This is a genomic window from Paenibacillus azoreducens (assembly GCF_021654775.1).
Classification (GTDB): Bacteria; Bacillota; Bacilli; order Paenibacillales; family Paenibacillaceae; genus Paenibacillus_AQ; species Paenibacillus_AQ azoreducens.
Window position 1 is genome coordinate 4167803 of sequence record NZ_AP025343.1, and the last position, 57671, is coordinate 4225473.

The 57671-nt window shown below is 48.4% G+C and carries 47 protein-coding genes, 2 pseudogenes and 1 other annotated feature (1 of these 50 cut by a window edge); of the genes and pseudogenes, 2 read left to right on the top strand and 47 right to left on the bottom strand.

Annotated elements, in window-relative coordinates; all coding sequences use genetic code 11:
- The 12 genes and pseudogenes from L6442_RS18375 to L6442_RS18430 all read right to left on the bottom strand — a co-directional run.
- A protein-coding gene (locus L6442_RS18375; RefSeq protein WP_212976545.1) for a nicotinate phosphoribosyltransferase crosses the window boundary here: on the bottom strand, positions 1-75 show its start. 1416 nt of this gene lie to the left of the window's left edge; the window shows 75 of its 1491 coding nt (coding positions 1-75); its start codon is at positions 73-75; its stop codon lies beyond the left edge, outside the window.
- Positions 76-108: 33 nt separating this feature from the next.
- Entirely contained in the window at positions 109-669 is a 561-nt protein-coding gene (locus L6442_RS18380) for a cysteine hydrolase family protein (protein ID WP_212976546.1), read from the bottom strand.
- A 13-nt stretch (positions 670-682) separates the two neighbouring features.
- Positions 683-1462, bottom strand: coding sequence for an NUDIX hydrolase (locus L6442_RS18385; protein WP_212976547.1), 780 nt, complete (start codon positions 1460-1462; stop codon positions 683-685).
- Between the two features lie 508 nt (positions 1463-1970).
- Complete coding sequence (locus L6442_RS18390; RefSeq protein ID WP_212976548.1) at positions 1971-3047, bottom strand: RNA-guided endonuclease InsQ/TnpB family protein; 1077 nt, start codon at positions 3045-3047, stop codon at positions 1971-1973.
- Positions 3048-3053: 6 nt separating this feature from the next.
- Positions 3054-3452 (bottom strand): IS200/IS605 family transposase, encoded by a 399-nt coding sequence (gene tnpA / locus L6442_RS18395; protein WP_212976849.1) that lies wholly within the window; start codon positions 3450-3452, stop codon positions 3054-3056.
- A gap of 68 nt (positions 3453-3520) precedes the next feature.
- Positions 3521-4690, bottom strand: a complete 1170-nt coding sequence (locus tag L6442_RS18400; protein WP_212976549.1) for an alpha/beta hydrolase family protein — start codon at positions 4688-4690, stop codon at positions 3521-3523.
- Between the two features lie 112 nt (positions 4691-4802).
- Positions 4803-5243 (bottom strand): helix-turn-helix transcriptional regulator, encoded by a 441-nt coding sequence (locus L6442_RS18405; RefSeq protein ID WP_212976550.1) that lies wholly within the window; start codon positions 5241-5243, stop codon positions 4803-4805.
- A 321-nt stretch (positions 5244-5564) separates the two neighbouring features.
- Positions 5565-7130, bottom strand: a pseudogene (locus L6442_RS18410) (DHA2 family efflux MFS transporter permease subunit); the annotation flags it as partial.
- A gap of 17 nt (positions 7131-7147) precedes the next feature.
- On the bottom strand, positions 7148-7588 hold the full coding sequence (locus L6442_RS18415) for a MarR family winged helix-turn-helix transcriptional regulator (RefSeq protein WP_194233399.1): 441 nt from the start codon (positions 7586-7588) through the stop codon (positions 7148-7150).
- Between the two features lie 692 nt (positions 7589-8280).
- Positions 8281-10032 (bottom strand): ABC transporter ATP-binding protein, encoded by a 1752-nt coding sequence (locus tag L6442_RS18420; RefSeq protein ID WP_212976552.1) that lies wholly within the window; start codon positions 10030-10032, stop codon positions 8281-8283.
- Complete coding sequence (locus L6442_RS18425; RefSeq protein WP_212976553.1) at positions 10020-11789, bottom strand: ABC transporter ATP-binding protein; 1770 nt, start codon at positions 11787-11789, stop codon at positions 10020-10022. The genes L6442_RS18420 and L6442_RS18425 overlap by 13 nt, the downstream gene beginning before the upstream one ends.
- Positions 11790-12116: 327 nt before the next feature.
- Positions 12117-13109: a helix-turn-helix domain-containing protein gene (locus L6442_RS18430; RefSeq protein WP_212976554.1), complete on the bottom strand. Its 993-nt coding sequence runs from the start codon at positions 13107-13109 to the stop codon at positions 12117-12119.
- Positions 13110-13350: 241 nt separating this feature from the next.
- Between L6442_RS18430 and L6442_RS18435 the strand changes: the two genes are divergently transcribed.
- A complete protein-coding gene (locus L6442_RS18435; RefSeq protein ID WP_212976555.1) occupies positions 13351-14211 on the top strand; it encodes a pentapeptide repeat-containing protein in 861 nt (286 codons plus the stop codon).
- A 323-nt stretch (positions 14212-14534) separates the two neighbouring features.
- Here L6442_RS18435 and L6442_RS18440 read toward each other — a convergent pair whose 3' ends face one another.
- The 18 genes from L6442_RS18440 to L6442_RS18525 form a co-directional block, all read right to left on the bottom strand.
- Entirely contained in the window at positions 14535-16514 is a 1980-nt protein-coding gene (locus L6442_RS18440) for an elongation factor G (RefSeq protein WP_237099978.1), read from the bottom strand.
- A gap of 85 nt (positions 16515-16599) precedes the next feature.
- The gene (locus L6442_RS18445; RefSeq protein WP_212976556.1) at positions 16600-18279 is read right to left on the bottom strand and encodes a glutamine--tRNA ligase/YqeY domain fusion protein; all 1680 of its coding nucleotides are present in this window, start codon (positions 18277-18279) and stop codon (positions 16600-16602) included.
- A gap of 69 nt (positions 18280-18348) precedes the next feature.
- Positions 18349-18670 (bottom strand) — a binding site (T-box leader).
- A gap of 91 nt (positions 18671-18761) precedes the next feature.
- On the bottom strand, positions 18762-20765 hold the full coding sequence (locus L6442_RS18450) for a Na+/H+ antiporter (RefSeq protein ID WP_212976557.1): 2004 nt from the start codon (positions 20763-20765) through the stop codon (positions 18762-18764).
- Positions 20766-21043: 278 nt separating this feature from the next.
- The gene (locus L6442_RS18455; RefSeq protein WP_194233415.1) at positions 21044-21307 is read right to left on the bottom strand and encodes a hypothetical protein; all 264 of its coding nucleotides are present in this window, start codon (positions 21305-21307) and stop codon (positions 21044-21046) included.
- A 223-nt stretch (positions 21308-21530) separates the two neighbouring features.
- Complete coding sequence (locus tag L6442_RS18460; RefSeq protein WP_212976558.1) at positions 21531-22634, bottom strand: GerAB/ArcD/ProY family transporter; 1104 nt, start codon at positions 22632-22634, stop codon at positions 21531-21533.
- Between the two features lie 25 nt (positions 22635-22659).
- Positions 22660-23769, bottom strand: a complete 1110-nt coding sequence (locus L6442_RS18465; RefSeq protein WP_212976559.1) for a GerAB/ArcD/ProY family transporter — start codon at positions 23767-23769, stop codon at positions 22660-22662.
- 21 nt (positions 23770-23790) lie between these two features.
- Complete coding sequence (locus L6442_RS18470; protein WP_212976560.1) at positions 23791-24024, bottom strand: hypothetical protein; 234 nt, start codon at positions 24022-24024, stop codon at positions 23791-23793.
- A gap of 5 nt (positions 24025-24029) precedes the next feature.
- Positions 24030-25244: a Ger(x)C family spore germination protein gene (locus L6442_RS18475; RefSeq protein ID WP_212976561.1), complete on the bottom strand. Its 1215-nt coding sequence runs from the start codon at positions 25242-25244 to the stop codon at positions 24030-24032.
- Positions 25241-26782, bottom strand: coding sequence for a spore germination protein (locus L6442_RS18480; protein WP_373871776.1), 1542 nt, complete (start codon positions 26780-26782; stop codon positions 25241-25243). Before L6442_RS18480 ends, L6442_RS18475 begins: the two co-directional genes overlap by 4 nt.
- Before the next feature lie 221 nt (positions 26783-27003).
- Positions 27004-27396 (bottom strand): LSM domain-containing protein, encoded by a 393-nt coding sequence (locus L6442_RS18485; RefSeq protein WP_212976563.1) that lies wholly within the window; start codon positions 27394-27396, stop codon positions 27004-27006.
- Between the two features lie 188 nt (positions 27397-27584).
- Positions 27585-28688 carry a Gfo/Idh/MocA family protein gene (locus L6442_RS18490; RefSeq protein ID WP_212976564.1) on the bottom strand — a complete coding sequence of 368 codons (1104 nt, stop codon included), beginning with the start codon at positions 28686-28688 and terminating at the stop codon, positions 27585-27587.
- A 28-nt stretch (positions 28689-28716) separates the two neighbouring features.
- Entirely contained in the window at positions 28717-29436 is a 720-nt protein-coding gene (locus L6442_RS18495) for a ThuA domain-containing protein (protein ID WP_212976565.1), read from the bottom strand.
- Between the two features lie 31 nt (positions 29437-29467).
- A complete protein-coding gene (locus L6442_RS18500) occupies positions 29468-30628 on the bottom strand; it encodes a Gfo/Idh/MocA family protein (RefSeq protein ID WP_212976566.1) in 1161 nt (386 codons plus the stop codon).
- Positions 30629-30665: 37 nt separating this feature from the next.
- A complete protein-coding gene (locus L6442_RS18505) occupies positions 30666-31718 on the bottom strand; it encodes a LacI family DNA-binding transcriptional regulator (RefSeq protein WP_212976567.1) in 1053 nt (350 codons plus the stop codon).
- Positions 31719-31930: 212 nt separating this feature from the next.
- On the bottom strand, positions 31931-33637 hold the full coding sequence (locus L6442_RS18510) for an alpha-keto acid decarboxylase family protein (protein WP_212976568.1): 1707 nt from the start codon (positions 33635-33637) through the stop codon (positions 31931-31933).
- Positions 33638-33768: 131 nt separating this feature from the next.
- The gene (locus tag L6442_RS18515) at positions 33769-34251 is read right to left on the bottom strand and encodes a DMT family transporter (protein WP_212976569.1); all 483 of its coding nucleotides are present in this window, start codon (positions 34249-34251) and stop codon (positions 33769-33771) included.
- A gap of 36 nt (positions 34252-34287) precedes the next feature.
- The gene (locus tag L6442_RS18520; RefSeq protein WP_212976570.1) at positions 34288-34977 is read right to left on the bottom strand and encodes a cyclic nucleotide-binding domain-containing protein; all 690 of its coding nucleotides are present in this window, start codon (positions 34975-34977) and stop codon (positions 34288-34290) included.
- Between the two features lie 49 nt (positions 34978-35026).
- Complete coding sequence (locus L6442_RS18525) at positions 35027-35452, bottom strand: DMT family transporter (RefSeq protein WP_194233428.1); 426 nt, start codon at positions 35450-35452, stop codon at positions 35027-35029.
- A 291-nt stretch (positions 35453-35743) separates the two neighbouring features.
- Between L6442_RS18525 and L6442_RS18530 the strand changes: the two genes are divergently transcribed.
- Complete coding sequence (locus tag L6442_RS18530; RefSeq protein ID WP_212976571.1) at positions 35744-36931, top strand: chromate transporter; 1188 nt, start codon at positions 35744-35746, stop codon at positions 36929-36931.
- A 751-nt stretch (positions 36932-37682) separates the two neighbouring features.
- On the opposite strand, the gene L6442_RS18535 is transcribed toward L6442_RS18530, so the two are convergent.
- The 17 genes and pseudogenes from L6442_RS18535 to L6442_RS18615 form a co-directional block, all read right to left on the bottom strand.
- Complete coding sequence (locus L6442_RS18535) at positions 37683-38147, bottom strand: DUF1259 domain-containing protein (protein ID WP_212976572.1); 465 nt, start codon at positions 38145-38147, stop codon at positions 37683-37685.
- Between the two features lie 164 nt (positions 38148-38311).
- A complete protein-coding gene (gene thrS, locus L6442_RS18540; RefSeq protein WP_212976851.1) occupies positions 38312-40225 on the bottom strand; it encodes a threonine--tRNA ligase in 1914 nt (637 codons plus the stop codon).
- A 488-nt stretch (positions 40226-40713) separates the two neighbouring features.
- Positions 40714-41055, bottom strand: a complete 342-nt coding sequence (locus tag L6442_RS18545) for a DUF1801 domain-containing protein (RefSeq protein ID WP_212976573.1) — start codon at positions 41053-41055, stop codon at positions 40714-40716.
- A 376-nt stretch (positions 41056-41431) separates the two neighbouring features.
- Entirely contained in the window at positions 41432-42682 is a 1251-nt protein-coding gene (locus tag L6442_RS18550; RefSeq protein ID WP_212976574.1) for an RNA polymerase sigma factor, read from the bottom strand.
- Positions 42679-43092 (bottom strand): YciI family protein, encoded by a 414-nt coding sequence (locus tag L6442_RS18555; RefSeq protein ID WP_212976575.1) that lies wholly within the window; start codon positions 43090-43092, stop codon positions 42679-42681. The genes L6442_RS18550 and L6442_RS18555 overlap by 4 nt, the downstream gene beginning before the upstream one ends.
- A gap of 401 nt (positions 43093-43493) precedes the next feature.
- Positions 43494-44468, bottom strand: a complete 975-nt coding sequence (gene glpX, locus L6442_RS18560) for a class II fructose-bisphosphatase (protein ID WP_212976576.1) — start codon at positions 44466-44468, stop codon at positions 43494-43496.
- A gap of 67 nt (positions 44469-44535) precedes the next feature.
- Entirely contained in the window at positions 44536-45339 is an 804-nt protein-coding gene (locus L6442_RS18565; RefSeq protein WP_194233435.1) for a pyruvate, water dikinase regulatory protein, read from the bottom strand.
- 19 nt (positions 45340-45358) lie between these two features.
- Positions 45359-45976: a helix-turn-helix transcriptional regulator gene (locus L6442_RS18570; protein ID WP_194233436.1), complete on the bottom strand. Its 618-nt coding sequence runs from the start codon at positions 45974-45976 to the stop codon at positions 45359-45361.
- A gap of 214 nt (positions 45977-46190) precedes the next feature.
- Positions 46191-48878: a pyruvate, phosphate dikinase gene (gene ppdK, locus L6442_RS18575; RefSeq protein WP_212976577.1), complete on the bottom strand. Its 2688-nt coding sequence runs from the start codon at positions 48876-48878 to the stop codon at positions 46191-46193.
- A complete protein-coding gene (locus L6442_RS18580) occupies positions 48875-49054 on the bottom strand; it encodes a hypothetical protein (RefSeq protein WP_212976578.1) in 180 nt (59 codons plus the stop codon). Before L6442_RS18580 ends, ppdK begins: the two co-directional genes overlap by 4 nt.
- The gene (gene gap, locus L6442_RS18585) at positions 49033-50073 is read right to left on the bottom strand and encodes a type I glyceraldehyde-3-phosphate dehydrogenase (protein WP_212976579.1); all 1041 of its coding nucleotides are present in this window, start codon (positions 50071-50073) and stop codon (positions 49033-49035) included. Before gap ends, L6442_RS18580 begins: the two co-directional genes overlap by 22 nt.
- 382 nt (positions 50074-50455) lie before the next feature.
- Positions 50456-51583, bottom strand: coding sequence for a glycoside hydrolase family 88 protein (locus L6442_RS18590; protein ID WP_212976852.1), 1128 nt, complete (start codon positions 51581-51583; stop codon positions 50456-50458).
- Between the two features lie 58 nt (positions 51584-51641).
- Complete coding sequence (locus L6442_RS18595) at positions 51642-53528, bottom strand: DUF2264 domain-containing protein (protein WP_212976580.1); 1887 nt, start codon at positions 53526-53528, stop codon at positions 51642-51644.
- A gap of 27 nt (positions 53529-53555) precedes the next feature.
- Positions 53556-53732, bottom strand: a pseudogene (locus tag L6442_RS18600) (helix-turn-helix domain-containing protein); the annotation flags it as partial.
- A gap of 253 nt (positions 53733-53985) precedes the next feature.
- The gene (locus tag L6442_RS18605) at positions 53986-54873 is read right to left on the bottom strand and encodes a carbohydrate ABC transporter permease (RefSeq protein WP_194233442.1); all 888 of its coding nucleotides are present in this window, start codon (positions 54871-54873) and stop codon (positions 53986-53988) included.
- A gap of 15 nt (positions 54874-54888) precedes the next feature.
- Entirely contained in the window at positions 54889-55779 is an 891-nt protein-coding gene (locus L6442_RS18610; protein ID WP_194233443.1) for an ABC transporter permease, read from the bottom strand.
- 79 nt (positions 55780-55858) lie between these two features.
- Positions 55859-57580, bottom strand: a complete 1722-nt coding sequence (locus tag L6442_RS18615) for an extracellular solute-binding protein (protein WP_212976581.1) — start codon at positions 57578-57580, stop codon at positions 55859-55861.
- Positions 57581-57671 lie beyond the last annotated feature (91 nt).

Below are 57671 nucleotides of genomic sequence, written 5' to 3' on the forward strand. Positions count from 1 at the left end.
ATATTTATCTGTATGAAGTCCAAGACTGTCGTCGGCATAAGGAGCCTCGGGAATACTCGCCGATGGATGTGTCATATCAGAATGCCTCCCTTTCAAATCCGATTTTGCTTATTGAACTCTGGCGCCAAGCGAACCCTTGAAATGCCGCAAAGCCCATTCATGGCCTTCCGGATCAAAACTCGCTACCGCTTCCTGATGTATCACCAGTTCAAATCCTTTGTTGTATGCATCAACGGCGGTATGCAGCACGCAAATATCCGTACAGACGCCTACGAGATGCAGCTCGGTAATGCCTCTCGCCCGCAACCGAAGCTCAAGATCCGTTCCGGCAAAAGCGCTGTATCTTGTTTTATCCATCCAGTAGACGTTATCTTTCGTTTTATGGTTTTGGTACGCGTCCTCCAACGCTCCAAACAGCTTGCGCCCTTTGCTGCCTTCAAGGTTATGCGGCGGAAACAGTTTGGTTTCGGGATGAAGAGTATCCCCTTCCTGATGCAGATCAATGGCAAACACCACATAATCGCCACCAGCAATAAATTCATTCGTAAGTTCTACAATCCGTTGTTCAATGGCCTGCCCGGGCTTGCCGCAGGTTAATGCTCCATCATTTGCCACAAAATCATTCGTGTAATCAATATTGATCAAAGCGCGTTTGTTTGTACGGTCCATTCTTGTTTCCTCCTTACTGCTTCTTGGTATGATAGATCGAGTTATTCACTTCAATTTCAATAAATCGGTACAGTTGCGTCGGTTTTTTGGATGTGCGGGTTGTTTTCTTTCCCTCCACCTCTTGGATGAATGGCAGGGATTTGATTTTTCTGGCAAAAGCGGCGTCCAAAGCAATCGCGGAGTCGTTCGTTACCGTGAGCAGCACCGCCTGCAGCTCGGAATACGTAAACTCCTTGGGCAAAAATTCTTTGGCTGCCGTCGTCTCCAACAGCTTCTGCTTAATAACTTCGATGGCATCGCGGATGATTTGCGCATGGTCGAATGCCAAATCAAGCTCTAGAACATCCTTCACGGAAAACAATTCTACCTCGCTGGCATCATCATTGGCCTCACGGCTTGCGAGATGATGTTCGGGAACAATGGCGTAATGCGCGTTGGAAATAATCCAGCCTCTTGGATCGCGTCCCGGAGTATCATATACCCCGAAATGCTCCAGATGAATTTGCGACACGCCTGTTTCTTCACGAAGCTCCCTTTGCGCGGATTGAAAAGCGCTCTCCTCCGGAGCAACAAAACCTCCCGGCAGCGCCCATTTCCCTGCTTCGATATTGGGGCGTCCCTCGCTGTCTGTCATACTCCGTTTGATCAGCATGATGTGAAGATCCATAACAGGGGGTTTGAACGGTTCTGCCTTCTCCGACAGAATGGTAAATACGGCTATATCCGAGGTGTATCCGTCCGGTGTCCTATATTTTTTTGCATCGTATTGCTTCAGCGCTTGTTCATTTGACATATACGCCTCACCACTTCTCTATGATTTCAATTAACATTTAACGTTTTGTTAATTGTATTATATGCACAAATTATGCCGCTGTCAACCATTATGTTCCATCATTTATTTTAATTAAGCCAGCCCAGGTATGTCTAAAGAAGTATTAGCTGTTAAAACACAAATAGACTCTGGCCGGAAGACCAGAGCTGACGGGATATTTTAGGGAGGCTTAGTAACTCTACTCTATAGGGGGAAGTATATTCTAAGCTCATGGAAGATTCCATCAAACCGATACGAAGGTGATCACTTCAACCACTGATCGAACCAGGAAAATGCGTCTTCTTGCATGTCCACATTAAACTCATGCGGATTGTTTTGACACTCCCACGCCTAAAGGCGCAAGCCTCATTCCTACTGGCATGAGGTGGGATTCTTAGGTACTAAACTGTACGCAGTCCATTTCTGTTTTGTACTAGCCCTAAGCTAAGGGTATGCCATTACCCCATCCTAGACCAGACCGTATAGGTGTCTAGGCTGATTGACTGTTACCATCAATCACAGGTGCAAAAATAATATTCCATGCACCGACTAAATCGCGGTGTTCTCTAGCACCGCAGTTCGAACAAGTATACCTACGATCTAACGCATGATTGTGGTGCCCGCATTGAGGGCATCGTTGACTCGTGTATGCTGGGCTTACATTTTCTACTTTGATACCCGCTACATTTGCTTTGTACTTGATGTATTGTGCTAAACGGTAGAAAGACCAGTTACTTAGAGAATGATTGTTTTTACGACTTTTTCTTGTCTGTTGCCGAATGCCCGACAACTGTTCAAGTCGGATCACACCGACATTGTGTTTCATTGCGAAATCAATGATTTCACGGCTGATTTTATGGTCTTGGTCTTTCATCCATCGTTGCTCTTTATCATGAGACTTTTTAATCGCATTTTGCTTTTTGGCTTTACCTAACTCTTTGCGACGAGCATTATGGTATCGGCGAACGTACTTGTTCATGCGTCCATTTCCGACAAATTTCACTTCATGCTCATCGGTGACACAGACAGCAGGCACTTTGATACCTAAGTCTACACCCATGACTTTCGTTGAAGGGGTAAGTTCGGTTGGAACTTCCAGCGCAATTTGAGCTATCCATTTGTTGCCTTTGCATGTGATTCTCAGCGTACCGACTTTAGTTGCGATGGCTAACAGATTAAGGTCTCGTTGTTCAATGAGTGCTTTCATACTTAACTTCTTCGAGCGTCCGTCAATCACAAAAGGCATACAGATACTTGTTGGCGTGACCGTGAAATTTTGGTTATTCCAAATGATCACTGGCTTTTTCAAGACGGGTACGATTTGAAATTTTGTTTTCTTTGCTCTTTTGAACACACTCTTGGCATCACGGATCGCTTGATTCTTCACCGCACTATTCAGTGAAACTGCAACGTCTTTAGACGTTTTCTTGGTTGTCTTTTGTTCGGCAACCATTTCAGAAACGAGAAAATTCACGGTTTCAATGTAGCGCAATGACGAACTTTTCAAAAGCTCAGTTTCTTTCTTTGTCGGAAGTAGCTTAATCTTGATTGTCAAGGATTGCGCCATGAGTTCTCACCTCGTTCTCTGATTTTCAACATATCGTTTTATGGTTTGTAAAGATACATCTCCAGCGGTGGATACGAAATAACTACGAGTCCATAAACTTGGTAAAGCGCTTAGAAAGTCGAACTCATCACGTAGTATTCTTGACGTGCCTCCTTTCACTTTCGCCATGATGTCCGCAGGACTGTAGGTTGGAGGGACATTTAGGAATAAGTAGCAGTGGTCTTTGTCCGTTTCCATTGCAACAATCTTAAAGTCGTGTTCCTTACAGATTTGACGGACTAGCTCTTTAAAGCGTTCGTCAACGGCTTGATTGCGGAATATCTTCCTACGGTATCTAGGACAAAACACAAAATGATAGTTGAGTAGACTTACGGTTGTTTTGGTTCTTCTATATTCTTCCATGATTTCAGTATAACACATTTATTGTATGTATGGTATTTAAACATACGCAAACAAACAAAAAAGAAAAGGAGCTAGATAGAGTCGTACATGTACGTACCTAAAGGTACGCCCCAGTCCGAAGTCGCTATCATCCCACCCCTTAAGGAGTGGGCTTTCTCGCTCCTGAAATCTGTAAAATTTACTTTAAATTTTTCCGAATGTCCTAATATAGGATAAACTTTTTCGAGCTGGGAGTTGGCCTTATACATTCCATCCGGATGAAATAAGTGGTCTTGGGAGCACTGCTGAATAAATAAAGGATTGGGTGCGGTAAGGCTTACTACGTCCGGCAAATCCAAGAAGGAGGTTAAATTGGGAATATAAATCATATAAGTATGGTCCCTTAAGCGATTCCACTGCAAGGAATCATAGGAGGTCATCCAGCCAGCAACCACCGTACAGCTTATTCTTGAATCAAGCGCCGCCCTGAAACCTCCGATGGAAAGACCGCAGCAGCCGATTCTTTCGATGTCTACTTCTTTTCTGGTGTATAAATAATCGACGCATGCTCTGTCATCATCAAACAATATTCCTGGCCATGTTGTTCCGGAAATAAAGATATGTTTTACGAGCAGAGATTCGAAGTAACCGCAAATTCTATTGTACGCATGAATATATTCTTCCGTGCCCGGCGTCAAGCCACTCAACTTGTATGGGCAACTTTCCAGCGTTTCATCCGTTAAATGATTGATGTCAAGTTTTCTCGATCCAAAGTAGAAGGCATCGATACTGAGTACAATATAACCTTTTTTGACCATTTCATTTGCCCAAGAACGACCGCCGTAATATGTTTTTTTAAAGTTTTTCAATAGATCTGACTCTTCTTCTTGAGCAATTATTTTTTCTTTTCCCAGGTAATAAAATCCCCCATGGTCATGGATTCCGATAATTGCCGGGAATGTCTTTCCGTTCGCTTTAGGAATTAGCAGGGTTCCTTTCACCCTTACGTTTTTTGCCGTATTGAATTCAATCTCTTCCTGGAAGAAATCATTTTTTTCAATTACGCCCAATACTTTGGCGTCCAATGGCGCCGGCTCGGGATCATAATTCAGAAGCTCAAATATTTGCGCTTTGGCCGTCGTTTTCCATTGTTCGAAGTCAGCCCGTGAATTGGCCAACCAAGAAAGTTTCTTTATCTTCTTTTCGCTGTATGTTGTCAGAAACGCATAAAAATTGCTTATATCATTTTTCAATTCATCCATTATTTTCGTTAGCTCCTTCGTCGCCCGATACCCGCTTAATCTGACAAAAGGACAATTAGCTGGATTGCTTCAATCGAAAAAGAGGACCGGATGATCTGCTGATGCTCCTTACCTAGCCTAGGAATTTCTTCCGGTACTCCTGCGGCACCATGCCGACGATCTTCTTGAACGACTGCGTAAAATAAGAGAAATTCGCATAGCCGACGGCCTCCGAAACATTCACGATTTTCAGCTGCGTCTCTACCAGAAGTTTCTTAGCCTTATTCATGCGCTCCGCCGCAATGTAATCCGATAGTGTTATGCCCGTCTCCTTTTTGAAAAGGCGTGACAGATAGGCTGGGTTGAGGTACATGAACGCGGCGATGTCCTCTCGAGTACAGGGACCGTCCAAATGCTCCCGGACATACGCTTTGATCTTTCGGATCAACGCGGAGGAAGAGGCGCCGTACCGCTCCAGATAATCGATGCCTTCACCCGCCACGCGCAGCGCCCAGCCCTTCCATTGCTGTCTCCCTGCCGGAGGCCGCATCCCGGATCCGAACACATCGGACATGGCCAGACCCTTGCGGTGGAAGAGGGAATGAAAGCGCTCTATTAATAAAAGAGACCCGATTGTTGAAATAGTGACTTGTTCAGTCAGCTTCGCAAATGAAAAATCTTCATAAAACAAAGCCCCAAGCAGCAGCGCTGCCCAGGGCTTTGTTCACATATCAGAAAGTATAAACTTCCGGGGTCCCCGCAAAGTAATCGGAATAAGCTTCAAAGGCTACACGTCACTTTGTGGGGTTATTTCAAACACTATTCGGTTATTTTACTCGGCGGTCAGGGTCTTGCCATGGCGCATGTCGGTTTTGTCATTAGTAGCGCCGGCTTCCGGAGCCTGATTCGAGGAACGAAGCGGCAGTTCCTTAAGGAAGAATACCAATACCAGCGCCACAACAAGTACCAGCGTGCCTGTCAGGAACACCGTTGAGAGCGTAGACCCAAGCGCGTCGCGGATACTGTCGATCATCTGCATGAACAAAGTTTTCGCCTCCGGCGGCAGGCTTTCTGCGGTCTTGTCGACCAGCGGCTTGTTCATAAGTGCCTGCGGATTGGCAAACGAAAGCATGTTTTGCGCCATCTTCGGGTCCAGCTTACTGAAATCCGGAGCGCCGGATGACTGCAAAGCTTCTTTCAGGTTTTTGGTCAGGCTGTTGGACATGACCGTGCCCATGACCGCAATTCCGATCGTGCCTCCAAGGTTGCGGAACAACTGCGAGGATGCCGTCACGACGCCAAGCTCTTTATGCGAAACCGCATTTTGCGTTGCCAGGGAAAATACAGGCATCCCGAGACCGAGTCCAAGGCCAAACACAATTAGACTGATAATGGTTAATGTCAGGTTGTTCATGAAGATCATGATCGTCATTCCGATAATCATCACCGGCATCCCGATGAGGGCATAACGTTTGTATTTGCCTGTTTTGGCGATCCATTGTCCGGTAATCGCGCTCATGATCACCATGCATATGGACATTGGCAGGGTCACATACCCCGCATAGGTCGGGGAAATCGCGAGCACGCCTTGAACATAAAACGAAATGTAAATCATGGCTCCCATCAAGCCAAAGTTCATAATAAAACCGATGATATTCGAAATGGTCACGACGCTATTTTTAAATAAATGCAGCGGCAGCACCGGTTCTTTCACTTGCGTTTCGACAAAAATAAAGATGAGTGCCGATACGATGGAAGCCGCGATCAAACCAAGAATTTGCCACGATCCCCATGGATATTCCGTTCCTGCCCAAGAGAAGGCAAGCAGCAGCGGAACGATCGTCGTCGTCAGGAAAAGCGAACCCAAGTAATCGATGCTTTGCCCTTTCTTACGGTCCACTTTTGGAAATAACATCATGATCATGATAAAAGCAACGATACCCAAAGGAAGGAAAATCCAGAACAGCCAATGCCAATCTATGTGGTCGACCAAATATCCGCCAAGTGTCGGCCCAAGAATGCTGGAAAATCCGAACACGGCTGTCATAAGGCCCATCCATTTGCCCCGTTCACGCGGAGGGAACAAGTCGCCAACGGCCGTGAAAGCAGTCGATTGGATAATCCCCGCGCCGATCCCTTGAATCCCGCGGTAAAAAATAAACTGATAAACATCTGTAGATGTACCCGTTAAAAAAGCTCCCAGCATGAAAACTAATATACCTACAAGCAAAAAAGGTTTGCGGCCAAACATGTCTGACAGCTTGCCGACCAATATGGTTGCAATGGTGGATGTCAGCAAATAAATGTTGATCGTCCAGGTATAATAATCCATACCATCAAGGATCGCAATAATACGCGGCATCGCCGTGCTGGTAATTGTCTGGTTGATCGCGGCAAAAAACATCGCCGCCATGACTGCGATCATGATCGTTATTTTGCGCTTAAGCGTTAAATGCTCCATCTTCTATCCCTTCACCTCTAACATTCAGTATGATCTATATTTAAAAGCATCGAAGAGAAAATTCTTCTCAGATGCTGTATATCTTCTTCCGACAATCCTCCGAGAAACAATTGAATGACTTCCTTCTGGTCTTCGGTCATTTTGTCAATGATATCAAGGCCCTTTTCAGTGAGCTTGGTATAAACCACCCTGCGGTCCGTTTCCGCCCGTTCGCGCTGCACATAACCTAAATCAATCAATTTATCCGTAAGAATGGTAATGGCCGGGGATGTTAAAGAAAGGGCTTCGGCAAGATCCGAAACTTTCTGGGGACCTTGCTTTTTCAGAATAAAAAGCACCTGAAACTGCGGAAACGTGAGATCGTATCCCTTTGTGATCTTATTCCATTCCTGCGACATGTTTTTCAATATTGAACGGAACATGGCTGTTACCTCAAACAGCTGTTCACTTTTACGCAAAATAAAAACCCCCTTGAATTGATCCTATTGATTATTATATTGCAAAATAAATTAATTATTATTTAATTGATAAGTTCATAATATATAAGTACTTAATCATTAAACACTTAAGTAATTTTAATCTGTTTTTTTGCTTAATGTCAAACGGATAATTTTCTGAATCCTCGCCTTTTTGCAAAAGAAAAAACCTTGAGGGTTCCCACAAGGCAAACGAAGGCGCTTTCGGTTTTCTTTCCAAACATGTCCCAATCGGTTCGATTTTCTGCAGATTGGTTTTCAAGCGTTAAGCATATTAAGCCTCCAGACTCAAAAAAATGCCGGCAGCATCCTAATCAAGCAGGTTTGCTACCGACATTTTCGTATGTCAGGATTCTTTCAAAAATTCGATTCCAGACGCTCACGGGACATAATATAACGGACACAGCGGCAGAGGGTAATTTCAACGATTTTCAATTCTAACAGACACAGCTGCTACTATTTTAGTGAAAATATCCCTTTTGCCGACTGTCCGCAGCAATTAAGCGCTGTAGCGACCGTTAGAATTTGAATAAGGCTGTTTTTACGAATTAGCGTCCATGGCGTCCGTTAAGTGTGGCTAATTGGCGCAAAGGGTTGCTCGGTATTGGGTCGGTGACATTAGAAATGGATTCTTGAAAGTCGCTTATTGGATTTTTGCAGAAGAGGATAACTTCTTATGCGCTGCTCCCGGTTTCGATACCACTCTTAATCTTCCAGCCGCCGATTTTTTGCTGTTCTTGCCACAATGTATGATATAGACCTCTCTGAGCCATAAGGTCGTCGTGTTTGCCTGCTTCAGAAATTCCCCCTTGATCCACGACCAGAATTTGATCCGCTCCCTGGATCGTTTTCAGACGGTGGGCAATGATGATGACCGTTTTGCTGCACGCCAGCTTGCTGATTGCCCGCTGCAGATACACTTCGTTTTCCGGATCAAGCGAAGCGGTCGCCTCATCAAGAATAATAACCGGAGCATCCTTAAGGATCGCGCGCGCAATGGAAATCCGTTGTTTTTCACCTCCCGAAAGCGCGGCTCCTCCCTCTCCTGCGATCGTGTCGTAACCTTGCGGCAAGTTGGCGATAAAATCGTGGCAATGCGCCGCTTTGGCTGCTTCGATCACCTCTTCCATCGAGGCTTCCGGTTTTCCCTTGCGTATATTCGCCGCGATGGATTCATTAAACAGATACGGCTGCTGCTGCACCGTACTGATCATCCCCAGCAGTTCATCGCTGCGCATATCCCTCACATCGACGCCGCCGATTTTCACTGTCCCGGCCGATACGTCCCAGAACCGCGAGATCAACCCGGCGATCGTTGACTTGCCTGCTCCCGAGGGTCCCACCAATGCGACCAAATGATGCTCCGGAACGCGAAAAGATACATCATGCAGGATTCTTTTATCGCCATAGGAAAATTGAACGCCCTCCAGTTCGATGTCAAAGGCGGCAGGCAGACGCGGATGCTCGGGTTCCGGCAGTTCCGGTTCGGCGAACAACTCGCGGATACGTTCTCCTGCGGAAGCCATGTACCGCATCTGTGTCAAAGCCGTGCCCGCCGACCGCAAAGGCTGGTAAAACTTCATGCTTACGACAAGAAAAATCAGAAATACGGACGTGTCGATAACCGCCCCTTCGACAAGATAAACGCCGATCAACAGCAAAAGTACGAACCCCAGCTCCAGAATCATCGAGAAAATCATAACGACGGGTGAAGTAACCACTTCAACGCGAATGCTGTCATCCCTGAGACGCGCCATGGCCTCATCCAACCGGGTAAACCGTTGGCCTGTCTGATTATGTGCCTTGATGAGCCGGATCGTCTGCACATACTCCAGCAGCCGCGAATTGACGGCGGCCGCGGCTTCCTGGCGCTTTCCGCTCTGTTTTCGCATCAGGTTTTGCGACCAGTACAAAACGGGAACCGCTAGCGGCACGGATACAAGGACGGCCAGAGTCAGCCTCCAGTCAACAAACAACAAAAACACCGCGCTGACGACCGGCAGGATGACCGAGCCGAGCACTTGATTGAAGAGATGGGTCAAGATCATTTCTGCTTCATCCACATTAGCCAATAGCGTATGGCTGATGTCTCCTTGATCACGCCGCGAAAAATAACCCATAGGCAGCTTTCGCAAATGTTCTCCAAGACGAAGCCGGACATCCTTCATGATGGAAGCGCCCGTGCTTTGGGCCTCGATCTGTCCCCGGCTGGCAAACAGCGCCTGCAATGCGAACAGCGCGATCAAGCATGCCGACCATATCAATATATCCCTGCCCGTCACTTCGCGATGAAATAATGAAGCCAAAACAAAAAATAAAAGGCCCGCAGGCGCGGCATTTGCGATCATTTCCAAAACGGTATACCATGCAGCCCGTGACAACAGCCTGCCAGACTGACCTGTAATCATCTGGATCATGTTAAACATACCTTGCCTCCTTCCCCGGTCAACGACCATTCGCCTGCTTCCCGATGAGCCTGCCACATGTTTGAATAAAGCGAACAATGCTCGAGCAGCTCCGCATGGGTTCCCGCTCCGACGATATGCCCGTTGTCGAACACAACGATATGATCCGCGTCGGCAATGGTCGAGAGCCGGTGAGCGATAACCACGACGGTTTTTCCTTGCAGCAGACGGCTTAAGGCTTCCTGGATCTTCGATTCATTCTCCGCATCGGCAAACGCAAACGCTTCGTCGAGAATAAGCACCGGAGCATTCTTCAAAATGGCGCGGGCAATGGCCAGCCGCTGCCGTTCCCCGCCGCTTAATGAGATGCCTCCCTCTCCGATCAGCGTATCATAGCCGTCCGGGAGCGTGCTGATGAACTCATGGGCCTGAGCGGCTTTTGCAGCGTGGATCAGCTCGCCAAGCTCCGCGTCGGGTTTACCCATACGCAGATTTGCAAAAACCGTGTCGCTGATGACAGGTACATCCTGAAATACAAAAGACACCATATCCATCAGACGCTCCGGTGCATAAGAACGAATATCCTTTCCCCCAAGCCTGATCTCTCCATGGGATGGATCATAGAAACGCGCGATCAATTGAGCGGCAGTCGATTTGCCTGCGCCCGAAGGTCCAACAAAAGCCGTAACCTTTCCATGTTCGGCCTTAACCTGGACGCCTTTCAGCACTTCGCGGCTGCCATAGGAAAAACGAACCTGCCGAAAGTCGATGTCATACCGCTCCGGACGCCGAAAACCAGCTTCATCAGCCTTCTGTTCTTCCTCTGCCAGCACAGCCTCGATGCGGCGAACACTTTCCAGGTTGTTCTGCATCATGTGGCTGAGGGTGGAAATCTGGCGGAGCGGCGTCGTCAGACCCACACCCAGCAGGAGAAAGAGCAGCAGAACGGGAAGCGTCACCGCCTGACGTTCGTACATCCAAAGTCCGGCCGGCAGAATAAATAGCAATCCCGATTCCAGCAGCAGCAAATAAAGCACATAGAGCGGCGTATTTTTGCGTGCTATATGCGTCCACAAACTTGCATAATTTTCAACGGAGTCATGGTAGCGGGCAAAGGAATGCACAGTTTGGTTAAATGATTTAATGACAGGCATCGCGTGCACGAATTCGACGATTGCCCCGTTCATAGTTTCCGATAGATCATGCATTTTTTTCATATCATCGCTCCGTTTCCCCCGAGCCGCCATCAGCAGCTGTACGGCAAATGCCGCAGGTACCGGAAGTAAAGCCGCAATTGCCAGCCGCCAATCTACCGTAAACAGATAGATCGCCGTTATTATGGGCGTTACGACCGATGCAGTAAGGTCGGGAAGATGATGCGCAATAAAAGACTCGATACGCTCAACGTCATCGGAAATCACTTTCTTAAGGCGCCCGGAATGCTGCTCGCCGAAAAAGCCAAGCGGCAGCTTGCCCAACTTATCGATCAGCCGGACTCGTAAATCATACAGGACACGAAAGGCAGCGGCGTGCGCCAGCATCGAAGAAATACCCATCAGAGCAAACCTGAACAAAACGGCGATTAGAGCAATTAATATGAGCCTTCCTATCGCTGCGGCATCAATGGAATCTGCAAGAACGAGCTCCGCGATCCTGTAAACCACCACAAACGGAATCAAGGCGCATAAGGAACTAACGGCAGAACATACGCATGATAACAGCAGCCTAATACGCTCAGTTCCAGCCAACCGCAGCAAAAATGCCAGTGCATTGGACATGATCTATTTCACGTCTCCTTTGTCATTTATCATTGTCGTTTCATTTTCTCTTGGGAGGCCGACCAGCCAGCAAGGATTCATCCTAAATGAGAACTATTATCAACTAATTAATGATACAACGTACTTTACCGCCCCTGCTACCTCTGGACGGAGAAGTTTGCTGGTTAGCGGGAGTATCGGCCAATAAAATAACCCCACAAAGTGGAGCACATGCTTCGATGCTTATCCCAAATACTTTGTTGGGACCACAAAAAAACGTATAAATTCTATCATGTTAAAAAAGCTGCTCCGAAAAGAGCAGCCTCATTAAATCTCTTCCATCATATATCATTGTTCCAAGGAAATGCCCGCAGCAGCATGTTTAAGGAGCTGTCCGGGGTTGATTCCGTATTTTTCACGGAACACCTCCGAGAAATAGCTTGAATTGGAATAACCGATCGCGCAGGAGGTTTCATTCACATTCAGGTGCCCCTGCTGCAGCAAAGCCAATGCCTTCTCAAGCCGTTTATCGCGCAAATAACCGAATACCGTAGTTCCGTACATTTCCTTGAATCCGACCTTCAGCTTGAAATCGTTCATCCCGATTAGGCGGGACAGCTCCATCAAGGATGGCGGATCGACCATACGCTCGATCATGATATCCCTTGCCTCCCGGATTTTTTGCATGTCGCTTTTGGACAACCTGGTTGATCCCGCTGCATCCTCCGTCAAAAAAGACCGGAAGCCTTTGGACAGCAAATCCAAAACGCTACATTCCATCTCCAGGTTGTTCATACCCTTATTGCGGATAGGCTTTAGCAGCCGCTGCAGCGTAATCAACGCTGCCGGATCTGTTTTTTCCTGAAAAAGACGGAACGGCCTCTGACCCAATATACCGCAAAAATCAACGGATCTCCCGCCACCCGCATTTTCCATGAAGTGATGGAAGGTCGGAACGGGAATGCCCACACCCACCATGACATACGGCTCATTTCCGCTAAACTCAAATCTGGCCCCTACTTCGTTTATTAATTGCAGCGTGCAGCTTCCCGGACCGAATTGATGCTGTACCCCATCGATGGTGAGCTCCCTTTTTCCCTGCAGACAATAGTTCAGCTCAACCATTGGCGTTTCCGTAATCAGGGGCAAACTGCAATCTTGATGAAACGTGACCTCCGACACAACCACGTCAATATCAAAACGCGGGACAAAACGCCGGATGAGCCCCGTCCCCATCTGTGGGCACAGTTTCATTTGTTCGGTTCGGTCCTCATTTTGCCGCGACAGCTTAAGCCCATCGAAAAATAAATTAAAGTTATGATGAAAATCGATTTCTGTCATATCATGTTCACCCCGATTTCTGTATTCAACATTGATAACGATTCTCGTTATTATAACGAATTCAGGTTCTTTTGCCCATCCTTCCTTTCAATCTATCGGAATGGCAGCCGGGAAAGTAGATGAATCCGCGTAAAAATTGTAAAATAAAAGGGTTCATTCGCAGCTCACAGCCTACCACCATTTTTCTAGAAGAGATATACCTGGTCATAAATTTCAAAGATTGAAATCTAAGGAGATAACAATGTCGAAGACGGAAAATAATACAAATCTATTTAACCGCGCCGAACTGCGGGCCGACTGTGAACGTTGCTTTGGGCTTTGCTGCGTTGCCCTCCCCTACTCGGCTTCGGCTGATTTTGCATTTGATAAGGACGGCGGACAACCCTGCAAGCATTTGAAACCGGATTTTCGCTGCGGTGTTCACGACAGCCTCAGAGGCAGGGGCATGCGCGGATGTACCGTATATGACTGCTTTGGAGCGGGGCAAAAGGTTTCGCAAGTGACTTACGGCGGACGAGACTGGCGGCAGGATCCGGACAATGCGCGCCAAATGTTCGATGTATTTCCGATCATGTGGCAGCTGCATGAACTGCTCTGGTATTTAACCGAAGCAAGATCATTGGAGCCCGCCCATCCCATACATGATGAACTTCAAACCGCGCTTGAAGAAACCATTCGTCTTACCCGCCTGGACCCCGAGTCTATCTTCGGAGTGGATATGTGGACCTATCGCGCAAATGTGAATGTTTTGCTTCTTAAGACAAGCGAACTTGTGAGGGAAAACGGACGTCGCAAGCGGAAGGGGCAAACGGGGCGAAAAAACATTCCTGACCGTGGGGCGGATCTGATCGGAGCCAAACTAAAAGGGGCGGATCTCCGTTACCAAAGTTTGCGCGGAGCTTATCTTATCGCGGCAGACCTCCGGGGGGCCGACTTAAGGGGTGCTGATTTGATTGGAGCCGATATGCGTGATGCTGATCTAAGCGGAGCCGATCTGACAGGCAGCCTATTTTTGAGCCAAGCCCAGATCAATGCAGCGAAAGGCAATGCGGCCACTAAGCTCCCCTCTTCTCTTGTCCGTCCGTTGCATTGGCCGGCATAAAACAAAATAAGCTCCTCCTACCAGTCGTTGTATATTCATGCTGAACTCGGCGCGCGGTGTGGCGTTGCATGACGGAGGTCCACCACATGCGGCCATCCAAAATGAAACATATCCCGAGTTTGACTTGATCTTACCCCTCCTTTGCACACTTGTCTGCTCATTTACCGACCATGTGCTTGCATTTTGACGACCAGTTATCCGCCAATGGCACCTTAGAAACTTTTCATCGTTGTGTATGCAAAAAAGCGGAGGAGCCGCCAACGAATATGGCGCTTCCGATCCGCTTCCTCAAGACGGCGGTAAAATCCGCCTTCTCCGCTTGTTTACGATTCAAACTCATGCAATTCTATATGCATAAAATTCTCTGCTTCATTCCAGGAAACGCTGAATCCTTTGCCCTTGGAACAAAAAATGGAGGCGGATGTGTATTCAGGGTCTGCGTCTTTGTTGTAATTTTTGGCAGCGATCACATCCTGGCTGCTGCTGCACGGCCGATACCCGCCCAGTCGCAGCGATATTGCCCCCTTGCCTTTCGTAAACGCGGCGAGCTCAGCCGCATAATCCATAAACGTCGCGACCGGAGCTTGCCCTATAAGTATGGCCGCTCCCTCATGGATTTCCGGAGGTTCGAAGCTGCCCTGAGCCTGCTGAATATCCGACATCACTCTGCCGATCAAATCAGCCGCTACCTTCAGTTTGAATTCGTAGTACGGCTCCAGCAAAATGTTATCAGCCTTTTCAAGGCCTTGCCTCAGCGCGCGCAGCGACGCTTCCCTGAAGTCACCGCCGCTTGTATGTTTGTTATGGGAGCGGCCGGTCAGAAGCGTTACCACGATGTCGGTCAATGTGGATCCGGTCAACAAACCGCGATGTTCCTTTTCCGTGATATGTTGTCCGATCAAGTTCTGAAAACCGGTGCTCAGTTCGTCGGGATGGCATTCGTTTACGAAGGTCACGCCGCTGCCGGCGGGGCCTGGCCCAATTTTCAAATGAACCTCGGCATAATGGCCAAGCGGCTCAAAGTGCCCGTATCCGACCACTTCGCTTCCCACCGTTTCCTTGTATAAAATCTCCGGTTTCCCGAAAGCAATCCGCAGATGAAAACGGTCAAACATCACCTGTCCAAGCACTTCGAGCTGTATAACCCCCATGACCTGAATATGGAGTTCTTGCAGCGCTTCATCCCACCGGACGCCAAGCGACGGGTCCTCCGCGTCCAGCATTTGAAAGCAGCGGAGCACTTCACGAACCGGTACGGACGGGTCGAACAGCACCTTCGATTTCAAAGCGGGCACCAGCTCGTAAGGCATCCGTTCCTGCAGCGCCCCCAGACCGGCGCCCGCCGGAGCCGCAGATAATCCGGTCACTGCAACCAATTGTCCGGCAATTGCTTCGTCAACCGTGACATATTTCTCCCCGTTATACACGCGGATTGAAGTTATCTTCTCCTGCAGTTGTTCTCCCTTTCCGCTCGCATATGTCAATTCGTCTCTAACATTCAGTTTCCCCTGCAAAAGCTTCAAATGGGTCAGCCGCACACCCTGGGCATCGTGTCGGATTTTGAATACACGTGCGGCAAATACCCCTCTTTCATCGTATGCGGTTGTCGTCAGAAACTCCAGATTGGCCAAAAATTCGGTAATGCCCACATCCTGCAAGCCCGAACCGCACATGACAGGAAAGAAGCGGCGCTGCTGCACCAAAGAGACGATGTTTTTCGCAATGAAAGGCAAATCAGCCTGTCCTTCCAAATAAGCATTCAGCAGACTATCGTCGCGTTCAGCGGCAAACTCGGCCGTTTCCTCGCCGATCCCGTCCATCAAAGATCCAGTAATAAGTAAAGCATCCTTAGTCAGCTGCTGATGAATCTGGGTGAGTACGGCTGAAGCGTCGGCCCCTTCACGGTCCATTTTATTGATAAAAAACAAAACGGGTATTTGGTATTTCTCCAGCAGCTGCCACACCGTCTCGGTATGCCCTTCGACTCCTTCAACACTGCTGATGATGATGACAGCATAATCCATCGCCTGCACGGCACGCTCCATCTCCGCAGAGAAATCCACATGCCCCGGGGTATCGATCAAATAATAGCTGGAGTCTCCGTAAGACATTACCGCTTGATCCGCAAAAATCGTGATGCCTCGTTTCTTTTCCAGCTCATGGCTATCCAGGAAAGCATCCTGATGATCGACTCTTCCCCGGCTTCGAATGCTGTTCGTATGATAAAGCAGCTGCTCGGCGAATGTCGTTTTTCCGGCATCCACATGAGCAAGCAGCCCTATGGTTTTCTTAATGCCCCCCATGAAGTTATCACATCCGTTAGTTATGAATTCTTGATTCCATTCCTTCATGAGTATATCAGAAAAGTTTGTTGATATATTGCCGTTGTCATGATTTCTTTTTCCATGAATCCTTTAACGAAACGATCCGGTTGAATACCCCTTTGGCTCCGTCCGAATGTTTGGAATCCAGGCAAAAATAACCGTGTCTGATGAATTGATAGGTCGTCCCAAGAATTGCATCTTGCAGAATCGGCTCCAATATGGCCCGCTCCAACTTGATCCGTGAATCCGGATTTACGATGGCATCCCAATCATTCTCCGATTCCATAATCGAAGCATCTTCTTTTAACAGTTTGTCGTACAAATGGATCTCTGCGGGAATTCCGTGTCTGGCCGACACCCAATGAATGGTGGATTTCACCTTTCTCGCATTGAATCCCGTGCCGCTTTTGGTTTGCGGATCGTATGTGCAATGCAGCTCGGTCGTTTTTCCCGTTATCGGGTCTTTCACCACATGTTCGCATTTCAGGAAGTAAGCGCCCTTCAGCCTAACCTCCTTGCCTGGCGACAAACGGTGAAAACCCGGAACCGGATTCTCCATAAAATCTTCCCTTTCAATAAACAGCTCTCTGGAAAAAGGCACCTCCCTGCTTCCTAGCGTATCGTTATTTTCGTTATTTTTAAGGCTTAGCATTTCGGTTTGGTCCTCCGGATAATTTGTAATAATCACCTTTAGCGGGTCCAGTACAGCCATAACGTTGACGGCCTTTTCCTTCAAATCCTGCCGAATGCAATGATCCAGCATCGCAGAGTCCATCATGCAGTTTTGCCTGAACACACCGATCTCTTCCAAAAAACTTCGTATGCTTTCAGGGGTTACGCCCCTGCGTCTCAATCCTTTTATCGTCGGCAGCCTGGGATCATCCCAACCATCCACATACCCGCCTTCAACCAATTCACGCAAATATCTTTTGCTTGTCACGAAACCGGATATGCTTAGCCGCCCGAATTCTCTTTGCTTCGGAGGTTCTGAAACCCCAAGCTCACTCAGCACCCATTCATACAGCGGACGATGGCCAATGAATTCCGCGGAGCAAAGCGAATGTGTAATGCCTTCGATCCAGTCCTGAATCGGATGGGCAAAATCATACATCGGATAAATACACCATTCGCTTCCGGTGCGGTAATGTTCGGCATGGATAATCCGGTACAACACCGGGTCACGCAAATTCATGTTCGGTGATGACATGTCGATCTTGGCGCGCAGAACCTTAGAGGATGAAGGGAAGATGCCTTCTCTCATTTGCGCGAACAAGTTCAGATTCTCTTGTACGGTCCTGCTCCGGAAAGGGCTCTCCTTGCCCGCTTCGGTTAATGTCCCCCTGTATTCCGTCATTTGTTCGGGAGTCAGATCGCATACATACGCTTTTCCTTTGCGGATCAGCTTCACGGCGGCTTCATAATATTGCTCCGAATAATCCGAGCCAAAATAAACGGGCGGCTTAAATCCCAGCCATTCCACGTCCTCGCGGATCGCTTCCACGTATTTCAAGTCTTCTTTTAAAGGATTCGTGTCATCAAAACGCAGATTGAATGTTCCGTTATACTTTCGTGCTATCGAATTATTGATGTAGATCGCATAAGCGCTTCCGATGTGCAGATAACCATTGGGTTCCGGCGGAAACCGCGTAGCGACAGGCCTGTTATATACGCCATTTTTGACGTCATCCTCAACCACTTTCGTTAAAAAATCAAGAGCCTTTTCCTTCTCCTCTTCCAAATACATGCTTGATCTCCTCCTTCATTTAAATAAGTGCTCCAAAAAACAAAAAAATCCCGCCTCCAAGACCGAAGTCTTGGGGACGAGATTTGGTTCGCGGTGCCACCCCTATTCGCGGATATATCGCTATATTCCGCCTCTTCGGGTACGGCAGTCGCGCTCGGATCGCTCATACCCTAGCTCTGTAACAGGAGCTCCTGTCGCACCATCCCTATAAGCGGTAGTCCAAAAATTCCGCTTTTAATCAGGAAGCGTGTTCGACATTGAACACGCACTTTAAGTTCCGATGCGCCGCTCAGAGGCTTGGTTCAATGAACATGCTCCCGCTCCTTTTCAGCTGCCGGAGCTCTCTGGCGGGGAGTATGATTTCATCTACTCTTCTCTTCAAAGCGTTTACTGTTTGGTAAATATTATCATCAACCATTCCAATTGTAAACCAAGATTATTTTTCCATGGTACCTATTTGCCATCCAGACAGCAACTCCTGTTTAATGCTCCCCTTCCTCGTCATGCACCGTTTGTGTTTCAAATAAATGTCCTTCATGATAATTTACATCCAGCCGAAGATTGTTCGCGAGCGTCCGGCTGATTTCCCCGTTTTCGAACATGATTTGTATTTCATTCCGTTCCGCCTGGATCGCTTTCAGTTCAATCTCCCTGCGTTCAGCGCTCATTTGATCCGCTGCCGGATTTCGATAGCTACCGCTTTGCAGCTGCAGTTCCAACCCGCGGTAATCCGCTAGAATCGCCTGGATCGTATCTTTGTTGTCAGTCGTTTCCAAGCTTTTGACCTGACGGATCGCGGCACGGATCGCTTCCAGCTTAAGCTCTCTATATACGCCCCATTGCGGATGGGAGATATCGATTTTTTTAGCCTTCTTTTTGGATTTCCGCAGCAGCCGCTGCAGTGCCTCCCAACCGAAAACCAACAGCTTCGTCCATTTGTGTTTTGTTGTCAGCAGCATTTCCACTTTGCTGATCGAGCTTAGGAACTTGTCCGCCAGTTTAGGGGAGATGCGTTCCTCCCGTACCCATTTTTCCGCTATTTGCTGTTCGGCTTTTAGAGCTTCCAAGCGGATGTCCACAGCTTCTTTCAATGCATTGCCCATCTCAGCCTTGTTTTTTAGCTTCGCCATTTGCAGCCTGCGGGTGTATGAAGAGATCAGCCTCATCCCTTCCTGGCTGTTCTTGTCATTCATTTCTTCCCGAACCGCATTTAAGCCGGCTTCAAGCACTCTGATACGGGCGTTTCTTTCATTTTCGGCCAATTCCTCGGGATCTGCTTTGGCTTCGCGCGTGAGGATCGGCAGCAGAACACTCGCAATGACCAAGGTTAACAATATTACCCCTGAACAAATGCAGAGAATCAGACTCCTTTCCGGAAACGGACTGTTGTCGGCAAGCGTCATCGGAATGGAAAAAGCAGCGGCGAGCGTTAACGCCCCGCGTACGCCGGACAAAGCCGTTAGAAGCGCTGAGCGGAAATGCCGGTTGGCCGCCCAGACCCATACGAAACGAAGCAGGATCAACACCGCCGTGATGATGAGAACATATCCGATTACCTGCCCGTTATTATATGCGGGGTCCTTCCAAACTTCCGAGATGACCCCCGGTATTTCAAGTCCGAGCAGAATAAAAACAAGTCCGTTCAGACAGAAAAGAATGACCGGCCAAGTGCTGGCTGAAACGATGTGCAGGCGCGCGGAGCCCCTTGTCATCCGATCACGCTCAATGGCATGCGTTACCCCGGCGGCCACAACCGCCAAAATGCCGGAAACGTGAAATTCTTCCGCGACCCAATAAATAATGAACGGCGTCAAAATGATGATCAGCATATGCAGCGTTACGTCTTCCATCCCGAGCCGCCGCAGCCGCAAACGCAACCCGATCGCCATGAAACCTAGCAGCGCCCCCACAACGATCCCGCCGATCGCAATAGCAATGAAACTGCCAATAGCCTTGGGCAATGAAAAATAGCCCGTTACCGTTGCGGCTATCGCAAAATTAAACGCCACCAGCCCGGAAGCATCATTCATCAAAGCTTCGCCTTCAAGCAGGCGCATGATTTTGCCGGGAAGCTTCACTCTCCCGGATAACGAACCGACCGCGACCGCATCCGTAGGCGAAAGAATAGCTGCGAGCGCAAAAGCCGCGGATAACGGAATAGCGGGAATCATCCAGTGAATGAAAGGGCCTGCGAGAAGGACGGTGGCGAAAACAAGGCCAAGAGCAAGTAGCAAAATACTGGAGCGAAGCTGCCATAACTCGTCTCGCGGCGTCATTTTACCGTCATTAAAAAGCAGCGGAGCAATGAACAGGAGCAGGAACAGCTCCGGATCCAGCGGAATATGATGCATTCCCGGCACATAGGTCATAGCCACGCCAAGTGCGATCTGAATGAGCGGAACCGGAATGACCGGCAAGAAATGATTAACGACATTGGATATGCCAATAAGGATCAACAAAACCAGAACCATAAGGAAAATTTCCATTTGCCACTCCGACTCCTTTTCGCAAATACGCTTGCATCATACTTCACTAAACGATTTGGACGAATTTATATTTATTTTGATCGATTTGGAGCCCGTTTATCACTAGGAATCGATAATTATTTACTAGTGATGTCATCCGGCCGCGTTGGCGTTGAAAACCGCTCTAATTTAGAGAATTCTTTAAGATTTGCAGAAAATATAAAAAACCGGCTCTAAAAGAGTCGGTTTGCGATCATGCGCCGCATGAACTTTTTTTCCGCAAAACAAATCAAAGATTCTTAGACTAAGGTGTCCTGCTTCTTATCCCGGCTTTTCTTCATCGCTCCAAACAAGGCAATAACCCCATACATCGGGATCACGAAGTAAAACACAAGAGTCAGATAAAATGCGCCGTTCGTATTCATATTCAGTCCAAACGCTGTAGCCAATCCAATCAGTAAAACGGCATTCATGGAATTAGCGATGAGTACTTCATGTTTTTTCCCAAAAATCAAAACACCGATTAATGCTGCGGTAAACAATATAAGAATCATCGTGGTCATGGATAACCCCTCCTCATTTTCCGATTATTGCTTTATCATACGCTCTAACTTCGAATCAATTCACAATTTAGACACATTTAGGTTATCTCAAAGATATCACATTTAAACAACATTGAAAAGGCTTACATGAAAATAATTTAAAATTTGATTCATTTATAACGACTCAATAAACGCCCGTGCAGCGAGCTAAGAAGCAATCGCTAAAGCTCTCAAAAGCTGCCTTCTACGAATGCTTAGCCTTTCTTCTTTTCCGCCAAGCTGCTGCCGCTAATAAGATGCAGGGAATGACAACCGCATGGGTAATGTCCCAATCCATCCAATATGGAATCAGATGCTTCAAATAATAAATGATATCCGGCGCGCCAAGCTGCGCCATCCCGAACAGCATGATCGCCGCGGGAAAATATAGCACTTTATGATTTCGGAGTCCCGTTAACTGGGCCACGCCCAAAACAAACGAATAATAGCAAATTACGGCTTTATAAAATGAAGACATCAGCCAAGCGATGGCAATCGTGGATTCAATCCGCTGCAGGAAATTGCCGATGTTGATTTTCTGCGCAAGCGTAAACGTGGGATATGTACTGCTGACCGTCAGATTGCTGCCGATCACAAGCCAGGAAACCAATACGATCAAACTCAATATCAATCCCCCTCCGGCTGCAGCAAGCAGAACGTCCCTCCGAAAATGAGGGCTGCGTTTGACAGATGAAATCACCATAAGAAAAATGATAAGCTCGGCAAAAGGGTAAATAGCGCTGAATAACGCTCCATGCAGCACGGGAACCGCTCCGTTTTCCAGAAAAGGCTTCAGGTAATGGCCATTGCTTTGCGGGAGAAGGAAACAAATAAATCCAATCACGAACAAAAGAAAAATAGGCAAAACAACTTCGCTGCTTCTGCCTATGGACTCCAAACCGGCTTGTGCCGCATAAACCATCAGCAGCAAAAAGAGCAGATATATGATAGGAATCGGCGTGTTCATGAAAATTTGCGATGACATAAAGTCCGCGACTTCCCGGATCACATAGGAACATAACATAAAAAAGAAAAACAAGTACCATAAACTCACAAACGTTCCCAACCACTTTCCCAAAACTAGCCTGCTGATTTCAATCAGCGTTTTGTCCGGGTAAAGAAAAGAAACGCGAAGCATTAGCCAAAGAACCAGGACTCCTGCCGGTACGCCGATTAATGAAGCCATCCAGGCATCCTGGCTCGCCATGAAGGATATCGCCGAAGGAAACAGCAATATCATATCTCCAACGCATGCCAAAAAGATCAAAACCGCAAATTGCCTGGTACTGATTCTGCCTTTCTCAAGCATCCTTCCGCCCTCCTTTATGTTCATTTCATTTCAAGGCATCACTTTTAAACCATTTTTTCCTTATCCAATACACAGCCCCAAAAATCAGAGGCACTACCGCCCCGTTAGTCAAATCCCAAAACATCCATGGCATCACCAGCGTTTTCAAATAATAGACTGCGTCCCCGCTAAAGAGAATTGCCATGGCAAAGACCAGCATTCCCCCCGGCAGATATAAAATCCGTTTGCATTTAAGGCGAAATAGCTGCCCTGTGCCCAAAGTAAAAGCATAAAAAAAGACAACCGCCTTGAAAAAGGTGGTGATCAAATAGGCTATGGCCATAATCGCTTCGATCCTTTGGAAAAAATTTCCGATGTTGATTTTTTGGGCGAGAACATACATAGGATAAACGCTGTATGCGGTCAAATCGATCCCGAGCACAAGCAAAGACATCGCCGTCGTCAACGATAACAATGTTCCGGCAGCAATCACGATGAGCAGCACTTCTTTGGCCCAGTGGGGCTGCTTATTTACATAAGGGGTCAGCATGAGAAGAACGGACAGCTCCCCGAACGGGAAGGCAGTACCGACGATCGTTCCGCGAACAATGGTCTTGGGGCCTTGTTCTCCAATCGGTTTTAAATGATGCAAATCAATTTGAGGGAACAGGCTCACAACGAGGGTGAACACCGCCAGCAAAAACATTGGCAGCATAATCTCGCTGCTTCTGCCGATCGACTCCAACCCCGCCTTCACTGCCCATAAAATAAGCAAAATAATTAGAAAGTGGACCACCAAAAGCGGCGTAGTCATAAAAATCTCCGTTGTCATGAAGTCCCCGATCTCCCGCACCAGATAAGCGCAAACCATCCAAAAATACAGAAGATACCATATGGAAATAACAGTCCCGGGCCATTTGCCCAGGACTTTGATGCAAGATTCGATCCATGATTTATCGGATTGGATTCGTGCAATAATAAGCAGAATTATGATGATCACAACACCGCCGACTATCGTAAGCAAGGCCGAAATCCATGCATCTTGACGCGATATCGAGGCGACGTCGGAAGGATAGAGCTGAAACATATCGCCGACCGTGCATAAAAATACAAGCACAACCAATTGCCTTGTTGCCAGTCTACCTTTTTCCAGCATATCCGTTCATCCCTCCCCGCTCTAGCCCAGCCATTGATCGAACCAGTGATTTATGGGTCCATACAAGACCTCGATGAATTTTAAAGGACTTGGAAATTTACGCTCACTGACCGCCATCAGACTCAGAATAGTGCCTCCTGCCAGCATGATAAGAAACACGGCTATTTCCTTTCCCATACGCTGCCGGAACAGTTTGGGCAATTCATTCCAAGCGGCAGCTCCGGCTGCAAAAAGGATCATCAGCTCTGCAAGCATTGAAGTCACTCCTTCATTTTTTTCTGAAACGTGTCCAGCAGAGTCCCGATTTTGCTGATTTTTGTGTCCACGGTGTAATGCACGTTTAATTCCGTAAGCATTCGCTCCCAATCCTTCTTCAGCTTTTTCCAGGCTTTAGGATTCTCTTCATGTATCAGTTCGCCAAAGCCAAAAATATCGGCATGATGCCTTTGACGCGCCGAATCCACCGCCTGCTTCATCAACTCGACAACCCTTTTGCTGCTCTGCCGTTCCAGTTGATGAAGCGTCTCGGAGCTGTTTAAAACCTGGGCATCGCCTTGAATTTCGGATAACGCGCCTTCGCTTGTCACATTGATCCGTATGAGCGGATTGCCTTGAACTACGGCTGCCTTCACTTCCGTTTTGTTTCGAAATGTATGGAAGCCGATACGTACCCCATTCCCTGTATCATAATGCTCCCTCGTCTCTTTCACTTGATTGCGGATGAAATTGTAGCCCTTGCTCTCGCTTTCATTCAGCCAATCGACCAACCGGTCTTTTTTAAATACTCCCAATCCGACAAATTTCAGCTCTACCGTCGGCTCCGTCTTCGTAATGTTTTCTACTCCTTCTCCGGACTTGTCCTGATTCGTTCCGTATGCATGTATCCCCGTCAGCACCGGACATCCCGAAGCATCCAGTAGCGTGTTCATCAGATCGTCTATCGTCACCTTGGTATATGGCGCCCAGGTATCCGACGATATATTTAGCGATGTGAACATCTTGTTGGCGGGAATCTTCTCAAGCGATGTGGTGATCTTCAATATATCGGAGGCGGATTGCTCTTTTGCAACGACAATGTAATAATCAGCCCGGGAACTCGGTTCCCTAATCAGCGTCTCAACGACACTGGCGATTCCTTTCCTGGCAAATTTTTCGCCAATAACGAGCATGCGAATATGTCCCAAATATACTTTTCGCGGGCTGACCACCGTCATTTTCTGAATGGCTTCCGTAAACGTTGGAGCAATTTGTTCATACACCGTCACGCTCGTCCCGACTTTGCCGGATAACTGGCCTGGAGCCACCTTGGAAGGAACAACGACTTGAGCTGTGACTTTAAGTTGATTCCTCGGGGCGGTGTCCACGCCAATGGCGACCGCGATGCCAAGCTCGTTAAGTTCCTTTCGGTCCCAGCAGCCTCCAAGCGGAATCATCATAAAAATGGAGATGGCGATAAGCAGAATCCTTGAAGTCATGTTCTTCTCCTAGGGGAATAGCGTCCTGTTCGTTGTCTCTTGCCGTTCCGATGCGTCAAACGCTCTTCCTTTGAATAATATTTTGGCCGTGTCGTCATCCGTCTCAACGGGAAACGGAACAGGCTGTCCTTAATATCCGGGGCAATATAGGGACCAAACGGGCTCATGTATGGAACTCCAAATGACCTTATGGTGGTCAAATGGATCAAAATAGCCATCAGGCCGATCCATATTCCAAGCAGCCCGAACGAAGCGGCAAGGAGCATGAGACCAAATCGAAGAATCCGGACGGCAATGGATAAACCGTTTTCGGGTATCACATAGCTGGATATTGCCGTAATCGACACGACAATAACCATCGCTGCGGACACAACTCCGGCTTCAACCGCAGCCTGTCCGATGACTAGAGTTCCGACAATGGAAATGGCTTGTCCAATCGTTTTGGGAATGCGAACCCCCGCCTCACGCAGAATTTCATAAGTCACTTCCATCAGCATTGCCTCAATAAACGCCGGGAATGGCACGCCTTCCCGCTGAGCCGCAATGCTGATGATAAGATTTGTTGGCAGCATCTCCTGATGAAAGGTTGAAAGCGCGATGTACATCGACGGAGCAAGCAGAGCAATAAAAAACGCCAGATAACGAAGCAAGCGAATCAGGGTACCGATGTCCGCCCGCTCGTAATAGTCTTCGGGTGATTGAAAGAACTGCACGAACAATGCCGGAATCAAAAGAACAAACGGCGTGCCGTCCACTATGATGGCGATTCTCCCTTCAAGCAAACCGGCTGCGATCGTATCCGGCCGTTCCGAGTTGTACACGGTGGGAAATGGGGTTTTGATTTCGTCCTGAATTTGTTCTTCTATATATCCGCCTTCAAGAATCCCATCGATGTCAATCCGGTCAAGCCTTTCCCTTAATTCCTCAATAACCCCCTCGTCGGCAATTCCTTTAATGTACATGAATGCCACATTTGTATGCGTTACCTCTCCGATTTGTCTCGTCTCCATCCAGAGGCGAGGATCACGGATGCGTCTTCGAATTAAAGCCGTGTTGGTCCGGAGTTTCTCGGTGAATGCTTCCATCGGCCCGCGGACCACCGTATGGGATTTAGGTTCTCCAACGCTGCGTTCCTCCCCGCCGATAATATCAATCCACAATCCTTCTTTGGCGTTTTCGAGCAAAAGGATGCCACAGCCGGATAGCAGCCGGTCATAGAGAACTTGGTAGGTGTGAAAGATGTCCGAATGTGCTGCAATAAGTATATTTTCCTGCAAATATTCCAGTGGATTCTCCTCGGCGGCAAGCACGCCTTCACCCGGGGTTAAAAGGGATTGAAGAACAGAAGTATGCAGGAGATGCGGGTCCACCAAGCCTTCCATGTACAAAAACAATGCGGGATGCGTCTGCATGCACCTGATTTTTTTTATGATTAAATCAACGCTGTTTCCTAGATCTTGGGCTACTTTCTCAATGATGTCGCTTAACTGGCCCTCTAGACGATTCTGGGAGTTCTCATTTCCGCTCATGCCTTGCATATCGTCACCCTCTGGCTCACACATGATAATTTAGTATGATTCGCTTTCTTGATAAATATCCCAAAAAGCTGGAATCGTACCATGAATGTTCCATCTTACTTCTGCTGTCTAAAGAAAAAACACCCAAAGGTAACGGAGTGAATCCGCCATCTCGGATGCTTCTAAAGCAAACAAATGAAGTTTGGCCAGTTTGGCTTCTATTTAGGGATTTTGCGCAATCCTTATTTCAGGAATCCCATCAACGGCATAATTGAGCGCATCACATTCATGCCTACGCGGATGTGCGGGATGATCTTCCCGATCTGTCCAATAAATCCGAACATCCCGCCTCCACCGCCTGCCCGGGCTGCTCCCGCAGCTGGACCTGCACCGCCCAAAAGTCCTCCTCCGAAGAGGGCGCTTAACAAACCGGACACTTGAGCTTTATCTTGGCTTTCCAATATGGATGTCGTCATTCTAGGATCTGCCTGGATTCCCGATAATGTAACGCCATGGCGGTCATAACTGCTGACAGTGCCGATATAACTTCTTCCGTCCTTCAATACGACGATAACGGGTTTTCCCTGCCATTTCGCCGATTGACTCTTTTGTCTTTTTCTTTTTTTATGGGCCATTTTTCACCTCTCCCTTCATTTGCTTAGATATTAATGTATTCTAGTTTTGGGAATAATTCTTGTGCCTTTTGTCCATAAGATTACGAATTGTGATCCAACCGAATGAAGTAAAAAAGCACCCCTAGAATACATCGGAATCACTCAATGCCTTCCCATGATATTCTAAAAAGGTGCGTTTTCGCATTTGTTTAATCCAATACTCCAAATTGCATGTTCTGTGGCATGGGCTCTGGTCGATCGCAGGTACTTTTCATCATATAGTAACGGTCCTGACGGGAAGAATCATGAAATCCATGCATGGCTTCCAACACGTGATAACCTAACTCGCCGTTTGCCCGGTTCATTCGTCCGCTGCGGAACGCATGCACCATGTCGAGCACACCGATTCCTCTGGAGTTAGCGGTATACCCATGTGAACACGGGATCTCCTTCCAATCCGGACTATCATGACGCTTCAACAGCACGGGCCCGTCAAACGTATTCGGATCAGGCACGCTGAGCGTTCCTTGGCTTCCATAAAGTTCGATGCATGGCAGGCGGCTTCCACCGAAAATATCAAAGGAAGTGATCATCGTTCCAACGACGCCGCTGTGGAAATCAAGCACCCCCGCCACATGAGTAGGCGTATCCACGTGGATGACCTGTCCATATTTTGAGAGGCTTGTAATTGTCCGTTCCGGGTACGAGATTTTGGCCATTCCCGCAACCCGCTTGATGGGGCCGAGCATGGCAACCAAAGCTGTCAAATAATACGGACCCATATCAAAAAGCGGTCCCCCGCCTTGAGCATAATAGAATTCCGGATCCGGATGCCAATGCTCATGTCCGCGGGACATCATAAATGCCGTTGCAGCTACTGGCGTGCCGATCCATCCGTCCTGGATCAACTTGATGCAGGTCTGGATGCCGCCGCCAAGGAATGTATCCGGGGCGCTGCCGACTAGAAGCCCCTTTTCCTCTGCCTTAGCGAGAATGGCTTGCCCTTCTTCCCTTGTGACGGCAAGCGGCTTTTCAACATAAACATGTTTGCCGGCCTCTAGGATATCCATGCATACCTGGCTATGAGCTGCCGGGATCGTAAGATTGACGACCAGTTCAATAGCCGGGTCCGCCAACAGTTCTGCCACCGAGCAGGCTTTTGGTATTCCAAACTCTCCGGCTTTCGCTTTAGCTCGTTCTACATTGAGGTCCGCGCAGGCGGCAACAACAATAGAAGGAAACCGATTTAAATTTTCCAGATAAATTCCGCTGATCTGCCCACATCCAATAATACCGACTTTCGTTTTCTTCATCTATGAGGGTCCTCCTCCGTAGGGTCAGTTAAGCCTGGCTATCCTGCATTCCGGTGTATGCTTTTTGTTCCCGCTTCACTCCAAATGTTTCTTTGCCTGCTGCCGCCCATAGAAGTCCTCTGCGCATGATTTCCTTAACGGGAGGCATCTCGATAACATCCGCCTGATGTCCAAGCGAGCAGTAGAAGACACGTCCATGTCCCCAGCGCTTCGTCCAGACAACAGGCATATCGACAGCTTTATTGGCCGCATGCGGCCCTTCGGCAACCGGAAAACGGGTCGTGGCAAGCACTTCAATGGCAGGATCGACATGCAGATAATACTGCTCCGTCACCACGTCGAAATCCTCAATGCCTTCCACTAACGGGCTTGAAGCATTAACGATGTTGATGCGGTGTGAAGTCCCGTCATTACCGGGATGAGCCACCCAATTCCCGCCCGTCATAAACTGCCAGTCGACATTGGATCGGAAGGCATCGCACATGCCTCCATGGCATCCCGCCAACCCAACGCCGCTTTGTACGGCAGCCGATACATGATTCACGCGCTCCTGGCTGATTTCGCCCATCGTCCAGACCGGAATGATCAAGTCCAGGGACTTCAGCTTCGCTTCATCGTCAAACGCCGCAAGCGTATCGGATAGTTCAACTTCAAATCCTTCCGCCTCCAAAACCTTCCGAAATAAAGCCGATACTTCTTCCGGTTGATGTCCGAGCCAGCCTCCCCAGACGATCAATGCTTTTTTCATGTGAAGAACATCTCCCTCTATTGCATTTTCCCTACATCTCTTCTAGTCTGACCCAACGCTTTTCAGCAATCGATAAATCTACAGCTTCGAGCGCCTGCTGACATTTAACGCCATCCCTAAAGTTAGGTTCAGGCTGACGATCCTCCGCTATGGCTTGCAGGAGTTCAAGCGTTTCATGAATAAACGTATGTTCAAAACCGATCGTATGTCCCGGAGGCCACCATGCTTCAGCGTAGGCATGCGCAGGATCTGTTGCCAGCACGCGGCGAAAACCTTGAACATCCTCTCTGTCATCCGTAAAATACACCTGCAGTTCGTTCATCCGCTCGAAATCGAATTTCACGCTTCCCTTGCTGCCGTTGATTTCGAAAGCATTCGTGCAGCGATGGCCTGCCGCAAATCGCGTTGCCTCGAAGCTGCCTAAAGCTCCGTTCTCGAAACGCGCAAGAAACAAGGTTGCGTCATCTACGGTAACGGGACCCTTCTCGGCGTTTTCGTCTCCTTTCGCGCTTAAACCGCTCATTGAATCCGGAAGCGGCCGTTCTTTTATAAAGGTCTCGCTCATTCCTATCACTTCCCGCATGTCCCCTACCAGAAAATGAGCCAGATCAATGATATGCGCCCCCAGATCCCCATGAGAACCCGATCCTGCGATTTTCTTTTGCAATCGCCATACCAGCGGAAACGCCGGATCAATAATCCAGTCTTGCAGAAACCAGCCGCGGAAATGATAGATTTGTCCCAGCCGGCCCTCCTGAATCAGCTTTCTGGCTAGCTGCACGGCCGGAGCAAAGCGGTAATTGAAGCCAATCATATGCTTTACCCCCGCCGTTTCCGCCGCAGCCAGCATTTCGCGGGCATCTTTCAAAGTCAAGGCCAGCGGTTTCTCGCAAAATATATGTTTGCCGGCCTCCGCAGCAGCCAAAGCAATGTCTTTGTGAATATCACTAGGAGCGTTAATATCAATGAGGTCAATGTCGTTATGGCGTACAAGCTCTTTCCAATCGGTCACGTAGCCGTTCCATCCAAACTGTTTCGCGGCGGTGGCCACCCCCTCCACGTCACGCCCGCACACTGTCTGCATGACAGGGAGAATGGCATTCGGAAAAAACATTGGGATGTCACGATATGCATGACTATGTGCTTTGCCCATAAATTTGTATCCTACCATACCCACTCGAATCCGCTTCATTGAATTACGCCTCCTTTTCATATGACCCTATACATAATTATGCTTGGTTACCCTTGCTCGATGATCTGACGACCAGCTTGGTTTCCATCTGAACCCGGCGGCCATTATAGAGTGTCCCTTGTTCGGAAGCCAAAATTTCCGGCTCTTGATCAGGCTGAAGCAGCAGTCGGACTGCTACCGCTCCCATGCGATAAAAAGGCACATCCACGCTTGTCAGCGGCGGATCCGTGATTCTCGCTCCATCCGAGTTATCATAACCCACAATCGCGATGTCCCTGCCAGGCGCAATGCCAAGATCCCTAAATCCCTGCATCAAACCGATGGCCATCCGGTCGTTCGCAGCAAACACAGCGTCGATCTGCTGCCTGTTATGGAAAAATCGCGAAGCGGCTTCGTAACCGCTCGTTCTGCTATAATTGCCTGTATCCAGCCACTCCGGCGGCACAGCTCTCCCTAATTTTTCACCCTGGGAAATTCTTCCCGCTTCCGTCATCGCCCGCACATATCCCCGCAAGCGATCCGTGCTGTTGGAGTATTCAGCTGGGCCGTTCAGAAAAGCAATCTTGCGGAAGCCTTCATCCAACAAATGCTTTACCGCTTCATAAGCTCCTCGTTCATGTCCTGCATCCACTTCCAAAAAATGTTCGCCTTCAAAATGTTGGTTTACGAGACAAAAAGGGTAACCCGCTTCTTCCAACGCTTTTAGGGATTTCCTTTCCTTAGGCGTATCTGTCGTTCCAAGCAAAACACAAGCATCTACCTTTTGTGACCGAAATAGCTCAATGTAACCGTTGTCATCTCCGGGTTTGCGAAATATCAGAAGCATATCATATCTAAGTTCGCGCACCTGTTCTCCGATACCATTCAGAATCTCCGAGAAATAGTAGGTTGAGAAGAGATGTACTTTCGGAACATAGGGAAGAATCACCCCCAGATTACCGCTTTTGCGCCGGGCGAAGCTCTGTGCGATCGCATTGGGATAGTAGCCGAGCTTGTCGGCGGCTTCCAATACCTTGCATCTGGTCTCTTCCCGGATCGGCCCGACATTATTAAACACACGGGAAACAGTCGCTTCCGATACACCTGCCATTTCCGCAACCGATTTTCGAGTTACAATACGTGCTCCCTCCTTCAAATCCCTTGAAATTCAGGTATTTCAAATCTAATGCAATATGAATGTACGCGCGTACATTATCCCTTATCTATTTCCTCATTGTCAAGATATTCCTGAAAAATAAAGAGGGTGTCCCAAAAGTCATCATAGATGACTAAGGAACGACCCTCTGAGATTTTTCTAAAAAGTTAATTTCGCAGCTTTTCCTGCCCCTCCATATAATTGCGCATGTTGAGCATATAATCCGGAGCATCCATCGGATCGCTTGCCATGATTTCGATGATGCATAACCTTTGTCCACACTCGTTTTCGGCACGGGTGATCGCTTCATCCAGCTCCTTATTGGTGCTCGCTGTTGCAGTGAATGCGCCGCCTCCGAATGCTTCGGCCAGTTTGGTGTAAGACCAGTTCGGAATTTTGTTGTACGTTTGGTTTTCCGTTTTTACATTTAAATATTTTTCGATCGTATATCCGCTATTATTGAGTACAAAGATAACCGGCTTGCACCCGTAATAGAGCATGGAGCTGATTTCTTGAGCCGTAAGCTGGAGAGATCCGTCTCCCGTAAAGAGGAATGTCCGTCTTCCCGGAGCGGCGATGCATGCCCCATAGGTCGCAGGTGTTGCGTATCCGATGGACTGCCATCCGCCTTGAGCAATATAGGTAACGCCACTCGGCAGCTTCACCTGCCCCATGCCATAATAAAAAGTCCCTGTCTCAGCGACAACGATGTCCCCTTCTTTAAGCATCCGTTGAAAACGCGGATAATAGAATGCCGCAAACAGCGGATCGTCAGGATTACCCGTCGGCATATCATATGGGCTCGGCCCTTTGGAAACCGTTCCTTGCTGCTTGTACCCGGCATTTTGCAAAGCAAGCAGAATATCTTTGGCCATTACATTCGGGTATTCCGCCTGACCCACCTTTACCTTGTGGGGTTGAATTTCGATGATCCGGAGAGGATTCAATTTTGCCGTAAAATGAGCCGTATTGCCGTCTGCCCATACCAGTCCAACCGCAATGACGCAGTCCGCGTTTTCAACCATGTTTTGAACCTGCGGGCTGCCAAAAGCTCCCCCGTACATCCCGATAAATAATGGATGGCTTTCATCGAAAGCGCCTTTGCCGAACATGGTGGAAGCAACCGGTACGTTCATTGTTTCTGCTAATTTCCGGACATATTTTTCCAAACGGAATCGGATTGTTTTCACATCTGCAAGGATCACCGTGTTTTGGGCCTGACTTAACAATTGTTTGATATGGTCCAAGGCCGCCTGAAGTGTTTGGGGATTCGTAATTTCTTTTGGCATGGGGGTTGTTTCGCGGACTATAACAGGTTTTAGTACCAAATCGTCGGCAACGACCAGGTATACCGGTTTCTTCTTCTTTTTTGCAATGTGAATGGCGTTCGGGATTTCGATCATGGCATTTTCCGGGGTAAGCACTGCGGTATAAGCCGTAATCTGCTCGTACATTTTTCGGAATACGTCATAATCTCCGTCCATTAAGGTATGGTGCATCAATTTATGTTCTTTCTGATCCATATCGGGTGGTGAGCCAACGATGTGAACAATCGGAATATGTTCGCTGCTCGCTCCGGCAATGGCATTGCAAGCGCTCATTTCCCCGACGCCAAACGTCGTGATGAGAGCAGACATTCCTTTGACTCTGGCGTAAGCATCTGCGGCATAACCCGAATTCAGCTCATTCCGTCCATTGAAGAATTGAATTCCCGAATATCGTTCAAGCGTATCCAGCAAGGTGAAATTATAGTCGCCCGGTACGCCGAAAATTTCTGTAATGCCTTCTTGCTTCAAGCAATCAAAAAGATATTCACCCAGCGTCTTTGCCGGAGTCAATCCGGTTGGTTGATTTGTATTTAGAGCTTGATCCATCTTAAAGTCTCCCTTGCATGGGTCATAGAGTAAGGTTCACTATAACGTTACCCTTTTTCGGAAAAGCTTATTCGATGGAACGAAAACCGGAATCGCCTGACTCCAATCAAATCAATCAGCCGTTCGCGGCGTCAAGCTTTCATCGTGTTCGGCTGGCTTCTTTTTCCCTTTGCCCTATCCAGGCCCCCAGCCTTAAAAATAATAATGCCCCCTACAATAACGAGCACCCCGATCAGCTGTTTCAACGTAAAATCGACTTTTTCCAGCCCCAGCCACCCCATGGAGTCAAATAACAATGCCAGGCCAAGCTGTGCAGACATGCTGATCGAAACCGCAAAAGTGGGACCAAGCCGCGCCATCCCTTGCACCATGCAGGTGACAACCCCCACCCCAATCAATCCGCTAAAACAATACCATAACTTCATATGCTCCAGATGGAACAGCGACGTTCCCTCAAACACCAAGCCTAACGTTAAAGATGCCGCAAACCCGAGGCCCAGAACCAAAGCTGTCGTCGCCTGGTTTCCGACATGCACATTTACCCTATTGTTGAATATGTTTTGCAAACTGACGAGCGAGCCGGCCAGCAGCGCCAGTAGTAATCCCCAAATCATGATCTCAGCTCTCCTTTGACATTATTTATTCATAGTTTATTTGCGACCTGCGATGGTCATCAACCGTTCCTTGTCCTTAATATAGATCATCCCTCTACTGCGCTCGAGAATTCCCTCTTGGCAAAGCTGCTGTATAACCCGGTTAAGATGTCTGTAGCTCGTTCCGATCAGATTCGCTGCATCCCGCAGATCGGATGTTCTCAGCTCCCCGCTGAACATAGCATCGGATGCCTCAATAGAAACCGATAGAATATAGCTCGCGAGCCTTACCTCGACCGGGTACATGAGATTGAAACTGAGCGCGTTCGATTTCCTGTAAAACTTCTCTGTTATAATTTTCAGCAAAAATTGAAGCAGCGGCGTATGATCCTTCCCGTACATTTTTAGCCACCGATGATGAATCGTGATCATCCACACCGGAGTCACTGCTTCTACCGAATTGATAAATTCCGCCTCCTGAATGTACTCAATATCACCGATCACTTCGAGGGCGGTCTTGGAAGAGATCATCAGCGTTTTTCCTTCGGGAGAGGTATTGTAAACTTTGATTTTGCCTTTAACTAAAACGTATAAATATTGCGGCGTCTCACCTTGGGAGCAAATAAGCTCTCCTGGGTCGAAACTGTACAGGCACATATGCTGAATCAACTGCTCGTTAAAAACGGAATCCAACCGATGCAGTTCCATATATTCGGCCAGCAGCTGTCGGTCCTTGACTTCTTTCATATAATATCCTCCGGCTTTCGAGTGTGGGTATACCGGGTTAATTATACTTTTAAAATTTCAGGATCACCACACCTGCAACCATCATTCCGAGACCGATAAACTGAGGAAGCTTCATGCGTTGTTTTTTCAGCCCGAACCATCCGAATCGATCCATCAGAAAAGTCAAAGCCAATTGGGCAATCAATACCAAAGCCACGGTAAGCGTGACGCCGATATGCCGAACGGCAGTTACATTGCTGAAAATAATAACGGCGGCATACGCGCCTCCGCTTAAATATAAGGGGTTGGCTTTTCTGAAGTCCTTCCAATCGGCATTCCGCGATAAAAGCAATATAATCAATGCTGCCACAAAGCCGGTAAATTGGGTCAGCGCAGCCGCCTGCCATGTGCCGATGCCTTGGCTGATCCTGGCATTGGCCACGCTTTGCAGCGTAATGAAGGCGCCCCCTAACAATGCAAAAATAATTCCTCTCATCTGTCGTAACTCCTTCGTTTTATCTGTTTGGCATTATTAAATAATACATACCATTCCGAAAGAAAGGACATATGTCCCGAACGAAAAACATCAAGAAAAAAAACGGAAGAAATTCGGTATTGCCCGTAAGGAGGATATGCTAACCTCATAAGCTGCCCGGTATAAATAGATATTCTCTTTATTCTCTTTACCGCGACCTTGCCCATGCGATAAACTATTTTCTGAAAAGCCTTGTTCTATCATTTCACCCCTGTATGCATAACTACATAATTATCCTCAAGGAGGCTTGATATGAGCCGTAATCCGGACAAAATCAGATCATTGGTTGAAGTGTTGGGAGTTTCAACAAAACTAGGATTAACCTCTTTTGGGGGACCGATTGCTCATCTCGGTTATTTCCACAATGAATACATACGAAAACGGCGATGGATGGACGAACGAAATTATGCGGATCTGGTGGCGCTTTGCCAGCTCCTTCCCGGACCGGCCAGCAGCCAGGTCGGAATCGGAATCGGGGTATATCGCGCAGGTCTGCTTGGCGGTCTTGCCGCGTGGATCGGTTTCACGCTTCCTTCGGTCATTCTGCTGATTCTATTTGCTTTTGTTCTGAAAGGTTTGGATATCGGAAGCGCCGGTTGGATCCATGGCTTAAAAATCGTCGCGGTCGCCATCGTGGCACAAGCCGTATTGGGAATGGGACAAAAGCTCACACCGGACCGAAGCCGCATTACATTAGCGGTTATTGTCGCTTCCGTCACCATTCTATGGCAAACTGCATGGAGCCAGGTTCTGCTGATTGCGGCAGCCGGCTTCGCGGGCGCATGGCTGTACCGCAAAAAAGAACCTCCTCAATCTCCGAAATTGTCCGTCCCTGTCAGCCGTACGTTTGCCGCCGGTTGTCTGATTATATTTTTCGGTCTTTTATTCGCTTTGCCATTGCTCTCCAGATATTCCGGCGGCGGTTGGTTTGCATTTTTCGACAGTTTCTATCGTTCAGGCTCCCTCGTCTTTGGCGGCGGCCATGTCGTATTGCCTTTGCTTGAACAGGAGGTCGTGTCGACGGGTTGGGTACATAAAGAAGATTTCCTTGCCGGATACGGGGCGGCACAAGCCGTCCCGGGACCGTTGTTTACCTTTGCCTCTTATTTAGGCGCCATGGCCAAAGGAATAACCGGAGCGCTTGTTGCCACGGCGGCTATCTTTCTGCCTGCCTTTTTGCTTGTGATCGGAACGCTGCCTTTCTGGAACTATCTGCGTCAGAACCGGCATATCCAGGGCGCTCTGACGGGGATCAATGCAGCTGTCGTCGGCATATTGTTTGCCGCTTTATACAATCCGCTGTGGACGACGGCTATTATGGGCCCGCAGGATTTTGCTCTCGCATCCATCCTGTTTGTCATGCTCGTTTTTTGGAAGCTGCCCCCTTGGGTTATCGTCTTGACAGGTGCCGCAGGCGGGGTTATTGCAGGGTTCTATTGATCAGGGATACGGAACCTTCAGGCATCCAGGAAACTTCAGGCATCCAGGAAACTTCAGGGACCCGGAACCTTCAGGTATCCGATACCAGTAACTTGTTCAAAGCGTCAATCCAATATGGCAGACCTCCATCATGCAGCGCCACACCGAGCGCTTGGAGCTGCGCGCGATGTGAACTTTATACGAAACTGTGCTTTTGCGTTTTTGAGACAAAACCCAAACAATTTCTTCGTTGGTGGTAACGTGAGGTCATGGGGGTTTCTAACGGACACTACGGCCGCTAAAAGGCTAAAAACAGCTGTTTATATATTCTAACGGACACTACAGCGCTTAAGGGCACCGAAACACCGTCCCAAAGGGATTTTTTCACTAAATAGTGGCGTCTGTGTCCGTTAGAAATCAAAATGGTCAAAATTATCCTCGGGTAGCGTCCGCTGTGTCCGTTAGAATTATGTTCAGGAACAGACTAAGACCGGAGATCGCCGATGAAATGAACATACCAGCAGGAACGTTGAAAAATTGGATGACAAAAATAACTTTTCACTTCATGTGTTTCCACTATCTTGACAGAAGTCCACTATGACACGCGATGCATGTTAATAAAGCTTCATTCAGCTGTATTTCGCCCTTTAACGATATATAGTTTCGTTAGATCTAAATCAGCATCGTTTTTGTTGATATAGCGCTCCCCGGTTTCGTTAGCGTAAGGACAGGGGTTCCTGACAACTTTGAAGGGGTTCATCCCCTTCTTTATTTATCTCCCGCCGGCTGCGTCGATTGCTTGTTTGACCGTTCTGGCCAGAGTTTCCGCATCCCCCAGCGCCTGAAAATGAAGAAACAGAATGCGCGGCTGCTCTCCGATGAGATGGTTATGCAGTGCTGATATGTCTATGTTCCCTTTGCGCAGCGCATCGATTACTGGGGTGACTTCGCTGCCGAGAAGCGCAAACTCCCCGATAACTGCAGTTTTATCGCCAACCTTTTCAAAATTTGCACCGAATGAAAGCTCGACCGCTTCCGGAGAAAGCGGCACTCCCAAGTTCGAGATCGGGATATTTTTGCGGGTTATGCCCAACTTGCATACGCCATTCTCCTGCTTGATGTCCGTATTAAACACTTTTTCGAAAATTCTGCAATCTTGGTTCCCTTCCCCTAGAACGGTACCTGACGGGATGAGCAGCAAAGAAATTGCGGTAAATAACAAAACTATTTTTTTCATAGAAATCATTCCTCCAACATACTGGATTTTTGATCTATTGTTTCACAAAGCAAACAAAAAAAATCCCCATTGAATTGTGAATTGAATCACCTAAGCAATGGGGATTTTGATCCTACCAAATTACTTCATAAGCAAAATGAGGTGTGAACCGTTATTTCCAATAATTATTGTTTCGCGGCAATTTCATTCGATATCCGGTTTATCATTTCATTCATTTTGCTCATGCCCAAATCTTCTCCGTTCCGTTTTCTTACGGATACGCTGCCGGAATTTTTCTCGTTTTCTCCGACAATCAGCATATAAGGGATTTTTTCAAGCTGCGCTTCCCGAATTTTATAACCCAGCTTTTCATTGCGGATGTCGATTTCAGCCCGGATGCCCGCTTCTTCAAGCGATTTTTTCGCTTGATACGCATAATCGATGTAGTTATCCGAAACAGGCAACAGTTTAGCCTGAACCGGGGACAGCCAGAGCGGGAATGCACCGGCGTAGTGCTCTGTCAACATACCCATGAAGCGGTCAATCGATCCGTACACGGCGCGGTGGATAACGACCGGACGATGCTTTTCACCATCCTCGCCGACATAAGTGAGATCGAACTTCTCGGGCATTTGAAAATCCAGCTGGATCGTGCCGCACTGCCAGCTTCGCTTCAGCGCATCTAAAATATGAAAGTCAATCTTAGGCCCGTAAAAGGCGCCGTCTCCTTCATTAATGCGATAATCGATGCCGCGGTGGTCCAACACGTTTTGCAGCGATTTCTCTGCCTGCTCCCATAACTCGTCAGAACCCATGGAATCTTCCGGCCGCGTCGATAATTCAATCTTGTATTCAAAGCCGAACACTTGGTACATATGGTCAATCAACTCAATGATCCGTCCGATTTCATCCTCAATCTGTTCAGGCAATACGAAGAGGTGTGCGTCATCCTGACAGAACGTCCGCACCCGCAGCATCCCGTTCAACGCCCCCGAAAATTCATGCCGATGCACTTGGCCGAACTCCGAAATGCGGAGCGGCAAATCCCGGTAGGAACGCAGTTTGTTTTTGAAAATCAGCATATGTCCCGGGCAGTTCATCGGCTTCAGCGCGTATTTCGTTTCGTCGACGTTCGTGAAGTACATATTGTCTTTGTAATGATCCCAGTGGCCGGATTGCTCCCACACGCGGTTATTCATCATCAGCGGCGTCCGCACTTCCTCGTAATCCCGCCGCCTTTGAAGTTCGCGTGCAAAGTTCTCAAGCTCCGTCCGGATCGTCATTCCTTTTGGCAAATAAAACGGCATCCCAGGCGCTTCTTCCGAAAACATAAACAGTTCGAGCTGTTTGCCTAACTTGCGATGATCACGCTTTTTGGCTTCTTCCAGGAAATGAAGATGCTCGTCAAGCTGCGCTATTTTGGGAAAAGCCGTTCCGTAAATCCGCTGCAGCATTTTATTGTCCGAATCCCCACGCCAATATGCGCCCGACACATTCAACAGCTTGAACGCTTTTATGCGGCCCGTGGAGGGCAGATGCGGCCCCCGGCACAGGTCAAAAAATTCACCTTGATCATAAATCGAGATCACCGCATCTTCCGGCAAATCCCGGATCAGTTCCAGCTTTAGCGGATCTTCAAGTTCTTCGAAGATTCGGATCGCTTCCTTCCTGCTGACCACTCGGCGGATAATCGGCAAATTTTCTTGCGCAATCCGGGCCATTTCCCTTTCGATGGCTGCAAGATCTTCGATAGATAAGGGCTTTTCAATGTCGATATCATAATAAAATCCATCTTCGATAACCGGTCCGATTCCCAGCTTAACGGCCTTGTTTCCATAGATCCGTTTGATTGCTTGAGCCATCAAATGAGCCGTACTATGTCTGTAAATCTCCAATCCTTCACGGCTGTCCAGCGTAATGATTTCAACCTCTGCATCCGCTTCGATGGGTTGATTCAGATCGACAGCCTTGCCACCGATTTTACCTGCAACCGCGTTTTTCTTCAGCGTTGGGCTGATGGATTCCGCAATTTGTTCGACTGTGGTGCCTTTCAGATACCTCCTCATAGAACCATCTGGCAGCGAAACTTGAATCTCCATCATGTTTACCTCCGTTTCTTGAAATTTATATATTTGTGAACGCAAAAAAACGCATCTCTCCACCAAGGGACGAGTGCGTTCAAGCTCGTGGTTCCACCCTAATTCAACCTGCAGCAATCCAACCTTGGCCCATGGCCAAAATTGCAGATGCAGGTTCTCATTGGTATCCGGTAACGGGGATAATCCGGTGCCGCATACTGCCGCTCCATACCAAGGTGCGGGTTCAGCGCCACGGCTACAAAGGGGTAACTTCAAACCGGTTTCTGGAGAAGCTTTCAGCCGGGACTTCTCTCTCTGGGCCGCTCGTGAATGAAATCATGTCTTTGATCTTAGCCAAATGTTGAATTAACGTTATTATAAATCACAACCACATCATAAAGTCAAGAGCCAAGTTTAACTTTCTCAAAAGAAAAAGCACCGCAAACATCTCGCGATGCCAACTTAATGTTATATACATGTTACATTCACACACTGCATAAATATTCAGCCTAAAACGCCGAAGAAGCCTTATTTACAAGGCCTTTTAGCAATTCATGATCATACGCCTGCCCTTGGCGCAGCTTCAATGTTTTCCGTTCTGCAGGACCATCAAAAACATCTTCCGGAAGATCAAGATCAGCTGCGTTAAAAATCGTGAAACTAACCGCATCCTTCGAAGTCGAAATGACTGCGGCATACTTTCCGTTTTTTAAAAAATGGGGCTTTTTATACTGAATACGTTCCTGTACTTCCGGGATCGCTTGGTAAACAACCTCTCGCAGATTGCTTGTAAGTTCCCTTTGCCAAGGTTCCTTTATCGCGTTGATAAAATCGGTTACTTCCTGGTTCATACGATCGCTCCCTAATAAAATATGATTATTAAATTCCAACATCGCATGTTAGCGATTTGCCATGTAACTACGAACCGATCCGTAACTTTTCCGTAGTAAAATCCCCATGGCTGAAGCTCGAACGGAAAGCGAATCCCCCCTCGTTTTGAGTCAGAAACTTGTTCAAGTCAAATACTTGAATACCGTTTCTATCTTATCGACGAATGGGAAACAACATAATCGACAGGAGCCCAGTAATTTTTTTCGGATTTTTTAGATCTATATCAAATTTGCTCCGTAATTTCTTTTCCAACTCGATGATGTTAGCATCGTGAAATAATTACTCACACAACGAGTGAAGGTGCGCTAAATCGACATCGCGAGCAAAAATGGTCGGCTATGTACACTCCGCAGCGCGTTTCATCAAAAGCTCACGTTCACGCATATTCCGCGTTAGTGCTGCCGCACGTTCGAACTCTTTTCTCGCTTCCGCAAACCGTCCCAATTTAAACAGAAGATCTGCGCGGACACTAGGGAGAAGATGATATTCCTTAAGAGAAGCCTCTTCATTCAATTCATCCACGATTTGAAGGCCGAATTCAGGACCGAATGCCCTGGAGACAGCAACTGCACGGTTTAATTCTACAACCGGGGAAGGCATCAAACGGAACAAGGCCTCATATAGCGCGGCAATTCTTGGCCAATCCGTTTCAGAGGGCGTGCGGGCCTGGGCATGGCAGGCTGAAATCGCAGCCTGAAGCGCATAAGGCCCAAAGGGACGTCCAAGCTGCCGTATGCGTTCAAGCGCATCCAGACCGCGCCTGATCAGCAAATGATCCCATCGTGCCCGGTTTTGGTCCATCAACAGGACCGGATCGCCGTCAACACCCACCCGTGCCTTCAACCGGGATGACTGAAACTCCATTAAAGCAGCCAATCCATGCACCTCAGGCTCGCCGGGTGCAATTTCCGCAAGCATGCGGCCAAGCCTTAGCGCTTCCTGGCAAAGAAGCGGACGAATCCAATTCTCACCGACGGTGGCTGAATACCCTTCATTGAACATTAGATATATGACCTCAAGCACCGTTGAAAGCCGCTCTTTCAGTTCATCGCCAACCGGAACCTCAAAGGGAATCTGCTTGGTACGGAGCGTTTTTTTGGCTCGGACGATCCGCTGAGCGATGGTGGACTCGGCCGTAAGAAACGCGCGTGCGATTTCATCTGTCGTCAAACCTCCTAACAGACGAAGAGTCAGGGCTACTCTCGCTTCCTGTGACAGAACGGGATGACAGGTCATAAAAATAAGCCGCAAGAGATCGTCTTCGATCTCATCTTCAATCACACTCGCAAGGTCCTGCTCCGAATACAATGCTGCGCCACGGCCATACTCCTCGTATTTCTCGTCAAGCCGCTTTTTTCTCCGCAGCAGATCAATGGCCCGCCGTTTTGCCGTTATCATCAGCCATGCGCCCGGATTGTCGGGAATTCCCGCTACCGGCCATTTTTCAAGCGCAATGACCAGGGCGTCCTGGGCCAAATCTTCCGCCAGTCCCACATCGCGTACCATATGTGTCAGCCCAGCGATCAATTTTGGAGATTCGATTCGCCAAATGGCATCAATTATGCGTTCTGTTTGGGACTTATTCACAACCCGAATTGCCCCTTGATCTTTGCCCGTGTTTCCTCATTTACGGATAGTTCCTCAGGCTCGAAAATCTGCCGGAGTTCGATCTCTCCTTGCCCTTTTCCATGGGGGTCCGGCATGCGCAGCACCCATTGGATCGCCTCTTCCCTTGACTTGACTTCGATCAGGGTGTAGCCCGCAATAATTTCCTTGGCTTCCGTAAACGGGCCATCGACAATTTTCGGCTTGCCTCCAGGCTCCGGATAAGAAATCCGAACTCCGCTGGAGCTTGGCTGCAAACCGTCCGCCGCCAGCAGTACCCCGGCCTTCGCCAATTCTTCGTTATACCGGAGCATCGCTTCCAAAAGCTCCTCGCTGGGCTTCTCGCCAGCCTCGGAATCCGTTGTTGCTTTGACAATCATCATAAATCTCATATTATCCCTCCCAATTGCATTATGTGTCGTTACCCGTTGCATTGCAAACCTCAATTGGAGCCTCTACATAAACAGCGAATACGATTCGGACAAATCGACATTCCTAATGACAAATTATCAATTTATTGGATTACAGTAAATGGTTCTCATCCTTTTGAACAAAAAGACGCTCGGATCTACACTATATTTCATCCCTAAGGAAATGAATCCCTGCTTTTTTTCATTTCCCGCTTGGGAGTTTTGCATAAAAACACAAAAAAACTCATGATGATTCGCGTAATGGGGGATGCGCAGCAAGCGATCCCTTCACACGAACTCGAACATGAGTATTGGTTTACCGAAATTAAGGCAAAATTCCATGTAAATATTCACACTAAACGAGGCAGACGTAACTGCAGGCCTTAAATCATACCAGCCGCGTATTTCAATTTTGTGGGAATGTTGTGAACGCTTCGAATATATCTCACGGTTCCGGTATTGGCACGCATGATGACCGAATGAGTCTCTACTCGCTGACCAGGCAAATGGCGGACTCCATTGAGCAAGTCGCTATTTGTGATGCCCGTCGCCGCAAAAATGATATCGCCGCCGCCAACAAGCTCCGCCATACCCAGCAGTCTCTCCGGGTTCTGGATTCCCATTTTCGTGCAACGAACATATTGAGTACGATTTTGCACCATCAAGCGACCTTGCATCTCCCCTCCTAAACAGCGTAATGCTGCCGCTGCAAGCACTCCTTCCGGAGCGCCGCCGGAACCTATATAAAGATCAACGCCGCATTCAGGGATAGCGGTGACGATAGCCCCTGCTACGTCGCCATGATCAAGCAGCTTAATGCGAACTCCGCTGCTTCTTAACGCTTGTATCAGCTCGCTATGGCGATCACGCTGTAGAATCATGACGGTTAAATCCTTTACGGATTTGCCAAGTCTGCATGCGGCCTTCTCCAGCGTCAATTCGATCGGATCATCGAGGCTGACATGGCCGGCGAGAGCCGGGCCAACGGCCATCTTCTGCATATACATATCCGGTGCATGCAATAAGTTTCCTTTCTCCGCTATGGCAATGACCGACATCCCATTATTTAATCCGTTAGCAACAACTTCGGTTCCTTCAAGCGGATCGACGGCCACATCCACTTCCGGACCGCTCAGGCTTCCAACCTTCTCACCGATATATAGCATGGGTGCCTCATCCATTTCACCTTCACCGATTACGACCGTTCCATTGATCGGAACCGAATCGAACATTTCCCGAATGGCAGAGGTGGCGGCATAATCTGCACCGTTCTTGTCACCCCGGCCTATCCAGGAGGCTGAAGCCAGGGCTCCCGCCTCCGTAACGCGCGCAATTTCCAGAGCTAGCTGACGATCCATTTCCAGCTCCCCTCCCTTTCTTTCTAAATAAGAAAATATGGAACAACAATTATCCGAATTCAATTCACTAAGTTATAAGATCCATCACGATGCCGGCCGTTTCTTCGATCGCCTTGTCCGTGACATCGATGACCGGGCAACCCAAACGATCGAACAGCGAGCGGGCATATTCCAATTCCTCAACGATGCGATCCAAAGAAGCATACCTTGCTAACAAGGGCAGTCCCATCGTTTTCAATCTTTCGGAACGAACCTTTAATAAATGTTCGGCATTCATCGTCAGTCCGATGATTTTGCCTGGGGAAATGCGGTACAGATGCTCCGGCGGCTGAATCTCGGGCACAACCGGATAGTTAACTACCTTTTTCCCCTTATGAGCCAAAAATACGCTTAATGGCGTCTTGGATGTGCGAGATACGCCGAGTAATACAATATCCGCCTTCAAGATCGCATTCAAATCCTTGCCATCGTCGCACTTTACCGCGAACTCCACAGCTTCGACGCGCTGGAAATAATCCGCATCCAAGCGATGCAAAAGACCGGGCATGCGCTTCGGCTGATCCGCGAACGTATCTACAAAAGCCTGAATCATCGGCCCCATTACATCTACTACCCGCACATTCAATTGAATGGCTTGTTCCTTAATGGCCGCTCGCAATTCAGGCTGAACGAGTGTGTATGCGACAAACCCCCCGGAATCGGCGGCTTCTTCCATCACCTGACGAAGCTCTTCTTCATTTCGTACATTCATGTGCCGCTTTATCTTAACCTGCGGTGCTTCAAATTGCCGAATGGCCGCACGAACCACTGCTTCCGCCGTCTCTCCGACAGAGTCTGAACACACCGTTATCGTATATGACGCTTTCCCCATACGTTTTTCGTCCCCCTGCTTAATCCCGCTCCACTTTCTCGAGCAGCAGCTTGATGATTGTTGTCTTCGTGATCCGACCAACGACGTTAAGCTCCGGGTCGGACGAATGATCCGGGTAAGAAACTACCGGAAGGCTGTCTACCTGATGGTGAATCATCTTGCGTGCCGCCTCCAACACGGATTCTTCTGGAGTAATGGTTACAATATTCGGTTGTCTGGTCATGACCATGCTGACAGGCATAGACGAAGCATTCGGGTTCCCTAACGTCACTTTGAGCAGATCCTTACGTGAAATGACTCCTGCAAGCTTGCCGACTTCATCTGTAACAATAAGACTGCCGATGTTCTCCAGAAACAACGTCACAACCGCATCCTGCACCGTCGTCTTGACATCCACGACGACAGGCATGCCTTGAACCTGTCCCACCTTCATATCACGCAGAACGTACGAATCCGATTCCTTCTTTTCTGCCTTCTCCCCGAGAAAATAGCCTACTTTGGGCTTTGCCGCAATATAGTCCAGCATCACAAGCAAGGACAGATCCGCACGTATGGTCGGACGGCTTACCGTTAGCATCTCCGCGATTTGTTCTCCCGTGATGGGCGCATGTTTTTTGACGATTTTTATAATTTCCATTTGTCTTGTTGTTAGTTCGATAGCGCAACCCTCCCGCTTCTGCCCGCATAGCTCGCTTCATCAACACCATGGCTCGGCAGCTTCAGTATCCGATATGACAAAATTATAGCATTCCGGGCGGTATGTTCGTAGCTCTCTTTTACGCAAGAGCATGAATATTCCACCCGGCCCCCATTCATATCAAATGCGAATTCACGAGTCAGACCGCCGTTTCCTAGGCTAATTTTTGAGTGTCCCCCTCTTGGGGCAGTACCTCCGATTGCATACGGATATGAGCTTGAGCCGCCGCAATCCGGCTTACGGGCAATCTATACGGCGAACAGCTAATATAGTCCAGTCCGATTCGTTGGCAGAACATGATCGATTCATAATCGCCGCCATGCTCCCCGCAAATGCCGGTGGTAAGCATCGGATTCCGTGCCCGCCCTTGCGCAACCGCCATTTCGATCAGCTTGCCGACCCCTTCCGTGTCCAATACTTGAAACGGATTGTGAGGCAGCAGTTTATTCTCGACGTAATGCGCCAGAAACTTGCCTTCGGCATCATCTCGGCTGTAACCGAATGTCATCTGCGTCAAGTCATTCGTACCGAAGGAGAAGAAATCGGCGGAACGAGCAATTTCACCTGCCGTAAGTGCTGCACGAGGCACCTCGATCATCGTGCCGACTTTGTAGGAACAATAACGTCTTTCCTCTCCCATCACCTGCTCGGCTACCTCATCCACCATGTTTCGCAGCAGGTGCAGTTCATTGACATGCCCAACGAGAGGAATCATGACCTGCGGCAGTACAGAAATGCCATCCCGGATGCAGCGCAGCACAGCTTGGAATATCGCTTCAACCTGCATTTCGTAGATTTCCGGGAACATGATGCCCAGTCTGCAGCCGCGTTGGCCAAGCATCGGGTTGGACTCTTGCAGGTCACGGACGCGGCGAATCATCCGCTCAAGCTCCATGCGTTCATTCAATGTGTCGCCTTCTTTGGAGCGCAGCGCCGTTAACCTTTCTGTCAGCTCCTCGATATTCGGAAGGAATTCATGCAGCGGCGGATCAAGCAGCCGAATCGTAACCGGACATCCATCCATCTCCCGGAATATCTCCTCGAAGTCTGATCTTTGCATCGGCAGCAATCGGTTTAGCGCCGCCTGTCTATCCGTTTCCTTCTCGGCCACGATCATTTGCTGCACAATCGATAAGCGAGTCTGCGAGAAAAACATATGTTCCGTTCTGCATAATCCGATTCCTTCCGCACCGAATTCTCTAGCCTTGCGTGCATCGACAGGAGAATCGGCATTAGCCATTACCTTCATGGAACGTACTTCATCGGCCCAGCCCAAGATGAGCATCAATTCCGGAGACAAGTCCGCTTCCCGCAGTTCCAACTTTCCTGGAATGACTTGCCCGCTGCCACCGTCAATGGTGATCCAGTCTCCTTCGCGGATCGTGATCCCATTCCCTGTCAATTGCTGCTGCTCTTCATCGAGCTGCATTGCTTCGCAGCCGCAGACGCAAGGCTTACCCATTCCGCGGGCTACAACCGCAGCATGGCTGGTCATCCCCCCGCGCAGCGTAACGATTCCTTCCGCAGCAATAACGCCGTGTATATCTTCAGGCGTCGTCTCCAAGCGAACAAGGATAACCTCCTTACCCGCCCGTTTCCATTCTTCCGCCGTATCGGCTTCAAATACGACCTGACCGCAGGCAGCACCCGGGGAAGCCGGAAGTCCAGTCGCCATGACGGCATGCCCGGCTTCTGAATTGAGCGAACGGTGAAGCAGATGATTCAAGTGCTGCACATCAATGCGCATCAGTGCTTCTTCCTTAGAAATTCGGCCTTCCCGGGCAAGATCCGCCGCCACCTTCAGCGCCGCTCTTGCATTGCGCTTCGCATTCCGGGTCTGGAGCAGATACAGCTTCCCGTTCTCAATCGTAAACTCGATATCCTGCATGTCGCGATAATGCAGCTCAAGCTGTTTAGCGCACAGGGAAAGCTCTTTATATGCGTCAGGCATCGCCTCTTGCAGTTCGGCTATCGGACATGGCGTTCTTGTACCGCCAACAACGTCTTCCCCTTGCGCATTCATGAGAAATTCGCCAAACATCACATCCTCACCCGTAGAAGGGTTGCGCGTGAACAAAACGCCCGTTCCGCTCGTTTCGCCCATGTTGCCGAATACCATGGACTGCACGTTGACTGCCGTTCCTTGATCCTCCGGGATGTGGTGGACTTTGCGGTATACCTTCGCTCTCGGACTAGACCAGGATAAGAATACCGCTTCGATAGCCCCCTGAAGCTGCTGCTTCACATCCTGCGGGAAAGATCGGCCGATGCGTATCTCGATTAAATTCTTGAATTGCTCTATGAGCGACATCAACGACTCAACGGAAAGCTGTTGATCTTCCATGCAGCCGGTGAGCTGCTTTTCCTTTTGGATGAGCCGTTCAAAGTGAACCGCTTCGATGTTATAAACGACTGAACCGTACATTTGGACAAATCGGCGGTAACAATCATAGGCAAATCGGCGATTATCCGTCAGTTTCGCCAAACCTTCCACCGTCTCGTCATTCAAACCAAGATTCAGAATCGTATCCATCATCCCGGGCATCGACGTTACCGCTCCCGAACGTACGGACACTAGCAATGGACGTTCTACATGGCCGAACACTCGATCCTGCTCTTCTTCCAACTCGACCAAAGCAGCGAGTGCTTCTTCCAATAATCCTGCGGGAAGCCGGCGCCCGCTGCGATAAAACTCCCGGCATACCTCCGTCGTGATCGTGAAGCCGGGCGGGACCGGGAGCCCCGTATTGGTCATTTCTGCAAGGTTGGCACCCTTGCCGCCTAGAAGCCCTACATCCTCCTTGCCGCCATTCCGGAACGAATTCACTCTTCGTATTGTCATACTGAAGCATTCCCCTCCTGTTTTTGGCACTCTGGTTTGCCGCAGACCTTATCATTCATTTTTACGATTTTGGTATGCAAAGCATCAATGGTTTTATCGCAATAGCGGTTAATAAACGTACTTGGACCGTTCGCTTTTACATATTCAGCAAAGACTACACGGATTGGGTTACGCATCGTGGCTCCTCTTTCCCTGATTGGGAGAACATATGCTTAATAAAATCCTTTACTCGACATGCATAAGCCCATTCATTGTCATACCAGGCCAGGAGCTTCGCTTGATGTCCCGCTGTTTGAATCGATAAGCCGTCTATAATTGCAGATTTGCTATTCCCAATGTAATCGCTAGATACAAGCGGTTCTTCGTTATATTCCACATACGGCCCCATATCTTTCTCTATTGCGTTCTTAAAGGCGCGGGCAATATCGGCCTTTGTTACCTCCCGTTGAAGCTCGGCGGTCAAATCAACCAGCGAAACATTTTGCACAGGCACACGCAAGGAGAGTCCCTGAATTCGCTCTGCCAGATGCGGAAGTATTTCTTTTAATGCTTTACCGACACCCGTCGATGTCGGAATGATGGAACTTCCGCATGCCCGGGCTCTCCGCCAATCGGAATGGGCATTATCCAAATGCTTCTGGTCGTTCGTATACGCATGAACAGTAGTCATCCATCCATTATGAACGCCAAATTCTTGATCAAGAACATGCAGAATCGGAGCCAGACAATTTGTCGTACAGGATCCAATCGATATAAGCGAATGCTTCTCCGCGTCATAAACATGTTCATTTACGCCCATGACGATGGTACAATCCAGATCTTTGCCGGGAGCCGTCACGACCACCCGCTTCACGCCTGCTTGCAAATGTTTGGAAGCTTCGGGGCGGCTCTTGAACTTGCCCGTGGCATCCACGACGACATCGACGCCGTAGTCCCGCCACGGCAAAAGTTCCGGATCGCGTTCATTCACTAGCGGAATGCGATGTCCACGAATAAAAAGGCATCGTTCTCCTGCCTTAATATCCTCCGTCCAACGACCGTGAATCGAATCATACTTCAGCAAATGCGCTAATTGGTCGGGTGCGCATGAAGAATTAATAAGCGCGAGCGATGATCCTTCTCCACACATAACCATGCTGCGGATAACCAATCGTCCAATTCTTCCGGTCCCGCTAATACCGATTCTTTTCTGCATATATCGCAACCCCTCCTTTACTCGTTTATATAATACGTCATATTGGAAGTGTTATCAATAATTAATATGCACTATATATCGATAATTTTCTAAATATGTGCATTAAAACAAAATAAGGAAAGGGTGTTATGCATTTTATATGCTTACTTTACGCAAAAATACGTCATAATAGATCGATCATGACTGGCCGATTTGGTTCATTCTATTCGGTTTGAGTATCGAGGAATGATTCCACAAAATAACCCCACAAAGTGGAGCCTATGCTTCGATGCTTATTCCAAATACTTTGCGGGGACCCCCAAAAAAACTTATAAATTCTATACTGCCAAAAAAACTGCCTCAGGGACTTAACCCTGAGACAGCCTATGCTCAAAACCCAAATCTATTTTTCATACCAATATCCTTTAATCCCGCTTTGGAGACGGAGCAGCGCTTCCAGATAGAAATAATCGCCCCAGATCATGTAATCATCCGGCGCCCTATCCCCCCTTACATGGTATGATCCGTGCTTCAGCAGCCCTTCAGCCTCAGGCTCCTTGACCGTTGCATAGTTTTCGATGAGTGATTTCATGCTCCGTTTCAATGCATCTTCGTACATTTGGCGCTCCGGATCACCAGACCCATCCGTGAGTTCAAGCAGTTCAAGCAGGCCGCAAGCCGCAATCGCCGATGCCGAGCTGTCGCGCGGCGTTCCAGCCTCAACCGGAACATCAAAGTCCCAATAAACGACATCATCTTCCGGCAAATGCTCGATAAAATAACGCGCCAGCCGTTTGGATGCGTCCAAAAACGCCTCGTGTTTCGTATATCTGTAAGCAAGGGCGAAACCGTAAATGCCCCATGCCTGTCCGCGCGTCCAGGTTGAACCATCCTGATACCCTTGATGGGTTCCGCCCCGGATCGCGTTTCCGCTGCCTGTATCGAAATAGAAAGTATGATAGGAAGAGCCGTCCCCGCGCACAAGGAATTTCTGGCTCTTCAATGCATGCTGCATGGCGATATCATAATATTTGGCCTCGCCTGTCTCTTGATGTGCCCAGAATAAGAGCGGAAGATTCAACAAGCAGTCGATAATGATCCGTCCCCCGTTTTCAGGATCATTTTCCTTCCCCCAAGCCTGAATGATTCCCATGTTGGGGCGCCAGCGCATAAGCAGCTTGTCCGCAGCCTGAAGCGCCGTTTCCCGGGCGGCCGGATTACGGGTGACCCGCCACTCCGCAACTGCCGAGAGCGAATATAGAAAGCCGATATCATGATGGTCCAGAGCCACGTGCCGGTCAAGACGATCCTTGAAATTCCCCAGGAAGGCTTCCGCCGACTCTTTGAAAAAAGGGTCTTTGCCATATTCATAGGCAAGCCACATCATGCCGATATAAAAACCCTCGATCCAATCATCGTTTCCACCCCATTCATACCGCCGCCCGTCGGCGATATGAGGCAGCTTGCCCGGATGTTTCACGATGTTTTGCTTTAATTTGGATAGCGCATCTTCAATGGCAAGGCTCCACATACTGTTCATCTCCCACTCTTCTTAAATTGATAGGATGCTTGCATTGACCTATAAAGCACTAATGATGAGATTGACTTTTATCAATTTCTACTTCGGAATAAATATCTCCACTTTCCGCATCTTGTACGATTATTCGCCCTTTCGCGGTTTGCTCCACCACCGGAGGCATAGTCCACTTCCGTTCATTCCGCTCGCTGCAAGAAGCGCCGAATACCGCAGAGATGAGCAGATGTTCGCCGGGCTCCAAGTGCGCGGAAAGCGTAGGAATCATCGTGCTCGGTTTTAACAGATTGGTATTGGCCTCCGGATATACCATAAACGCATCGTCGAATCCATGTATATTTACGACCCCGCTGATTCCCCCCGGCATCATGGCCGCTACACGATCATCAGCCGTGCGGACCCGATCCGCTTCATTAAAGGGAAAATGGGTCCCCCTGCCCACGGCAAACCCGCCATCGGCGGCAGTTAAACTGCGTTCGGAGCGGATGCGGTGAACCCGTACATGCCACAGTCCCGCCGGAATCAGCCATGTCTTCACTTCAACGTCGTTCCAAGGCAGCCAGCGCGAGTACACGGCATGTTCTTCGATACGAAACTCCTCGCACTGAAACCGGGCGCGATAATACCCATCGTTTTCACTAAGTGCAAGCACGGAGTCAAAAGCTCCCTGTGAAAGTCCGTAACTCCCTTTGGAAACGCTAAAGCCAAAGCGCGTAGAATACGCAAATTTCGCATATTTGGCCGCGTTATGCGACATATCCCAATTCGCGATTTGGCCGGATGCCAACGCGACAGCATGGCCATCGTCTTCCGGACGGCAAATGATCATTCTTGCATGCGGCTGAGGAAGCAGCGGTTTCAAAGCCGGAAGCGGTTCCTCTTCCACCGTCCAGTACGGATGGTCATCCGGCAAACTCAAAATGAGAAAAGCTTTGTAAGCCCAATAAGGCGAACCCGGAGCGTTATAGCTTTCGGCCATGATCAAGTTTGGATAGGCATATCCGATGCTGAGCAATCCGTTTGACGTGAAAATCGGCTGTTCGAACCACCAGCGCAAATGCCGATTAATGATCCCTTTCATGACTCCAAGCGAAAACGGTTCGACGCCTGCATAGATCAATGCGCTCCAAAAAGATGCTTGCGCAAAACGGTACGTAAGGCTCCGTCCAAACGGAATGCTGCTCCCTTCCTCGGAGAAGAAATATATGTACTGCTCCGCAAAGGTTTTCGCCCGCTCGCGGTAAACTTTGGCGCGCTCCGGATCGTCATTTTCCATCAACTTGGAGTATATCAGCGTGTAATAGTGCATGGCGAACGGAATGTAGTAATCGCGCTGGTCCGTTTTTCCGTCCGAATACCATCCATCCGCCAAATAATAAGAATCGATGGCTTCCAAATATTCATCCATGAGGGCCTGATTATAAGGCATTCCCACCTTCTTGAAGCCCACATTCACAAGGACCGTGAACATAAGCCAATTGTTAGGGTTGGAGTGGTCCACCAGATTAATCTGATTCAACCATTTATGCAGCCGCTGCTTTTCCTCTTCGCTTAGCGGCTCCCAAATCTTTTCCGGGGCAATGGCGAGGCCCAATCCAAACACGGCCTGTTCAACCATCCGCTGGTCCTGGGTAACAAAATCTCCCCAATATTCTTCATGTTCGGGATTCGTACCGTTGATGATTCCTTCCAGAAACTCCTGCCATAGGTCGGATTGGCCTCCGCCTGCGGCATGCGGGATGAGGCCCCATAGCGGGCGCGAAAAGGCTTCCATAAGTACAATGGCTTCATTATGGCTCGCGGCCGTCGCTCCAAGATCCAAACCAGCCCTGCCTTCCGTAAAATGCTGCTTCAAAGGTTCCAAAGTATCAAGAACTGCCTGCTGAACATCGGCCTTCGTCTGTAATGAATTAACTTGTGTTCTTTTGCCTGTTTGCTGCATGTTCTGTAATTCCCTTCTGAATTAAAATTAGTTCCAGGAAGCATATTCGCTGGGCGTCATGCCAATTTCCCTCTTGAATAATTTGATAAAATAACTTTTGTTGGCGTAACCCAAATAATCCGATATCTCTTCCACCGTTTTACTGGACTGCTGCAACAGCTGCTTGGCCTTTTGGAGCTTGACCATATGGACGTATTCGATAAAATTCTGGTTCGTTTACCTTCCCAAGCTTCAAGGCCATTCGAATAACAACCGATCAGCTCGATGTCCAGCTCCTTCCATGATACGCTCTAAGACAAGTATCGTACAACAGGATAATCATCAAAGAAAGAGAAATGTGCATTTTGAAACGAATTTTACTTTTTGGCGTACAGCAAAAGAACCTGACGAGCAAGCATGCTCTACAGGTTCTCTCATGGATGGGAGCTATCCCCATTCAATATTAACATAGAGATCTTTATTCTTTTACGCTTCCTACGGTCATCCCTTTAACAAAATACTTCTGTAAAAATGGATACACGACCATGATCGGCAGCGCTCCCATGAAGATTTGGGCCGTCCGCAGCGTTTTTTCGCTGAGATTCTCCATCGCCTGGATCTGCTCAATTGAAATTGACGTCATTTGCGAGTTGAGCGACATGATCAGCGTTGACAAATACGTTTGCAGCGGGTATTTTTCCGGCGAATTCAAATAAAGGATTCCATCGAACCATGCGTTCCAATGTCCAACGATGGTGAACAAACCGATGGTTGCGATCGATGGCAGCGATACCGGCAAATATATGCGCCATAAAATCCGCCAGTGCCCCGCTCCGTCAATCGTTGCCGCTTCATCCAGCTCTTTCGGTATGGTCCGGAAGAAGTTCAGCATCAGTACCATATTCCATACGTTCAAGGCTCCAGGCAAAATCAGCGCCCAGATCGAATCGATGAGTCCCGTATTTTTGACGATAATGTAGGTCGGAATCAATCCGCCGCCAAAAAACATCGTAATCGCGAAAAACCATACATATAGAGTTCTCTGCTTAAACTGGTCTGTCGATTTCGAAAGCGGGAATGCTGTAATAAACACCAATAACATGTTTACCGCCGTTCCAAGCACAACCCGCTCCACGGAAACCCACAGCGACCGAAAAAACTCAACCTTTTCCCCCAGATAACGATAAGCATCGAGATTAAAGCCTACCGGCCACAGTTTAACCTCGCCGGCCATGGCCGCCGTATTCGAGCTGAGCGAGATCGAGAGCAAATGAATGAACGGAATAACGCCAAGCAAGGTGATCGCGCTCAGCAGAAGCGTATTGCAAATGATAAAAACCCTTCTGCTCATGGTTAGCTTGTGCATGTCTCCACCTCCTGGTTAAAAGATCCGGTAATTGTTGTATTTGTAAGCCGCATAATAGGTCACGGACACCATAACCAGAGAAATCACGGATTTAAAGAGTCCGACAGCGGCGGCAGGTCCAAACTGTTGGCTAAACATACCCAGCCGGTAAACGAATGTGTCGATGATGTCCCCGCCTTCGTATACCGTAGGGTTGTACATGATCAGAATTTGTTCGAAACCTGCATTGAGGATACCGCCCAAACTCAATACGCCAAGCAAAATGAGGATTGGAGCCATCCCCGGAAGGGTAATGTGAAGCATTTGCTTCCATCTTCCCGCGCCATCCACTTCGGCTGCTTCATAAAGCGTAGCATTGATCCCTGTAATCGCGGCCAGCATGACAATCATGTTGTAGCCCATGCCTTTCCACACGTCGGATCCGATGACAATACCGCGGAACCAGTTATTGTCCAGCATAAACATGATCGGCTTTAAATGCAGCGAGCTTAGCAGTCCGTTCACGGGGCCATTCAGCGAGAACAGCTCAATGATGACACCGCCAAGCACGGTCCAGGACAGGAAAAAAGGCAGGAAGACGGCCGATTGAATCAAACGTGAAAACCATCTTTTGGTTACTTCGTTCAGCAGCAAAGCCAAAATCAGAGGAACTAACAAAAACAGCACCATTTTGAAAACCGCAATGATGATCGTATTCCAAAGCACCTGCTTGAAATCCGGAAGATTAAACACATACCGAAAGTTATCCAAACCGACAAATTTGGAGTGAAAAAATCCTGACAACGGCTCAAACTGCTGGAACGCCATGACCAAACCAGCCATTGGGCCATAGGCGTAAATCAGCGTCACGATCACTCCGGGCAACAGCATCAAATGAAGCACATAGTTTTTCTTCAGCGTTTTCACAGATGTACCTCCCCGCTTAGCTTTAAAACGGGAGGAACTGCCAGCTGCATCAGGCTATCCTCCCGTTTCATCATCTTGTTTATTTCACAGCCTGCGCACTATACCAGTCATTAACCTCTTGTGTGATCTGATCGCCACCAAGGGATTTCCAGCTGGAAACAAACTTGTCGAATTCATCAAGCGGAGCGCCCATGATGATCTTGGTAAAGGATTCCTGCATTAACTTATCAAGCTGCGGACCTTTCTCCACTTGCGTCGGGGTAGGAAGGCCGTAAAATTCGTTGTTAACAAAGGCTTGGCTTTCCTTGATTTGGCGCGTCAATCCCCAGCCGCCATCTTTGGCCGCACGGCTGAAATATTGACCCCAATTTATGCCTTTGCTGGCATTTTTCGTATCTCCCGCGAGATAATCCTTGGTAGCCTTGAACACGTCTGCGACGTGTTTGTAATTTTCATCATCCAGCGTGATTTCCGTTTGGTTCGCATCCAGCGCTTTGTTTACTTCCGTATAAATCGTTTCGATATCGGCCGGATTGTAAATCCGAGGGTTAAACCAGTTGTAAACATAACCTTGTTCAGGCTTGTTCTTATCCATGTATTTCTTATTGCCCATCTCGATATAGAAGTTGATCATTTTGATCGCCGCTTCCGGATGTTTCATGTTTTTGTTGACAGCATACACTTTGTTGCTGCGGATCTTTGGCACAAGCGATTTTCCCGGTCCGTCGAGTCCCGGAATTTGCATCGCAATCCACTCCGCCTTCGGATCTTTATCGACATTGAGGTTCAGCGGCCAGTTCGGATACCACCACTCGCCGAAGGATATCCCCACTTTGCCTGCTGTAATGTCTTCAACCGCTTTGTTTTCGTCTTTGAGCGCGAACTCTTTATTCAAAACCCCATCTTTGTACCATTGCTGCAGCTTGCCAAGAGCTGTTTTGACTTCAGGTTGGATGAGGCCAGGGACCAGCTTGCCGCTGCTGTCCTTGATCCATGCCGATTGTTTGTCCCCAATGGACGGATAAGCGCCGAAGCCGTTAAACAAACCTCTCAGGTCAAACCCCCAGAAGAATATATCTTTTTGCAGAGCGATTCCATAGGTATCGTTTTTGCCGTTTTGATCCGGATCGTTTTTAACAAAGGCTTCCGCCACTTTCTCTAGTTCGTCGATTGTTTTTGGCGGCTGCAGTTTGAGATTGTCCAGCCAATCCTTACGGATCCAGAGCAGCTGCGTTGACAGGAACGGATCCTCGAATGCAGGAATCGCAAGCAGTTTGCCGTCTGAAGTAAATGTCTTCATCGCAAATCCGCCATCTGACTCCATATATTTCTTAAGTACCGGAGAAGCGTAATCATTATAGGCTGAAGTAAGATCGGCGAGCATGCCTTGATTTTTCAGCTTTTCATAGTTTTTCTGATCTAGTTCCATGATGTCAGGCAGATCGGCCGATGCCATGGCTAGCGAAAATTTTTGCTCGAATTGGCTGGATGGAACCGCCCATTTGTATTTTACTTCGATATTCATCATGTCTTTCAAATCTTTGAGGTAAGCATTCTGTTCTGGCGTAATGCCTTGCACTGTCCGCGGATCTTCCGGAGGATTATACCCGAGCACCTCTGTCACCGTCACCGTATCAGGATACTTGCCCATCGGATCAGGTGGCGTGCTGCTGGTTGCTTCCTCCTTGGACGGGGTTTCGGAACTTGCAGTCGTGTTTTCATCTTGACTGGAACATGCTGTAAACAACGAAAGCGCCATCGTGGCCAGCAAAATCATCTTCCATGGTTTGATTCTTTTCATCGAATCCTTTCCCCCTTATACGCTTTTATTTGTGCTGCTTATACTTCATGTAATTAATTATAGATTCAGGGAGAAAACGCTATCAATTTTG

What these genes read in the sequence shown, in the direction of transcription:
- L6442_RS18510 (WP_212976568.1), bottom strand. Translation starts at nt 33,637, where the DNA reads ATGGATCAAGCTCTAAATACAAATCAACCAACCGGATTGACTCCGGCA.
- L6442_RS18465 (WP_212976559.1), bottom strand. Translation starts at nt 23,769, where the DNA reads ATGCTGGAAAAAGGTAGACTGGCAACAAGGCAATTGGTTGTGCTTGTA.
- L6442_RS18430 (WP_212976554.1), bottom strand. Translation starts at nt 13,109, where the DNA reads ATGACAGAAATCGATTTTCATCATAACTTTAATTTATTTTTCGATGGG.
- L6442_RS18380 (WP_212976546.1), bottom strand. Translation starts at nt 669, where the DNA reads ATGGACCGTACAAACAAACGCGCTTTGATCAATATTGATTACACGAAT.
- L6442_RS18405 (WP_212976550.1), bottom strand. Translation starts at nt 5,243, where the DNA reads ATGTCCGATGTGTTCGGATCCGGGATGCGGCCTCCGGCAGGGAGACAG.
- L6442_RS18440 (WP_237099978.1), bottom strand. Translation starts at nt 16,514, where the DNA reads ATGGGGGGCATTAAGAAAACCATAGGGCTGCTTGCTCATGTGGATGCC.
- gap (WP_212976579.1), bottom strand. Translation starts at nt 50,073, where the DNA reads ATGCAGAAAAGAATCGGTATTAGCGGGACCGGAAGAATTGGACGATTG.
- L6442_RS18470 (WP_212976560.1), bottom strand. Translation starts at nt 24,024, where the DNA reads ATGCTTGCAGAGCTGATGATCCTTTTTGCAGCCGGAGCTGCCGCTTGG.
- L6442_RS18475 (WP_212976561.1), bottom strand. Translation starts at nt 25,244, where the DNA reads ATGACTTCAAGGATTCTGCTTATCGCCATCTCCATTTTTATGATGATT.
- L6442_RS18480 (WP_373871776.1), bottom strand. Translation starts at nt 26,782, where the DNA reads ATGCAAGGCATGAGCGGAAATGAGAACTCCCAGAATCGTCTAGAGGGC.
- L6442_RS18385 (WP_212976547.1), bottom strand. Translation starts at nt 1,462, where the DNA reads ATGTCAAATGAACAAGCGCTGAAGCAATACGATGCAAAAAAATATAGG.
- L6442_RS18570 (WP_194233436.1), bottom strand. Translation starts at nt 45,976, where the DNA reads ATGGAAATTATAAAAATCGTCAAAAAACATGCGCCCATCACGGGAGAA.
- L6442_RS18420 (WP_212976552.1), bottom strand. Translation starts at nt 10,032, where the DNA reads ATGTTTAACATGATCCAGATGATTACAGGTCAGTCTGGCAGGCTGTTG.
- L6442_RS18460 (WP_212976558.1), bottom strand. Translation starts at nt 22,634, where the DNA reads ATGCTTGAGAAAGGCAGAATCAGTACCAGGCAATTTGCGGTTTTGATC.
- L6442_RS18605 (WP_194233442.1), bottom strand. Translation starts at nt 54,873, where the DNA reads ATGCACAAGCTAACCATGAGCAGAAGGGTTTTTATCATTTGCAATACG.
- L6442_RS18535 (WP_212976572.1), bottom strand. Translation starts at nt 38,147, where the DNA reads ATGAAAAAAATAGTTTTGTTATTTACCGCAATTTCTTTGCTGCTCATC.
- L6442_RS18595 (WP_212976580.1), bottom strand. Translation starts at nt 53,528, where the DNA reads ATGCAGCAAACAGGCAAAAGAACACAAGTTAATTCATTACAGACGAAG.
- L6442_RS18515 (WP_212976569.1), bottom strand. Translation starts at nt 34,251, where the DNA reads ATGATTTGGGGATTACTACTGGCGCTGCTGGCCGGCTCGCTCGTCAGT.
- L6442_RS18445 (WP_212976556.1), bottom strand. Translation starts at nt 18,279, where the DNA reads ATGTATTTGGAAGAGGAGAAGGAAAAGGCTCTTGATTTTTTAACGAAA.
- L6442_RS18400 (WP_212976549.1), bottom strand. Translation starts at nt 4,690, where the DNA reads ATGGATGAATTGAAAAATGATATAAGCAATTTTTATGCGTTTCTGACA.
- L6442_RS18590 (WP_212976852.1), bottom strand. Translation starts at nt 51,583, where the DNA reads ATGTGGAGCCTTGCCATTGAAGATGCGCTATCCAAATTAAAGCAAAAC.
- L6442_RS18435 (WP_212976555.1), top strand. Translation starts at nt 13,351, where the DNA reads ATGTCGAAGACGGAAAATAATACAAATCTATTTAACCGCGCCGAACTG.
- L6442_RS18390 (WP_212976548.1), bottom strand. Translation starts at nt 3,047, where the DNA reads ATGGCGCAATCCTTGACAATCAAGATTAAGCTACTTCCGACAAAGAAA.
- L6442_RS18450 (WP_212976557.1), bottom strand. Translation starts at nt 20,765, where the DNA reads ATGGAAATTTTCCTTATGGTTCTGGTTTTGTTGATCCTTATTGGCATA.
- L6442_RS18500 (WP_212976566.1), bottom strand. Translation starts at nt 30,628, where the DNA reads ATGAAGCGGATTCGAGTGGGTATGGTAGGATACAAATTTATGGGCAAA.
- L6442_RS18495 (WP_212976565.1), bottom strand. Translation starts at nt 29,436, where the DNA reads ATGAAAAAAGCATTGATCGTCTGGGGAGGCTGGCTCGGACATCAACCG.
- L6442_RS18425 (WP_212976553.1), bottom strand. Translation starts at nt 11,789, where the DNA reads ATGTCCAATGCACTGGCATTTTTGCTGCGGTTGGCTGGAACTGAGCGT.
- L6442_RS18545 (WP_212976573.1), bottom strand. Translation starts at nt 41,055, where the DNA reads ATGAACCAGGAAGTAACCGATTTTATCAACGCGATAAAGGAACCTTGG.
- thrS (WP_212976851.1), bottom strand. Translation starts at nt 40,225, where the DNA reads ATGGAGATTCAAGTTTCGCTGCCAGATGGTTCTATGAGGAGGTATCTG.
- L6442_RS18525 (WP_194233428.1), bottom strand. Translation starts at nt 35,452, where the DNA reads ATGAGAGGAATTATTTTTGCATTGTTAGGGGGCGCCTTCATTACGCTG.
- L6442_RS18615 (WP_212976581.1), bottom strand. Translation starts at nt 57,580, where the DNA reads ATGAAAAGAATCAAACCATGGAAGATGATTTTGCTGGCCACGATGGCG.
- L6442_RS18580 (WP_212976578.1), bottom strand. Translation starts at nt 49,054, where the DNA reads ATGCGTAACCCAATCCGTGTAGTCTTTGCTGAATATGTAAAAGCGAAC.
- glpX (WP_212976576.1), bottom strand. Translation starts at nt 44,468, where the DNA reads ATGGATCGTCAGCTAGCTCTGGAAATTGCGCGCGTTACGGAGGCGGGA.
- L6442_RS18555 (WP_212976575.1), bottom strand. Translation starts at nt 43,092, where the DNA reads ATGAGATTTATGATGATTGTCAAAGCAACAACGGATTCCGAGGCTGGC.
- L6442_RS18490 (WP_212976564.1), bottom strand. Translation starts at nt 28,688, where the DNA reads ATGAAGAAAACGAAAGTCGGTATTATTGGATGTGGGCAGATCAGCGGA.
- L6442_RS18520 (WP_212976570.1), bottom strand. Translation starts at nt 34,977, where the DNA reads ATGAAAGAAGTCAAGGACCGACAGCTGCTGGCCGAATATATGGAACTG.
- L6442_RS18455 (WP_194233415.1), bottom strand. Translation starts at nt 21,307, where the DNA reads ATGACCACGATGATTCTTATATTGTTTACCGCAGCATTAATCGGTGTT.
- L6442_RS18530 (WP_212976571.1), top strand. Translation starts at nt 35,744, where the DNA reads ATGAGCCGTAATCCGGACAAAATCAGATCATTGGTTGAAGTGTTGGGA.
- L6442_RS18505 (WP_212976567.1), bottom strand. Translation starts at nt 31,718, where the DNA reads ATGGCAGGTGTATCGGAAGCGACTGTTTCCCGTGTGTTTAATAATGTC.
- ppdK (WP_212976577.1), bottom strand. Translation starts at nt 48,878, where the DNA reads ATGACAATACGAAGAGTGAATTCGTTCCGGAATGGCGGCAAGGAGGAT.
- L6442_RS18565 (WP_194233435.1), bottom strand. Translation starts at nt 45,339, where the DNA reads ATGGGGAAAGCGTCATATACGATAACGGTGTGTTCAGACTCTGTCGGA.
- L6442_RS18485 (WP_212976563.1), bottom strand. Translation starts at nt 27,396, where the DNA reads ATGGCCCATAAAAAAAGAAAAAGACAAAAGAGTCAATCGGCGAAATGG.